The sequence below is a fragment of the Streptomyces sp. NPDC036984 genome (assembly GCF_055607665.1).
The window spans coordinates 1-57671 of record NZ_JBVJRL010000017.1 but is presented as its reverse complement, the minus strand read 5'-3'; the positions used below and the strand labels follow the sequence as shown (position 1 = coordinate 57671).

48 protein-coding genes and 2 tRNA genes (1 of these 50 running past the window's edge) are annotated in these 57671 nt (G+C 71.8%); 20 read left to right on the top strand and 30 right to left on the bottom strand.

Annotated features, from left to right (window positions below; genetic code table 11):
- Positions 1-108: the start of a GNAT family N-acetyltransferase gene (locus ACZ7DL_RS27570; RefSeq protein ID WP_470778043.1), read on the bottom strand. It extends 420 nt beyond the left edge of the window; the window shows 108 of its 528 coding nt (coding positions 1-108); it begins with the start codon at positions 106-108; the stop codon falls past the left edge of the window.
- Positions 109-659: 551 nt separating this feature from the next.
- Between ACZ7DL_RS27570 and ACZ7DL_RS27565 the strand changes: the two genes are divergently transcribed.
- The 3 genes from ACZ7DL_RS27565 to ACZ7DL_RS27555 all read left to right on the top strand — a co-directional run bounded on the left by ACZ7DL_RS27565 (position 660) and on the right by ACZ7DL_RS27555 (position 3411).
- Entirely contained in the window at positions 660-923 is a 264-nt protein-coding gene (locus ACZ7DL_RS27565; RefSeq protein WP_470778041.1) for a hypothetical protein, read from the top strand.
- A complete protein-coding gene (locus tag ACZ7DL_RS27560; RefSeq protein ID WP_470778040.1) occupies positions 920-2104 on the top strand; it encodes a GNAT family N-acetyltransferase in 1185 nt (394 codons plus the stop codon). Before ACZ7DL_RS27565 ends, ACZ7DL_RS27560 begins: the two co-directional genes overlap by 4 nt.
- Before the next feature lie 401 nt (positions 2105-2505).
- The gene (locus tag ACZ7DL_RS27555) at positions 2506-3411 is read left to right on the top strand and encodes a ParB/RepB/Spo0J family partition protein (RefSeq protein ID WP_470778038.1); all 906 of its coding nucleotides are present in this window, start codon (positions 2506-2508) and stop codon (positions 3409-3411) included.
- A 312-nt stretch (positions 3412-3723) separates the two neighbouring features.
- On the opposite strand, the gene ACZ7DL_RS27550 is transcribed toward ACZ7DL_RS27555, so the two are convergent.
- The 11 genes from ACZ7DL_RS27550 to bldG all read right to left on the bottom strand — a co-directional run bounded on the left by ACZ7DL_RS27550 (position 3724) and on the right by bldG (position 20223).
- Positions 3724-3797 (bottom strand) — tRNA-Thr (locus ACZ7DL_RS27550).
- 107 nt (positions 3798-3904) lie between these two features.
- Entirely contained in the window at positions 3905-5527 is a 1623-nt protein-coding gene (locus ACZ7DL_RS27545; protein WP_470778036.1) for an alpha/beta hydrolase, read from the bottom strand.
- An 84-nt stretch (positions 5528-5611) separates the two neighbouring features.
- A complete protein-coding gene (locus tag ACZ7DL_RS27540) occupies positions 5612-6817 on the bottom strand; it encodes a DNA polymerase III subunit delta' (RefSeq protein ID WP_470778035.1) in 1206 nt (401 codons plus the stop codon).
- 151 nt (positions 6818-6968) lie between these two features.
- A complete protein-coding gene (gene tmk, locus ACZ7DL_RS27535) occupies positions 6969-10379 on the bottom strand; it encodes a dTMP kinase (RefSeq protein WP_470778033.1) in 3411 nt (1136 codons plus the stop codon).
- Between the two features lie 172 nt (positions 10380-10551).
- Positions 10552-13386: a type I DNA topoisomerase gene (gene topA / locus ACZ7DL_RS27530; protein ID WP_470778032.1), complete on the bottom strand. Its 2835-nt coding sequence runs from the start codon at positions 13384-13386 to the stop codon at positions 10552-10554.
- Between the two features lie 257 nt (positions 13387-13643).
- On the bottom strand, positions 13644-13841 hold the full coding sequence (locus ACZ7DL_RS27525) for a hypothetical protein (protein ID WP_470778030.1): 198 nt from the start codon (positions 13839-13841) through the stop codon (positions 13644-13646).
- Between the two features lie 302 nt (positions 13842-14143).
- Complete coding sequence (locus tag ACZ7DL_RS27520; protein ID WP_470778029.1) at positions 14144-15664, bottom strand: DUF7059 domain-containing protein; 1521 nt, start codon at positions 15662-15664, stop codon at positions 14144-14146.
- Positions 15665-15725: 61 nt separating this feature from the next.
- Positions 15726-16334, bottom strand: coding sequence for a small secreted protein (locus tag ACZ7DL_RS27515; protein ID WP_470778027.1), 609 nt, complete (start codon positions 16332-16334; stop codon positions 15726-15728).
- Positions 16335-16588: 254 nt separating this feature from the next.
- Positions 16589-18994 (bottom strand): sodium-translocating pyrophosphatase, encoded by a 2406-nt coding sequence (locus ACZ7DL_RS27510; RefSeq protein WP_470778024.1) that lies wholly within the window; start codon positions 18992-18994, stop codon positions 16589-16591.
- A gap of 297 nt (positions 18995-19291) precedes the next feature.
- A complete protein-coding gene (locus tag ACZ7DL_RS27505) occupies positions 19292-19720 on the bottom strand; it encodes an ATP-binding protein (RefSeq protein ID WP_470778022.1) in 429 nt (142 codons plus the stop codon).
- A gap of 161 nt (positions 19721-19881) precedes the next feature.
- Positions 19882-20223 carry an anti-sigma factor antagonist BldG gene (bldG, locus tag ACZ7DL_RS27500; RefSeq protein WP_010986038.1) on the bottom strand — a complete coding sequence of 114 codons (342 nt, stop codon included), beginning with the start codon at positions 20221-20223 and terminating at the stop codon, positions 19882-19884.
- Positions 20224-20305: 82 nt separating this feature from the next.
- Here bldG and ACZ7DL_RS27495 point away from each other — a divergent pair, with 82 nt between their 5' ends.
- The gene (locus ACZ7DL_RS27495; protein WP_470778021.1) at positions 20306-22846 is read left to right on the top strand and encodes a DEAD/DEAH box helicase; all 2541 of its coding nucleotides are present in this window, start codon (positions 20306-20308) and stop codon (positions 22844-22846) included.
- A gap of 165 nt (positions 22847-23011) precedes the next feature.
- Here ACZ7DL_RS27495 and ACZ7DL_RS27490 read toward each other — a convergent pair whose 3' ends face one another.
- From ACZ7DL_RS27490 to ssd, 7 genes are all read right to left on the bottom strand, one after another.
- The gene (locus ACZ7DL_RS27490) at positions 23012-23374 is read right to left on the bottom strand and encodes an Rv3654c family TadE-like protein (RefSeq protein ID WP_470778230.1); all 363 of its coding nucleotides are present in this window, start codon (positions 23372-23374) and stop codon (positions 23012-23014) included.
- A 176-nt stretch (positions 23375-23550) separates the two neighbouring features.
- A complete protein-coding gene (locus ACZ7DL_RS27485; protein ID WP_470778019.1) occupies positions 23551-23925 on the bottom strand; it encodes a TadE family type IV pilus minor pilin in 375 nt (124 codons plus the stop codon).
- Entirely contained in the window at positions 23912-24112 is a 201-nt protein-coding gene (locus ACZ7DL_RS27480) for a DUF4244 domain-containing protein (protein WP_470778018.1), read from the bottom strand. The genes ACZ7DL_RS27485 and ACZ7DL_RS27480 overlap by 14 nt, the downstream gene beginning before the upstream one ends.
- Before the next feature lie 81 nt (positions 24113-24193).
- Positions 24194-24973, bottom strand: a complete 780-nt coding sequence (locus ACZ7DL_RS27475) for a type II secretion system F family protein (protein ID WP_470778016.1) — start codon at positions 24971-24973, stop codon at positions 24194-24196.
- Between the two features lie 241 nt (positions 24974-25214).
- Positions 25215-26060: a type II secretion system F family protein gene (locus ACZ7DL_RS27470; protein ID WP_470778228.1), complete on the bottom strand. Its 846-nt coding sequence runs from the start codon at positions 26058-26060 to the stop codon at positions 25215-25217.
- Positions 26061-26067: 7 nt separating this feature from the next.
- Complete coding sequence (locus ACZ7DL_RS27465) at positions 26068-27282, bottom strand: TadA family conjugal transfer-associated ATPase (RefSeq protein WP_470778014.1); 1215 nt, start codon at positions 27280-27282, stop codon at positions 26068-26070.
- A complete protein-coding gene (gene ssd / locus ACZ7DL_RS27460; RefSeq protein WP_470778013.1) occupies positions 27279-28385 on the bottom strand; it encodes a septum site-determining protein Ssd in 1107 nt (368 codons plus the stop codon). The genes ACZ7DL_RS27465 and ssd overlap by 4 nt, the downstream gene beginning before the upstream one ends.
- A gap of 592 nt (positions 28386-28977) precedes the next feature.
- On the opposite strand from ssd, the gene ACZ7DL_RS27455 reads away from it, so the two are divergent.
- Complete coding sequence (locus ACZ7DL_RS27455; protein ID WP_470778011.1) at positions 28978-29808, top strand: HAD family hydrolase; 831 nt, start codon at positions 28978-28980, stop codon at positions 29806-29808.
- Between the two features lie 336 nt (positions 29809-30144).
- On the opposite strand, the gene ACZ7DL_RS27450 is transcribed toward ACZ7DL_RS27455, so the two are convergent.
- Entirely contained in the window at positions 30145-30969 is an 825-nt protein-coding gene (locus tag ACZ7DL_RS27450) for a Fic family protein (protein WP_470778009.1), read from the bottom strand.
- 101 nt (positions 30970-31070) lie between these two features.
- Here ACZ7DL_RS27450 and ACZ7DL_RS27445 point away from each other — a divergent pair, with 101 nt between their 5' ends.
- A complete protein-coding gene (locus tag ACZ7DL_RS27445; protein WP_470778007.1) occupies positions 31071-32051 on the top strand; it encodes an ATP-binding protein in 981 nt (326 codons plus the stop codon).
- A gap of 3 nt (positions 32052-32054) precedes the next feature.
- Here ACZ7DL_RS27445 and ACZ7DL_RS27440 read toward each other — a convergent pair whose 3' ends face one another.
- Positions 32055-33320 carry a polysaccharide deacetylase family protein gene (locus ACZ7DL_RS27440; protein ID WP_470778006.1) on the bottom strand — a complete coding sequence of 422 codons (1266 nt, stop codon included), beginning with the start codon at positions 33318-33320 and terminating at the stop codon, positions 32055-32057.
- 336 nt (positions 33321-33656) lie between these two features.
- Here ACZ7DL_RS27440 and ACZ7DL_RS27435 point away from each other — a divergent pair, with 336 nt between their 5' ends.
- The 6 genes from ACZ7DL_RS27435 (at position 33657) to ACZ7DL_RS27410 (ending at position 41617) form a co-directional block, all read left to right on the top strand.
- On the top strand, positions 33657-36011 hold the full coding sequence (locus tag ACZ7DL_RS27435) for a bifunctional SulP family inorganic anion transporter/carbonic anhydrase (RefSeq protein WP_470778005.1): 2355 nt from the start codon (positions 33657-33659) through the stop codon (positions 36009-36011).
- 92 nt (positions 36012-36103) lie between these two features.
- Positions 36104-38059, top strand: coding sequence for an acetate--CoA ligase (acs, locus tag ACZ7DL_RS27430; RefSeq protein WP_470778002.1), 1956 nt, complete (start codon positions 36104-36106; stop codon positions 38057-38059).
- A gap of 205 nt (positions 38060-38264) precedes the next feature.
- Complete coding sequence (nhaA, locus tag ACZ7DL_RS27425) at positions 38265-39707, top strand: Na+/H+ antiporter NhaA (protein WP_470778001.1); 1443 nt, start codon at positions 38265-38267, stop codon at positions 39705-39707.
- A gap of 124 nt (positions 39708-39831) precedes the next feature.
- Entirely contained in the window at positions 39832-40320 is a 489-nt protein-coding gene (locus ACZ7DL_RS27420; protein ID WP_470778000.1) for a phage holin family protein, read from the top strand.
- Positions 40317-41252: an alpha/beta fold hydrolase gene (locus tag ACZ7DL_RS27415; RefSeq protein WP_470777998.1), complete on the top strand. Its 936-nt coding sequence runs from the start codon at positions 40317-40319 to the stop codon at positions 41250-41252. The genes ACZ7DL_RS27420 and ACZ7DL_RS27415 overlap by 4 nt, the downstream gene beginning before the upstream one ends.
- A 185-nt stretch (positions 41253-41437) precedes the next feature.
- The gene (locus ACZ7DL_RS27410) at positions 41438-41617 is read left to right on the top strand and encodes a hypothetical protein (protein ID WP_358645516.1); all 180 of its coding nucleotides are present in this window, start codon (positions 41438-41440) and stop codon (positions 41615-41617) included.
- Positions 41618-41633: 16 nt separating this feature from the next.
- On the opposite strand, the gene ACZ7DL_RS27405 is transcribed toward ACZ7DL_RS27410, so the two are convergent.
- Genes ACZ7DL_RS27405 through nth form a run of 3 tightly spaced genes read right to left on the bottom strand, consistent with a single transcriptional unit; the run spans position 41634 to position 44557 of the window.
- Entirely contained in the window at positions 41634-42833 is a 1200-nt protein-coding gene (locus ACZ7DL_RS27405) for a MarP family serine protease (RefSeq protein WP_470777996.1), read from the bottom strand.
- 13 nt (positions 42834-42846) lie between these two features.
- The gene (locus tag ACZ7DL_RS27400) at positions 42847-43542 is read right to left on the bottom strand and encodes an NUDIX hydrolase (RefSeq protein ID WP_470777994.1); all 696 of its coding nucleotides are present in this window, start codon (positions 43540-43542) and stop codon (positions 42847-42849) included.
- 55 nt (positions 43543-43597) lie between these two features.
- Positions 43598-44557, bottom strand: a complete 960-nt coding sequence (gene nth, locus ACZ7DL_RS27395; protein WP_470778226.1) for an endonuclease III — start codon at positions 44555-44557, stop codon at positions 43598-43600.
- A gap of 251 nt (positions 44558-44808) precedes the next feature.
- Here nth and ACZ7DL_RS27390 point away from each other — a divergent pair, with 251 nt between their 5' ends.
- Together ACZ7DL_RS27390 and ACZ7DL_RS27385 are read left to right on the top strand one after the other, a co-directional pair.
- Positions 44809-45483, top strand: coding sequence for a Crp/Fnr family transcriptional regulator (locus tag ACZ7DL_RS27390; protein ID WP_014674022.1), 675 nt, complete (start codon positions 44809-44811; stop codon positions 45481-45483).
- 117 nt (positions 45484-45600) lie between these two features.
- Positions 45601-46422 (top strand): nucleotidyltransferase, encoded by an 822-nt coding sequence (locus ACZ7DL_RS27385; protein ID WP_470777992.1) that lies wholly within the window; start codon positions 45601-45603, stop codon positions 46420-46422.
- Here ACZ7DL_RS27385 and ACZ7DL_RS27380 read toward each other — a convergent pair.
- The 4 genes from ACZ7DL_RS27380 to ACZ7DL_RS27365 form a co-directional block, all read right to left on the bottom strand.
- Positions 46419-47249, bottom strand: coding sequence for an MBL fold metallo-hydrolase (locus tag ACZ7DL_RS27380; RefSeq protein WP_470777990.1), 831 nt, complete (start codon positions 47247-47249; stop codon positions 46419-46421). The genes ACZ7DL_RS27385 and ACZ7DL_RS27380 overlap by 4 nt on opposite strands.
- Positions 47246-48139: an NUDIX hydrolase gene (locus ACZ7DL_RS27375; protein WP_470777988.1), complete on the bottom strand. Its 894-nt coding sequence runs from the start codon at positions 48137-48139 to the stop codon at positions 47246-47248. Before ACZ7DL_RS27375 ends, ACZ7DL_RS27380 begins: the two co-directional genes overlap by 4 nt.
- Before the next feature lie 67 nt (positions 48140-48206).
- The gene (locus ACZ7DL_RS27370) at positions 48207-48671 is read right to left on the bottom strand and encodes a RidA family protein (RefSeq protein ID WP_470777986.1); all 465 of its coding nucleotides are present in this window, start codon (positions 48669-48671) and stop codon (positions 48207-48209) included.
- Positions 48668-48838 (bottom strand): DUF4177 domain-containing protein, encoded by a 171-nt coding sequence (locus ACZ7DL_RS27365; RefSeq protein ID WP_470777985.1) that lies wholly within the window; start codon positions 48836-48838, stop codon positions 48668-48670. Before ACZ7DL_RS27365 ends, ACZ7DL_RS27370 begins: the two co-directional genes overlap by 4 nt.
- Positions 48839-48943: 105 nt before the next feature.
- On the opposite strand from ACZ7DL_RS27365, the gene bagA reads away from it, so the two are divergent.
- On the top strand, positions 48944-49921 hold the full coding sequence (gene bagA / locus ACZ7DL_RS27360; RefSeq protein ID WP_470777983.1) for an ATPase BagA: 978 nt from the start codon (positions 48944-48946) through the stop codon (positions 49919-49921).
- Positions 49918-51270, top strand: coding sequence for an ATPase BagB (bagB, locus tag ACZ7DL_RS27355; protein WP_470777982.1), 1353 nt, complete (start codon positions 49918-49920; stop codon positions 51268-51270). The genes bagA and bagB overlap by 4 nt, the downstream gene beginning before the upstream one ends.
- Positions 51271-51507: 237 nt before the next feature.
- Here the strand turns inward: bagB and wblA are convergent, their stop codons facing one another.
- Positions 51508-51846: a transcriptional regulator WblA gene (gene wblA, locus ACZ7DL_RS27350; RefSeq protein ID WP_018547931.1), complete on the bottom strand. Its 339-nt coding sequence runs from the start codon at positions 51844-51846 to the stop codon at positions 51508-51510.
- Positions 51847-52337: 491 nt separating this feature from the next.
- On the opposite strand from wblA, the gene ACZ7DL_RS27345 reads away from it, so the two are divergent.
- On the top strand, positions 52338-54677 hold the full coding sequence (locus tag ACZ7DL_RS27345) for a transglycosylase domain-containing protein (RefSeq protein ID WP_470777980.1): 2340 nt from the start codon (positions 52338-52340) through the stop codon (positions 54675-54677).
- 229 nt (positions 54678-54906) lie between these two features.
- On the opposite strand, the gene ACZ7DL_RS27340 is transcribed toward ACZ7DL_RS27345, so the two are convergent.
- Complete coding sequence (locus tag ACZ7DL_RS27340) at positions 54907-55374, bottom strand: GatB/YqeY domain-containing protein (protein ID WP_470777978.1); 468 nt, start codon at positions 55372-55374, stop codon at positions 54907-54909.
- Between the two features lie 94 nt (positions 55375-55468).
- Between ACZ7DL_RS27340 and ACZ7DL_RS27335 the strand changes: the two genes are divergently transcribed.
- From ACZ7DL_RS27335 to ACZ7DL_RS27325, 3 genes are all read left to right on the top strand, one after another.
- A complete protein-coding gene (locus ACZ7DL_RS27335) occupies positions 55469-56395 on the top strand; it encodes a metallophosphoesterase (RefSeq protein WP_470777976.1) in 927 nt (308 codons plus the stop codon).
- A 324-nt stretch (positions 56396-56719) separates the two neighbouring features.
- Positions 56720-57478, top strand: a complete 759-nt coding sequence (locus ACZ7DL_RS27330; protein WP_470777974.1) for a Pr6Pr family membrane protein — start codon at positions 56720-56722, stop codon at positions 57476-57478.
- A gap of 66 nt (positions 57479-57544) precedes the next feature.
- Positions 57545-57618, top strand: a tRNA-Pro gene (locus tag ACZ7DL_RS27325).
- Positions 57619-57671 lie beyond the last annotated feature (53 nt).

Sequence of the window (57671 nt, the reverse complement as noted above, 5' to 3'; positions counted from 1 at the left end):
GTATGTCTCTGCAACAAAGACGTCCGATGCACAGAGCAGTTCGTGTACTTCATCGGCCTCGGCGGCGATCGACCACCCATCGGACAACTCAGCGCCGTGCTTTGTCATGCGCCTCAATATGAGGCACGGCTCCGGGACTGTCCATGTTCGCCGACACCACGAACGCGGCCGGCGGTGTTCGACTGCGGATGGCTCACGGTCGAACCTTTCGGATCAGGCTGCGTTCCCCAACCGGCGCTTGGTCGCGGCCACTTGCGCGTGCGCATGGCAGTGCCCAGGGGTTCGGCGATCCCGGAGCTGGGCCCGGGGACGGCGAGCTCGTCTGTGGCCGACCGGGTGTCCCACCGGTGGGGGTGTTCGAGCCGTCCGGGCCCGGACGGGGACGAGGTACGCATGTACAGTTCCGGACCGGTTGCGTTCTCCTCTCGCCCCACCTGGTGATCACCGACATGGCCCGGGCCGGTGTGCCGCAGGGTGCCGGCCCCGGGTTCCACATCGAGGAGTTCCCCGACCATCTGGCGGATCCGCACGTTCTCTCCCCCCGGACAGCGCCGACCGCACCGCCGCACGCGCCCGCCAGGACCGGGAGCAGGCCGACGCGCTCCGCTCGCAGCCCTGCGCCGAGACAGCCGCGTCCCGACGGAAAGCGAGACACACGCATGACCAGAAGACGCCTGATGATGGTCGCCGGCACGGGACGGCTTTTCCGCGAGGTCCATCCGCCCCTGGAGCGGTTCGAGACCACGGTCCCGGAGGACCGCCGGATCCGGCAGATCAGGCAGATCAGGCAGGTCCGGCTGTCGCCGAGCGGCTTCAGTATCCGGGTCGGTCATGCGGTGATCACGGGCGCGGACCGGGCGAAGAGCCCGCCGCGATGCGCCGCGGCCGACAGGGCCGTCGCGGTCGAGGGGGAGGCGCCGTGACCGGTGGCATCGCCCCCGTACGCCATGTCCGCGGAGTGGACGACCTCCCGGCCTGGGACGCCCTCGCGACAGCCTCCCCCTTCTACCTCTCCTCCTCCTGGCTCCGCTTCGTCGACACCAGCCCCACCGGCGAACCGCACTACTTCGCGCTGCACGACGGAACCGAGTTGGTCGCGGGTCTGCCCGTGCACTGGAACCCACGGGATCCGCACTCCCGCTACCAGCCCGCGACCGTGCTGCGGGCGCAGGGCGCCGGACCCGCCCTGACGGTCGGGGGCCGGCGGGGCTACTGCTCCGCCGTACCGGTCCCGCCCGGCCAGGCGCCGACCGTGGCGGCGGAGCACACCGCGAAACTGCTGGCTCGCGCCGTGGACGACCTGCCACAGGCGGATGGCCGCTGGTGGTGGCCCTATCTCACCCCGGACTCGGTGGACACCGCCATCGCCGCCGCCCGCCTTCTGCAACCGCTCACCGCGGAGGAGGTCCATCTCGTGGGCGCGGACTGCGTCGTCGACCTTGTCGGCGAGAGCCCCGAGGACATGCGCCGCTCGCTGCCCACCAAGCAGCGCCGCACCAACTGGCAGCGGGAGGTGCGGCGTTTCGAGGAAAGCGGTCTGGAGATCCGCCGTACCCGGCTGTCCGAGGTGTGCGACGAGGGAGCCCCCCTCCTCGCCCAGGTGCAGTGGAAGTACGGCCACGACGAGACCGTCGACCAGCAGCGCTCCTCCCTGAGGCGCCAGGCCGAGCACCTCGACGACCTCTCCGTCGTCTTCGAGGCCAGGGACGCCCACGGGCACCTGGCCGGCTTCTCCCTCTGCTACGACTGGGGCACCGAACTGAGCCTGCGCCTGGTGGGTTTCGACTACGCCACAGTTCAGGACTCCGCGACGTATGCACAGGTCATGCTGCACGCCCCGCTCCACTACTGTTACGAGCGCGGCCTGCGCCGCCTGCACCTCGGCACGGAGTCGTACGAGGCGAAGTGCCGCAGAGGAGCTCGTGTCCGCCCGCTGTGGGCCGTCGCCCCGGGAGTACCGGTCCGCAAGAGCGTCGTACTGGACCAGGCGCATCGACTGGCCGCGGCCTTTCCCGCCGCAGAGGCAGCCCGGTTCGTCGAGGCGATACGGGCCCGACTCGACTCCCGAGGTGCGGACCTGCCGTCATCGGACGGACCGTCCTGAACGCCACCACCCAGGCAAAACCGACTTCGGACCATAGAGTGCGGTATGCGCGATAGGGCGAGAGGTGTCCAGTTCTTTACATTCTTTGCGGGATACCTTGCCACTGTTTACACATTTCGGAACCCGCCGAGTTGAATCTCGGCCAGTGCCGGGTAATTTGCGACCAAAATGCATTGCAAGCGGTTGCATGCCGTCAGCACCCATGATCTAATTTACCCATACACGTTCAGGAAGTCCGGCCGCCCGGAAGTCCGCGGCTGAGTAACTGAAACTATCCGCCGTGAGGATAGGGGCCACCTGTGACGCTTGACGAAGACGGTAAGCGACTGGCTGCATGTCTGGAGCGGCGTCCAGTCGTGCGACTCCCTATCAGTTCCCTACTGTCCGCGGATTCACCCCGCTTGGACGGCGAACGCGCCGACCACATCCAGCTGCTCATCGAATCCGACGCGCATTTCCCGCCCATTATCGTGCACCGGTCCACCATGCGCGTCATCGATGGAATGCACAGGCTGCGCGCCGCCGCACTAAGAGGTGACAAATCCATAGACGTCCGCTTCTTCGACGGCAGCGTGGAAGAAGCTTTTGTGGTCGCGGTGGAGATGAATGTGAGACATGGGTTACCCCTCTCACTTTCCGACCGGAAAGCGGCAGCAGGACGTATCGTTGCCGAGCATCCCGAGTTATCGGACCGGGCCATATCCGCCATCACCGGGCTGTCGGCGCGGTCGGTGAGAGCGGTGAGGGACCGTCTCACCGACAGGGATGAGCAGGAGTCCTCCAGAGTGGGGCGCGACGGACGGGTTCGTCCCTTGAACAGCGCCACCGGGCGAGAGCTTGCCGCGGCGTTGCTGCGCGAGAACCCTGATGCATCCCTGCGGGAGATAGCCAGAGCCGCGGGCTTGGCCCCGTCCACGGTGATGGACGTGCGCGACAGATTACGCTGCGGACAGGACCCGGTGCCGCCCAGCCAGCGCCGACCGAAGAAGGACACCGGAAGAGGCCAGAAAGCAGTCGTACCCAAATCGACCCGGGCAGCCATCACGACAGACCCCGTGGTGGGCTGGACTGCATTGCAAAGACTCCGCAAGGACCCGTCCCTGCGATTCAGCGAAACGGGGCGAATCCTCCTGAACTGGCTGAGCAACCAGCCGGAGCGGGAGCATTGGCAAGCGTTGCTCAGTAACATTCCGCCCCATTGCGTGGAGAGCGTTGTGCAGGTGGCACAGGCGAACGCGCGGGCATGGCAGGAGTTCGCCGAGAAGCTGAAGGGCGAGTTCAACGAGAGCCGTGCGGCGATCGGGTAGAACTCGACGATGTCCCGATACGTCAGCCCCTCGGATCCACACCCGTTTCGCCCCAGGTGGACTCGCACGACTGCCGAGGGTGACTGCTCGGCTACAAGGGGTGAAGACCGCCGACCGCGGACGCCCCCGGCACGCGCCCTGCGGCCAGGACCGCTGACGCGGGAGTAGCCGGGCTGGCGCCGGCATCGCGCGAAGCACGCCGGGCCCATCCGCTCACGCAAGTCGACCGGCGGCACCCCCGCCACGCGCCGCGACACCCCTACGAGCAACAAAAAGGCCAGGTCACGGACTACGTGACCTGGCCTTTCGCCGAGCCGCTTTCGGGATTCGAACCCGAGACCTACGCATTACGAGTGCGTTGCTCTGGCCATCTGAGCTAAAGCGGCGTGCTGCCCGCACCATGGTGCGATCGGCAACGACGGTAAGTCTACACAGTTCCCGGGGTGCTTCGTACCGGCCCCGGAGCGAGCGGCTCCGGGGCCGGTGGCACGGGCTATGAGCAGCGCTTTCCGGCAGTCGGCGGGGTGCCCCGCAGGAGGTAGGTGTCGATCGCCGTGTCGATGCAGGCGCTGCCCCTGCCGTACGCCGTGTGGCCGTCGCCGTCGTACGTCAGGAGGCGCGCCGAGGAGAGCTGGCGGGCCAGGGACTGCGCCCAGCGGTACGGCGTCGCCGGGTCGCGGACCGTACCGACCACCACGATCGGCGCCGCCCCCTTCGCCTTGATGCGGTGCGGCTCACCCGTCGCCCGCACCGGCCAGTACGCGCAGTTCAGCGAAGACCAGGCCAGGCCCGGCCCGAACACCGGGGACGCCTTCTCGAACGTGGGCAGCGCCTTCTCCACCCCCTCGGGGCCGGTGAAGGCCGGCGGGAGGTCCAGGCAGTTCACGGCGGCGTTGGCCATCATCAGGTTGCTGTAGTGGCCGCTCGCGTCCCGCTCGAAGTAGCTGTCGGACAGGGCCAGCAGGCCGTCGCCGTCGTCCTCCTTCATCGCCGAGGTCAGCGCATCGCGCAGCTCCGCCCAGGCCCCCTCGTCGTACATCGAGGCGATCACGCCGGTGGTGGCCAGCGACTCCCCCAGCTTCCGGCCGTCCCCGTCGCCCGTCGGGATGGGGTGGGCGTCCAGCTTCCGGAAGAACGTGTGCAGATGGTCGCCGGCCTGCGCGGGCGTCGTGCGCTCCCCGCCGAGCGGGCAGTCGGAGTGCCGTACGCAGTCCTTCGCGAACGCCTGGAACGCCGTCTCGAAGCCCGCCGTCTGGTCCAGGCTCAGCCTGCGGGCGTCCAGGGACGGGTCCATCGCACCGTCCAGGACCATGCGGCCGACCCGCTCGGGGAACAGTCCGGCGTACGTCGCCCCCAGGAACGTGCCGTACGACGCCCCGACATAGTTCAGCTTCCGGTCCCCGAGCACCGCCCGCAGGACGTCCATGTCCCGTGCCGCCTCGACGGTGGACACATGCCGCAGCAGCCGCGCCGAGTGGGCACCGCAGCTCTCCGCGAACTTCCGGTCCGACGCGACCAACGCGTTCCGCTCCCCCTGGTCGTCGGGGGTCAGGTCCGTCTGCGTGTACGCGTCCATCTGCCGTCCGTCGAGGCATTCGACGGGCTCGCTGCGGGCCACGCCCCGGGGGTCCACCGCCACCATGTCGTAGCGGGCGCGCACCTCCGCCGGGTAGCCGACGCCCGCGTACTGCTGGAGGTAGCCGACCGCCGAACCGCCCGGACCGCCCGGGTTGACCAGCAGCGAGCCGAGCGGCCTGGCCTTGCCGGTGGCCTTCTTGCGGGCGATCGCAAGCCGGACGGTTCCCGCCTCGGGCCTGTCGTAGTCCAGCGGGGCCTTCATCGTGGCGCACTGGAATCCGGGGACTCCGCAGTCGCGCCAGTGCAGCCGCTGGGCGTAGTACGGCGTCAGTGCCGACGGCGTCGAACGCGGCAGCGCGGCCAGCGCCGCCTGCACCGTGCCGCCCACCGAGCCGGACGAGGTCCCGGCGGAGCAGGCGGCGGCGAGCAGGGCGGCGGCCGTGACCAGGGCGGCCGTGAGGCGGGGCGTCGGCCGGGAGCGCATGCGGCGGAGGGGGCCGGTGCGACGGTTGCAGCGGGGGGATGGCCTGGTATCCATCAGGCCAGCCTAACGCTGTGCGATGAGTTGAGTACGCTGCGTGGATTTTGTGGCTCTTCGAGGGACAGGGGGCGGCGGTGTCTCTCACCCTGCCCGCAACGCCATCGTCATCGCCTCCACCGCCAGGAGAGGAGCCACATTGCGGTCCAGGGCCTCGCGGCACGCGGCGATCGCCTCGATGCGGCGGAGCGTGGACTCCGGGGTGCCGGCGCGGGCCAGCCGCTCCAGCGCGTCCTCGGCATCGGCGTTGGCGAGCGCCACGCGCGTGCCGAGCTGGAGGGCGAGGACGTCCCGGTAGAAGGCGGTCAGGTCGCCGAGGGCGACGTCCAGGCTGTCGCGCTGCGTGCGGGTTCTGCGGCGCTTCTGCATGTCCTCCAGGTCCTTCATCACCCCCGCCGTGCCGCGCGGCAGCCGGCCGCCCTGGACCGCGCCGAGCGCCGCCTTCAGCTCGTCGGTCTCCTTGCCGTCCATCTCCTCGGCGAGCTGCTTGGCGTCCTCGGCGGCCGCGTCCACCAGCTCCTGGGCGGCCCTCAGGCAGGCGCCGACCTCGTCCAGCCGCAGCGGCAGCTTCAGCACGGCGGCGCGGCGCTCACGGGCCGCCGGGTCGGTGGCCAGGCGGCGGGCCCGGTCGACATGGCCCTGAGTGGCACGGGCGACGGACGCGGCGACCTCGGGCTCGATGCCGTCGCGCCGCATGAGCATGTCGGCGACCGCCTCGACGGACGGCGTGCGCAGGTTCAGGTGGCGGCAGCGGGAGCGGATGGTCGGCAGGACGTCCTCGACCGAGGGGGCGCACAGCAGCCAGACCGTGCGCGGTGCGGGCTCCTCCACGGCCTTGAGGACGGCGTTGGCCGACTTCTCGTTCAGCCGCTCGGCGTCCTCGACCAGGATGATCTGCCAGCGGCCGTTCGCCGGCGAGGTGAACGACTTGCGGACCGTGTCCCGCATGTCCTTGACCAGGATCTCGGAGCCGACCGCGGCGACCGTGGTGACGTCCGCGTGGGTGCCGAGCAGCGCAGTGTGGCAGCCGTCGCAGAAGCCGCAGCCGGGGGTGCCGCCGAGGGCGCGGTCGGGGCTCACGCACTGGAGGGCCGCGGCGAAGGCCCGCGCCGCCTGGTTCCGGCCCGCGCCGGGCGGGCCAGTGAACAGCCAGGCGTGCGTCATCTTCGACGCCTCGGGCAGCGGCTCGTCCGCCGCGACGGCCGTGACGAGAGCGTCGGCGTCCCGCGCGGCGGCGTCGAGCACCGCGCTCACCTTCTCCTGCCCCACGAGGTCGTCCCACACCGTCATGGGTCACGCCGCCCTTCCGTCGCATTCCGCGTTGTGCAATCCATTGTGCGGGTGGGCACTGACAACGGGGGCGGACGGCGAAGGCGCCCGCGGGCACCGGCCCTCGCCGGTGCCCCGGACGCCTCCGTCCCAAGACCCGTACCGGTTCCGGTCAGCCGCGTCGGCCCCGGCCCCGGCCCTTGCGGCCCGGCTCGTCGCCGTTGCCCTGGTCGCCGCCGTGCTCCGCCTCGTCGTACGACCCCAGCAGCTCGTCCGCCAGCGTCGGCAGGTCGTCCAGCGGGGTCTCCTCGGCCCAGTCGGAGCGCGCCCGGCGACGGGGGGTGCCGTCCGCGTCGATCTGGGGCATCTCGCGCGTGCGGGGCTCGGATCCGTCGGGGCCCGCGGCGGGCCGCTCGTCCCGGAAGAAGCCGGGCGGGACCCGGCCCGCCGGGTCGTCACCCCGTACGGGCGGCAGCACGGCGGTCTCGTCGGCCGCACCCGGAGCCACCGCCGGCAGCTCGGCCGTCTCGTCGGCGGACACCGGCGGGAGTACGGCGGTCTCGTCCGCCGCGCCCGCAGGCACCTGCGGCAGCACCGCGGTCTCGTCCGCCGGCCCGGAGGACACCGGCGGCTGCGGCAGCTCGGCGGTCACCTCGGAGTCCGGATGCGCGCCCCGGGTGCCGGCGGTGGAGCCACCGCGGTCCTCGCGCACCGGCCGCAGCACGGTCGTATCGTCCATGCCGCGCGCGTCCGTGCCGCGCGTTTCCGTGGCACGGCCGCCCGGACCACGGTCATCCGTACGACGGCCATCCATGCGGCGCGCATCCGCGTCCGGTAGGACCGCTTCCGGCGACACCACCGGCGTCGGGACCGTCACCGCGTCGGCGGTCACGCCCGGTGCCGTCGGCAGGGACGTGCTGGGCTTGCGGGCCGCCGCGTCGGCCGCCGCCGCTGCCTCGGCGGCCTGCCGGCGGGCCTCCTCGGCCCGCAGCAGCGCCTCCTCGGCCTTGCGCTGCGCCTCCAGGCGCCGGGCCTCCTCCTCGGCGCGGAGCCGGGCCTGCCGGGCTTCCTCCTCGGCGCGTCGCAGGGCCTCTTCCTCGGCCTGCCTGCGGCGCCGCTCCTCCTCGGCCTTGCGGCGGGCCTCCTCCTCGGCGCGCGCCTTCTCCTCGGCGAGCAGCCGCTGCCGCTCCTCCTCCGCGCGCCGACGCGCTTCCTCGGCCCGCTGCCGGGCCTCCTCCGCCTGCCGTTCGGCCTCGCGCCGCTGCGCCTCCTCCAGCTCGCGGCGCTTGCGCTCCTCCTCCTCGGCGCGCAGGCGGGCGAGCTGCTCCTGGCGCTCACGCTCCAGGCGCTCCTCCTCGGCCTTGCGGGCGGCCTCTTCCTCGGCCTTGCGGCGGGCCTCCTCCTCGGCCTTCCGCCGGGCTTCCTCCTGGGCCTTGACCTCGGCCTCGGACAGCGGCAGCACGGTGTCGAGCCGGTGCCGGATCACGGTGGTGACGGCCTCGGGGCCCTGCCCGGCGTCCACGACGAGGTAACGGCCCGGGTCGGAGGCGGCCAGCGTGAGGAAACCGGCCCGCACGCGCGCGTGGAACTCCGCCGGCTCCGACTCCAGCCGGTCCGGCGCCTCGGTGAACCGCTCGCGGGCGGTCTCCGGGGAGACGTCGAGCAGGACGGTGAGGTGCGGGACGAGCCCGTTGGTGGCCCAGCGGTTGATGCGGGCGATCTCGGTCGGGGACAGGTCGCGGCCGGCGCCCTGGTAGGCGACGGAGGAGTCGATGTACCGGTCGCTGATCACGACCGCGCCGCGCTCCAGGGCGGGGCGTACGACGGTGTCGACGTGCTCGGCCCGGTCGGCGGCGTACAGCAGCGCCTCCGCGCGGTGCGACAGGCCCGCCGAGGACACGTCCAGCAGGATCGAGCGCAGCCGCTTGCCCACCGGGGTGGCGCCGGGCTCACGCGTGAGCACGACCTCGTGGCCCTTGGCCCGGATCCACTCGGCGAGAGCCTCGGCCTGGGTGGACTTGCCGGCGCCGTCGCCGCCCTCCAGGGCGATGAAGAAGCCGTTCCCGGCCGGTGCCTGCACCGGGTCGTCGCCGCCCAGCAGCGCGTCCTTGAGGTCCTGGCGCAGCGGCACGCCGGACCGGTCGTCGACCTTGGCGAGCACCAGTGCGGCCACCGGCAGCAGCAGCGCGCCGACCAGCATCAGCGTGAAGGCCGCGCCACCGTGCGCAAAGACGAACTTGCCGTTCTCCAGCCGGTGCGGGCCGATCAGCGCCGCGATGAGGGGCGCGATCAGGACGCCTAGCGCTATGAAGACGCGGACGACGGCGTGCAGGTGCTCGGTGGTGCGCGCCCGGCGGTAGTCCTCGGTCTCCTGGTCGAGCAGGGTGTGCCCGGTGTGGGCGGCCACGCCCGCGCCGGTACCGGCCAGCGTGACGATCAGCAGGACCGTGGTGACGTCCGGGACCAGCCCGGCGGCCAGCAGCGCGATGCCGGTGATGGCGATCGACAGCGCCAGGAGGCGGCGGCGCGAGAGCGAGGGCAGCAGCGTCGGGGCGGTGCGGATGCCGACGGCGACACCGCCGGTCAGGCCCAGCACCAGCAGGCCGTACAGCACCGGCCCGCCGCCCAGGTCCTTGGCGTGCAGCACGCACACCGCGACGGCCGCCGCGATCGCGCCGGCCACCCCGGCGCAGGCCGGGACGAGCAGCGGGATGGCGCCCGTACGCCCCTTGTCGACGCCGGTGCCGGTGCGCGGACGGCGCAGGCCCTCCAGCGGGGACCGCGCGCGCGGGGTGCGCGTGTCGGGCAGCTCCAGGAAGGTCAGCACGGACAGGGAGCCGGCGAACAGGCCCGCCGCCACATACGACCCGAGGGCCGCCTGGTGCTGGTCGAACCAGGCCACGCCGGTGCCCAGCAGGTTGTTCAGCAGGGCGGCGACGACCAGGGCGGCGGCCGCCAGCGGGACCGCCAGGAAGGTCGTACGCAGCGACAGGCGGCGCAGGGCGTCCAGGTGGTCCGGCAGCGGCCGTACGGTCGCGCCCTCCGGGGGCGGGGCCGGCAGCAGGGCGGGCGCGGCGCTCTCCCGGCACACGGTCCACAGCCGCTCGGCGACGCCGGTGACGAAGCCGGTGACCAGCAGGACCGCGAGCGCGTTGTCCGGGGTCCAGTCGATCCACAGCGGCGCGACGATCAGCAGCGCGGCGCGCACGCCGTCCGCGCCGACCATGGTCCAGCGACGGTCGAGCGGGCCCTCTTGAGCGGTGAGCGAGGTCAGCGGCCCGAGGAGGACCGCGCCGAAGAGCAGCGTGGCGAGGATGCGGGCCGCGAAGACCGTCGCCACTGCGAACGCCACGCCACGGTAGCCACCGCCGAAGGAGCCCGCGGCGATCGCCGCCTGGAGGACCAGGACGACCAGCACGAGGAGGGAGAGGGTGTCGCCGACACCGCTGACCAGCTGCGCGCTCCACAGGCGCCTCAGCTGCGGTCGGTGCAGCAGGGAGCGTACGGCGCGCTCGCGGGAGTCCGCGACCAGGGCGTCGTCCGGTGCTGTGGGGTGGGCCGTTGGCTGCTCGGCTCGCGTCATGCGTTCAGCCTATCCGCAGCGACTGACAGCACACCTCGCGTGTCCGGGTCGTACGCGCGCCCCGGCACCGAAGCGGTACCGGGGCGTTCGTTTCGCGAACCCGTGGAGGCGGTCGGCGACCTGGTGACCAGGTCGCCGGCCCGACGGGGGTCGGCCCTCCGGGGAGGCGGGGTCAGTCCTCCGTGCCGGAAGCCGTGGCCTTGGAAGCCGTCGCCTTCTTCGCGGTGGTCTTCTTGGCGGTCGTCTTCTTCGCGGCGGCCGTCGTCTTCTTCGCGGCCGTCTTCTTGGCGGCGGTCTTCTTCGCCGGGGCGGTCTTCTTGGCCGCCGCCTTCTTCGCCGTCTTCTTGGCGGGAGCCTTCGCGCGCTTCTCGGCGAGCAGCTCGAAACCACGCTCAGGAGTGATCGTTTCGACGCTGTCGCCGGAGCGGAGGGTGGCGTTCGTCTCTCCGTCGGTGACGTACGGGCCGAAGCGGCCGTCCTTGACCACGACCGGCTTGCCGGAGACCGGGTCGTCGCCCAGCTCCTTCAGCGGCGGCTTGGCCGCGGCACGCCCACGCTGCTTCGGCTGGGCGTAGATCGCCTGGGCCTCCTCCAGCGTGATCGTGAAGATCTGGTCCTCGGCCTGGAGCGAGCGCGAGTCCGTGCCCTTCTTCAGATACGGGCCGTACCGGCCGTTCTGCGCGGTGATCTCCACGCCGTCGGCGTCCGTGCCGACGATCCGGGGCAGCGACATCAGCTTGAGCGCGTCGTCCAGGGTCACCGTGTCCAGCGACATGGACTTGAAGAGGGAGGCCGTGCGCGGCTTGACCGCGTTCTTGCCGGTCTTCGGCGTGCCCTCGGGGAGGACCTCCGTGACGTACGGGCCGTAGCGGCCGTCCTTGGCGACGATCGTGTGGCCGGTGGCCGGGTCGGTGCCCAGCTCGAAGTCGCCGCTGGGCTTGGCCAGCAGTTCCTCCGCCAGCTCGACGCTCAGCTCGTCGGGCGCCAGGTCGTCCGGGATGTCGGCGCGCTGGTGCTGCTCGGTGTCCTTCTCGCCGCGCTCGATGTACGGGCCGTAGCGGCCGACGCGGAGCACGATGTCGTTGCCCACCGGGAAGGAGGACACCTCGCGCGCGTCGATCGCGCCCAGGTCGGTCACCAGCTCCTTGAGGCCACCCAGGTGGTCCCCGTCGCCGTTGCCGGCCTCGGCGGCGCTGCCGACGCCGTGGTGGCCCTCGCCGAAGTAGAACCGCTTCAGCCACGGCACGGCCTGCGCCTCGCCCCGCGCGATGCGGTCGAGGTCGTCCTCCATCTTGGCCGTGAAGTCGTAGTCGACGAGCCGCCCGAAGTGCTTCTCCAGGAGGTTGACGACGGCGAAGGACAGGAAGGACGGCACCAGGGCCGTGCCCTTCTTGAACACGTAGCCGCGGTCCAGGATCGTGCCGATGATCGACGCGTACGTCGACGGGCGGCCGATCTCGCGCTCTTCCAGCTCCTTGACCAGCGAGGCCTCGGTGTAACGGGCCGGGGGCTTGGTGGCGTGGCCGTCGACCGTGATCTGCTCGGCGGACAGCGCGTCGCCCTCGGCGACCTGCGGCAGCCGGCGCTCGCGGTCGTCCAGCTCGGCGTTCGGGTCGTCGGCACCCTCGACGTAGGCCTTCAGGAAGCCGTGGAAGGTGATCGTCTTGCCGGAGGCGCTGAACTCGACGTCCCGGCCGTCGGCGGCGGCACCGCCGATCTTCACCGTGACGCTGTTGCCGGTCGCGTCCTTCATCTGGGAGGCGACGGTCCGCTTCCAGATCAGCTCGTAGAGCTTGAACTGGTCGCCGGTCAGGCCGGTCTCCGCGGGCGTGCGGAAACGATCACCCGACGGACGGATCGCCTCGTGCGCCTCCTGCGCGTTCTTCACCTTGGCGGCGTAGGTGCGCGGCTGCGGCGGCAGGTAGTCGGCGCCGTACAGCTGCGTGACCTGGGCGCGGGCGGCGGCGATCGCCGTGTCGCTCAGCGTCGTGGAGTCCGTACGCATGTACGTGATGTAGCCGTTCTCGTACAGCTTCTGCGCGACCTGCATCGTCGCCTTCGCGCCGAAGCCGAGCTTGCGGCTGGCCTCCTGCTGGAGCGTCGTCGTACGGAACGGGGCGTACGGCGAGCGGCGGTACGGCTTGGACTCTACGGACCGCACGGAGAAGCGGGTGTTCTCCAGGGCGGCGGCGAGGGCGCGGGCGGTCGCCTCGTCGAGGTGGAGGGTGTTGCCGCTCTTGAGCTGTCCCAAGGAGTCGAAGTCACGGCCCTGCGCGACACGCCTGCCGTCGACGGTCTGGAGGCGGGCGACCAGCGACGACGGGTCCGACGCATCCCCCGCGCGGCCGGTCGCGAAGGTGCCCGTCAGGTCCCAGTACTCGGCGGAACGAAAAGCGATGCGCTCGCGTTCCCGCTCCACCACGAGTCGGGTGGCGACGGACTGCACGCGGCCGGCCGACAGCCGGGGCATGACCTTCTTCCACAGCACCGGGGAGACCTCGTAGCCGTACAGGCGGTCGAGGATGCGGCGGGTCTCCTGGGCGTCGACCAGCTTCTGGTTGAGCTGGCGCGGGTTGGCGACGGCCTCGCGGATCGCGTCCTTGGTGATCTCGTGGAACACCATTCGCTTGACCGGGATCTTCGGCTTCAGGACCTCCTGGAGGTGCCAGGCGATCGCCTCGCCCTCCCGGTCCTCATCGGTGGCGAGGAACAGCTCGTCGGAGTCCTTCAGGAGGTCCTTGAGCTTCTTGACCTGTGCCTTCTTATCGGCGTTGACCACATAGATCGGCTGGAAGTCATGGTCGACGTCCACACCGAGGCGACGGACCTCGCCGGTGTACTTCTCGGGTACCTCCGCGGCGCCGTTGGGAAGGTCGCGGATGTGCCCGACGCTCGCCTCGACGATGTAGCCGGGGCCGAGGTAGCCCTTGATCGTCTTCGCCTTGGCAGGCGACTCGACGATGACGAGTCGGCGGCCGCCCTGTGCGGTCTCGCTGGTCGGGGACAACTTCGCTCTTCTCTCCGGTCGACGCTGGGGCCTCCCCAGGGCCTTCGTCCCGGGGTCGCGGCGTACTGCTGGCTCGTGTGACGCTGCGGAGTGTGACGCTACATCCCGCCCCCGTGTCAAACGGGAAAAGCTCACAACGGCCACTCGAACGGTAACCCGACTACCGCCATTCCTGCCGCCCGGACTACCGGGTACCCCTTCCGTGCATGTCCGGAGCGTGACGCTCCCCTTACTCGCCGGACATGGCCGGGCCGGTGTCAGACCCGGGTCAGGCAGTAGGCGCCGAGGGCCAGCGCGGCCGTCCCGGCCACGCTCGCGACGGTGGCCGATGCGACCCGATTCACACCGTGGGCCACCGGTTCCCGACGCCGTACACGGGTGCCGGTCCAGGCCAGCAGACCCGCCCCGAACAGGGCGAACACCACTCCGGCGAAGATCGCCGGTCCGCTCTCCATCGTCCGCCCACCACTTCCCCGCCGTCCGGCTCTGCCCAGCGCCGGGAGGGTGCCACGCGCGGGAGGCCGGCGGGCGACATCGGGGTGAACGGAAGGTCGGCGGATTATCGAACATGCACTCGAACGGGGAGAGCTGAAACACGGCACCCATATTTTTCCGGCCGTTTTCCGCGCAGGGGCCCCAGCGGCGCCCGCAGGCGCCGCCCCGGCCCGCGCCCCCGGCAGCCGACGACGCTCACCGCCCCGGTTCAGCACACGACTCGGCTCCCGCTCGGCCCGCACTCCCGCCGGGGTGCCTCCGCTCAGCCCACCGGCTCCAGGAAGCCCTGCTCCACCAGCAGCCGGATCTGCGCGGGCGTCCGGTCGCGGAGCGCCACCGGGTCCTCGCCGACGAGCTGCGCGATGGCGTCCAGGATGCGGCCCGCGCTCAGCGTGCCGTCGCACACGCCCGCGAATCCGGCACCGACCGTGTCCACCTTCGTCGCCCGGCGCATCCCGCGGTGCTGGCGCAGCACCACATGCTCGGGGTCCTCGGCGCCGGGCAGCCCGACCTGCTCCTGGACCACCTCGGCGGCCAGCTTGAAGTGGCTGTTCAGCAGCGCCGCGTCGTCGTGCTCCCGGAGATAGTCGAGCCGGTCGAAGTGCGCCCGGATCGTGTCCCCGAGCGGCTGCTCGACCGGGTGCGGCCACTCCTCCACGGTGATCGCGGGCTCGGCGGACCCGGACTTGCGCAGGGTGATCCAGCCGAAGCCGACCGCCTTGACCTTGCGCGCCTCGAACTCGTCGAGCCAGGCGTCGTACCGCGCCTGGTACTCCACCGGGTCCCCGCGGTGGTCACCGGCGTCCCTCAGCCACAGCTCGGCGTACTGCGTGATGTCCTGCACCTCGCGCTGCACGATCCAGGCATCGCACCCGCGCGGCACCCATGACCTGAGCCTGTCCTGCCAGTCCTCCCCTGCCACGTGCTGCCAGTTGGCGAGGAACTGCGCGAACCCGCCCTCGTTCAGCCGTTCCCCCGACTGCTGAACGAGTGAACGGCACAGATCGTCCCCGCCCATGCCACCGTCCCGGTACGTCAGCCGGGCATCCGGGGAGATCACGAACGGCGGGTTGGACACGATCAGGTCGAACGTCTCGTCGTCCCGGACCGGCTCGAACAGCGAGCCCTCGCGCAGGTCGGCGGCGGGCGCGCCGGAGAGCGCCAGCGTGAGCGCCGTGATGTGCAGCGCGCGCGGGTTGAGGTCGGTCGCCGTCACGCGCGTGGCGTGCTGGGCGGCGTGCAGCGCCTGGATGCCGGAGCCGGTGCCGAGGTCCAGGGCGGAGGCGGCGGGGGTGCGGACGGTGATGCCGGCGAGGGTCGTGGACGCACCGCCGACGCCCAGGACGACAGCCTCGTCGCGCTGTCCGATACCCCCGGCGCCGCCCACCGCACAGCCGAGGTCGGAGACGATGAACCAGTCCTGGCCACCGGGACCGCCGTACGGCCGTACGTCCACGGTCGCGGCCACCTCGTCGCCGCCCACGCGCGTGAGCCAGCCGGCCTCCAGGGTCTCCTCGACCGGCAGAACGGCCGCCGCGCGCGCGTGGGGCACCGGTTGCTGGAGCAGGAACAGCCGTACGAGCGTCTCCAGCGGCGTGTCGCCGCGGGTCGCACGCAGAGCGGGCACGGTCTCGCTGCGGGCCAGCGCCGCGTACGCGGCGGCGCCGAGCAGGTCGAGCAGCCCGTCGGCGGTGAAGGAGGCGGCCAGCAGCGCGTCGCGCAGGCGCGCGGCGATGTCGGGCCGGTCGGAAGCGGGCAGGGGAGCGAGTCCGGAGTCAGTCACGCCCCCATTGTGGCCCGGGGCGGCTGCCCGGGCCCGACTCCGCGTGCGCCGTTCGCCGACGTCAGCCGGCGGCGGCCGGCGCCGTCGCGGAGGCGGACGCGGCGACCTTGCAGCTGGGCTGCTTGGCCATCGCCTTCTTGACGTCTTCCTGCTCCAGCCGCTTCAGCACCTTGGTGCCGCTGCTGCTCTGCTCGCCGATCTCCTTCGACTGGCCGGCGACCTCCTTGAGACCCCGGGCGAACTTGCCCTGGTTCTTGGTGTCGAGCCCCTCGACCTTCTTCTTCAGCTCGGTGTACGACGCGGCAAGACCGGCGAGGCTCTTGACGGCGTCCTGCTGCCGCTTGGTGCCGTCCTCGACCCCGGGGGGCGCTCCGGCCTCGCCGAGGGCGTCGGCGAGCGCCTTGTAGCCCTCGGCCATGTCCTGGAAGGCGTCCACGTAGGTCTTCTTGGCGTTCTTGGGCGGGAGGTTGCTGTTCGTGGCGATGGCCGCGATCGACGCGTTGGCCGACCTGATCTTCGCGTCCTGCGCGGGCACCGCGTCGCACACCGTCTTGGCCCAGGCCACCAGCTTGGGGTCGGGCTCCTTGTCGCCGCCGCTGCCGCTGCACCCGGACACCGCCACCACCAGTACCGCACCGCCGGACAGTGCGGCCGCGAGCTTCTTGTTCACCGGATCGGTCCCTTCCATGGCTCTCGGCCCCCGGAATCTACACGGCGGACGGACTTCCTCCCCTTCCCGGACGGCTCATTAGTCGGCTTTTGTGACCTTTCGCACCATGGGAGAGAAGGCTCACGAGGTGAGGCGGGCTCATCCACGACGCGCGGCGAGCGCACGACGTGGGCGAGCGCACAGAAGGAAGCGGGCGGGCGGCACGTCAGCACGCGCCGTCCGCCCGCCCGTTGACCAGGCCCTCTCGGCCGTTCCTACGAAACCACCGCCGCATCCGGCGAGTTGGCGACCCGCTCGGCGCTCTCCTCGTCACCGACGGCGATCCCGCGGCGCTTGGAGATGTACACGGCGACAACGATCACCAGCAGCGCGAGGATCGCGATCGCGATCCGCACACCGAGGTTCTTGTCCTGGCCGTACGAGAACTTGATCACCGCGGGTGCGATCAGCAGCGAGACCAGGTTCATGACCTTCAGCAGCGGGTTGATCGCGGGTCCGGCGGTGTCCTTGAAGGGGTCGCCGACCGTGTCGCCGATCACCGTGGCCGCGTGGGCCTCGCTGCCCTTTCCGCCGTGGTGGCCGTCCTCCACCAGCTTCTTGGCGTTGTCCCAGGCGCCACCGGAGTTGGCGAGGAACACGGCCATCAGCGTGCCCGCGCCGATCGCGCCGGCGAGGTAGGCGCCGAGCGAGCCGACGCCGAGCGTGAACCCGATGAAGATCGGCGCCATGACCGCGAGCAGACCGGGCGTGGCCAGCTCTCGCAGGGCGTCCTTGGTGCAGATGTCGACGACCCGCCCGTACTCGGGCTTCTCGGTGTAGTCCATGATCCCGGGGTGCTCGCGGAACTGCCGCCGCACCTCGAACACCACCGAACCCGCCGACCGCGACACCGCGTTGATGGCCAGTCCGGAGAAGAGGAAGACGACCGCGGCGCCCGCGATGAGGCCGACGAGGTTGTTGGGCTGCGAGATGTCCATCGACAGGCTGAGCGGCGAGCCCGGCCCGGAGAGCTTCGCTCCGACGTCGTGCACGTTGGTGGTGATCGCGTCGCGGTACGACCCGAACAGCGCCGACGCGGCGAGGACGGCGGTGGCGATGGCGATGCCCTTGGTGATGGCCTTGGTCGTGTTGCCGACCGCGTCCAGGTTGGTGAGCACCTGCGCGCCCGCCCCCTGCACGTCGCCGGACATCTCGGCGATGCCCTGCGCGTTGTCGGAGACCGGGCCGAAGGTGTCCATGGCGACGATCACGCCGACGGTGGTGAGCAGACCGGTGCCGGCCAGTGCGACCGCGAACAGCGCCAGCATGATCGACGTACCGCCGAGCAGGAACGCGCCGTACACCCCGAGCCCGATGAGCAGCGCGGTGTAGACCGCCGACTCCAGGCCGACGGAGATGCCGGAGAGGACGACGGTGGCGGGGCCGGTGAGGGAGGTCTTGCCGATGTCCCGCACCGGGCGGCGGTTGGTCTCGGTGAAGTAGCCGGTCAGCTGCTGGATGACGGCGGCGAGCACGATGCCGATGGCGACCGCGATCAGCGCGAGGATCCGCGGGTCGCCGTCCTTGCCTCTGATCGCCGCGTCGGTGACGCCGTCCAGGTCGGAGTACTTCGAGGGCAGGTAGACGAAGACCGCGATCGCAACCAGCGCCAGGGAGATCACCGCGGAGATGAAGAAGCCGCGGTTGATCGCCGTCATGCCGCTGCGGTCGGCGCGGCGCGGGGCGACGGCGAAGATGCCGATCATCGCGGTGATCACGCCGATCGCCGGTACCAGCAGCGGGAAGGCCAGCCCGGAGTCGCCGAAGGCGGCCTTGCCGAGGATCAGCGCGGCCACCAGGGTGACGGCGTACGACTCGAAGAGGTCGGCCGCCATGCCCGCGCAGTCGCCGACGTTGTCGCCCACGTTGTCGGCGATGGTCGCGGCATTGCGCGGATCGTCCTCCGGAATGCCCTGTTCGACCTTGCCGACCAGGTCGGCGCCGACGTCGGCGGCCTTGGTGAAGATGCCGCCGCCCACCCGCATGAACATCGCGATCAGGGCGGCGCCGAGGCCGAAGCCCTCCAGCACCTTCGGGGCGTCGGCCGCGTACACCAGCACCACACAGGAGGCGCCCAGCAGGCCGAGCCCCACCGTGAACATGCCGACGACGCCGCCCGTGCGAAATGCGATCTTCATCGCGGTGTGCGAGACGGTGGTGAGATCTTTTTGCGGTTCACCTGGTGCCGGGGTGGCTTCCCGGGCCGCCGCGGCGACCCGCACATTGCTGCGCACGGCGAGCCACATGCCGATATAGCCGGTGGCCGCCGAGAACGCCGCTCCGATCAGGAAGAACACCGAGCGACCGGCCCGCTGATTCCAGTCGTCCGCGGGCAGCAGCAGGAGCAGGAAGAAGACGACGACGGCGAATACGCCGAGCGTGCGCAACTGCCGGGCGAGATACGCCTTGGCACCTTCCTGGACCGCCTCGGCGATCCGTTTCATGCTGTCGGTGCCCTCGCCCGCTGCCAGCACCTGGCGCACCAGGATCCCCGCGACCACCAGCGCGGCCAGGGCGACCGCCGCGATGGCGGCCACGAGGATCCTGTTGTCGTCGGTCAGTACCGCGGCCGCGAGGGTTGTGGGGTGACCCAACTGATGAGGGGTAGAAAGCCCCGCCATTCGTCCTCCTTGACGCTTGGGCTGAGCTCAAGATGTGGACGGATTGTAGGTACCCCGGAGTGATCTCAACAGGGGACGGTAAACGGAATCAGCCTTCTCGTGCTCTTCAGCAAATGATCGAGGTGCGGCATGGAACCCGAAAGAGGTAATGCCTCAAAGGCATTGACGACCGCATTGACGCTTGATCGAATTATCGGGCTATTGATCGTGAATTCCTTCACGAATTCCGGGACGCGCCGGAAAACGCGACAAGGGCCCTGCTCAGAGCAGGGCCCTTGCGGAGAGTTCTGTGACGGCTCAGACGAGCGCCGTGGCCGGCGGCGTGGTCGGCCAGGTCATCCGGATCAGACCGCCGTCATGCCCGGTGGTGACCTCCACGTCGTCGACGAGGCCGCTGATGACCGCGAGGCCCATCTCGTCCTCCTCGACTTCCGCGTCGCCGGCCTGCGCGCCGGGCGTGTCGCCGGGCGTGGCGTGCGGAGCCTCGTCGCCGACCTCGATGGAGAACTGTTTCTCCTCCTCGATCAGCGCCACCTTCACCGGCGCCATGACGCCACTGCTCTGGTGCAGTCCGACGGCGCGCGAGCAGGCCTCACCCACGGCGAGGCGGACCTCGTCCAGGACGGCCTCGTCCACCCCGGCCCTGCGCGCCACCGCTGCCGCCACCAACCGGGCGGTGCGGACGTGCTCGGGCAGCGCGCTGAAGCGGAGTTCGACGGTGGCCATGCATCCCCCTCGCGACTACGGGCGGTCGGGGGCGGGGCCGCCGAGAGCCCGCACCCCCTGGTGTACTTCTGTGCCCCGGACCGCTTCGACCGCATCGGCCCGGGACGGGACCGGCCGGCGTCCCGGGCCCCGTCAGGAGCCCGGTGCCGGCGACCGGTCCGTCAGTCGGTGGCCGCCACCGCTTCCTCGACCGAGGTGTGGATCGGGAACACCTTGGTGAGGCCGGTGATGCGGAAGATCTTGAGAATGCGCTCCTGGTTGCAGACCAGGCGCAGCGAGCCCTCGTGGGCGCGAACCCGCTTCAGGCCGCCCACCAGCACGCCGAGCCCGGTGGAGTCGAGGAAGTCCACGCCCTCCATGTCGACGACGAGGTGGAAATTCCCGTCGTTCACCAGCTCGACCAGCTGCTCACGCAGCTTGGGCGCGGTATATACGTCGATTTCGCCACCGACCTCGACGACCGTACGATCGCCGACGGTACGGGTCGACAGGGACAGGTCCACGGATCCTCCAGCACCTTGCTATCGAGCGGTTCGCCCCTCGGGCACCTCGGCTTGCGGCCCCCGGGACGCTACGCCAGCCGCGATGGCATTCAATCACTTACCGGCAGGCGTGCACGACGCCTTGACTCCATTGTCCGTCACGCCAGTGACACACTCGGTGCCGATGGCCAAGAATCACCGATCCGATCGATCCCCGGCGGACCCGGCGTCCCGCCCGTCTCCGGGCATCATCCTGGACCGGCTCGCCTCGGGGCCGAGCCGGGCTGCGCGCATCACTCATACGGAGCACTTGCCCCCGCGCGCGGGCCGCCATGCCGTCTGGCCTGACCGTATTCGGTCGGAAGTGATCGCGGCCGTCCAGGCGTGCGGCATCGAGGATCCCTGGGCGCACCAGGCACAGGCCGCGGAGCACGCCCTGGACGGCGACTCGGTGGTGGTCGCCACCGGCACCGCCTCCGGCAAGTCCCTCGCCTACCTCGTGCCCGTGCTGTCCACCCTTGTGGACGGTGCCGAGGCCCCGAACGGCCGCGGCGCCACCGCCCTCTACCTGGCCCCGACGAAGGCGCTCGCGGCGGACCAGTGCCGAGCGGTGAAGGAACTTTCACAATCTCTCGGCACATCGGTGCGCCCAGCCGTGTACGACGGCGATACTCCGTTCGAGGAACGCGAGTGGATCCGCCAGTACGCCAACTACGTCCTCACCAACCCGGACATGCTGCACCGCGGGATACTCCCCTCCCACCCGCGCTGGTCCTCCTTCCTGAAGGCGCTCAAGTACGTCGTCATCGACGAGTGCCACACCTACCGGGGCGTCTTCGGCTCGCACGTCGCCCAGGTGCTGCGCCGGCTGCGTCGCCTGTGCACCCGCTACGGCTCCTCTCCCGTGTTCCTGCTGGCTTCGGCGACCGCCGCCGAACCCGCGGTCGCCGCCGGCCGGCTGACCGGCCTGCCGGTCGTGGAGGTCGCCGACGACGCCTCCCCGCGCGGAGAGCTGGTCTTCGCCCTCTGGGAACCCCCGCTCACCGAACTCACGGGCGAGAAGGGCGCACCCGTACGGCGTACCGCCACCGCCGAGACCGCCGATCTGCTGACCGACCTCACCGTGCAGGGCGTGCGCTCGGTCGCCTTCGTACGCTCCCGGCGCGGCGCCGAGCTGATCTCGGTGATCGCCCAGGAGCGGCTCGCCGAGGTGGACCGCTCCCTGGTCCGGCGTGTCGCGGCCTACCGCGGCGGCTACCTCCCCGAGGAGCGCCGTGCCCTGGAGCGTGCCCTGCACTCCGGCGAACTCCTCGGGCTGGCCGCCACGACGGCCCTGGAGCTCGGCGTGGACGTCTCCGGCCTGGACGCGGTGGTGATCGCCGGGTACCCGGGCACGCGGGCGTCCCTGTGGCAGCAGGCGGGCCGCGCGGGACGCTCCGGCCAGGGCGCGCTCGCGGTCCTCGTCGCCCGCGACGACCCGCTGGACACCTTCCTCGTCCACCACCCCGAGGCCCTGTTCGACCAGCCGGTGGAATCGACGGTCCTCGACCCCGACAATCCCTACGTCCTCGCCCCGCACCTGTGCGCCGCCGCGGCGGAGCTGCCGCTGACCGAGGAGGACCTGGACCTCTTCGGCCCGGCCTGCGCGGACGTGCTGCCGCAGCTGGAGGCCGCGAAGCTGCTGCGCCGCCGCACCCGGGCCTGGCACTGGACGCGCCGGGAACGGGCCGCCGACCTCACCGACATCCGCGGTGCCGGCGGCCGTCCGGTGCAGGTCGTCGAGACCGGCACGGGCCGCCTGCTCGGCACGGTCGACGCGGATGCCGCGCACTCCACGGTCCACGAGGGCGCCGTCCACCTGCACCAGGGCCGCACCTACCTGGTGCGCTCCCTGGACCTGGAGGACTCGGTCGCCCTGGTCGAGCAGGCGGACCCGCCGTACTCGACGGTCGCCCGTGACACCACGTCCATCTCCGTCCTGGAGACGGACACCGAGATCCCGTGGGGTGACGGCCGCCTGTGCTACGGCTCGGTGGTGGTCACCAACCAGGTGGTCTCCTACCTCCGCAGACGCCTGATCACGGGCGAAGTGCTCGGCGAGACGAAACTCGACCTCCCTCCTCGTACGCTGCGCACACGCGCGGTGTGGTGGACGGTCACCGAGGACCAGCTGGACGAGGCCCGGATCATCCCGGAGATCCTCGGCGGCTCCCTGCACGCCGCCGAGCACGCCTCGATCGGCATGCTGCCCCTCTTCGCGACGTGCGACCGCTGGGACATCGGCGGCGTCTCGGTCCCCCTGCACCCCGACACGCTCCTCCCGACGGTCTTCGTCTACGACGGCCACCCCGGCGGCGCGGGCTTCGCCGAACGCGCCTTCCACACCGCCCGCGCCTGGCTCGCCGCCACCCGCGAGGCCATCGCCTCCTGCGAGTGCGAGGCCGGCTGCCCGTCCTGCATCCAGTCCCCCAAGTGCGGCAACGGCAACGACCCACTGCACAAGAGGGGCGCGGTACGGCTTCTTACGGTGCTGTTGCGGGGGGCGCCGGGGGAGAAGGCGGTGGAGGGGAAGCCGAGGGAAGAGAAGCCGACGGAGGGGTGGCCGACGGAGGGCAGGCCGGCCGGGGAGCCGGAGGCCGGCTAGGGGCGGATCGTCGCCGGAGCCCGAGGGCATCCCCGAGGGCGTCCTGCCGGCCGCCGTGGACTCAAGCAGGGCCCGGGCCTGGAGCGGCCCTGGGCTCGTCCAGGGCCTCAAAAGCCGCGAGGGGCATCCGCCCGGCCCGCGCCGGAGCCCGGGGCCGCCCTGGGCTCATCCAGGGGCCTCAGGAGCCCCAGTGGCTCTTGACCGGGTACCGGGGCCGCCCGGTGCCGAAGGTCCGGGCGGCCCCGGGACGGCGGGTCGCACCGGACCCGGCGGGCCCGCTCTCGCCCTGACCTCCGCCGTGAACGGCCCCCGACCCGCGGCCGCCCTCACGTCCGAGGTCTCGCCGACGATCGCGCACCGCACCAGCCGAACCCCCTGGGCCGCCGCCACCCGCTCGGCCAGGGCGCAGGCCGTCTCGCCGCCCTCGGACCAGTGATCGGCCGCCGCCAGCGCCGCGAGGTCCGCACCGCCGGCCGCCCGGTGCCGGACGACGACGGCCTGCCCGAGCGCGAGCACGGCACCGAACACCACGCAGAGCACGGCGATCGCGCCCAGGCTCCACACGGTGGCGGACCCCCGGTCGGCCTCCTGCCGCCGGCCCGGGCGCCACCGCCCCCTGCGCCGCACCTCCCCCCGCTCCTCCCGGCCGCTCCGCCGCCCTCTCCCGGCACACCCCTGGCCGCCGTCCGGCCCACCCCCACGCCTCACGGCCCCGCCTCCTTCGCCCCCACCGTGTCCTCGGCGAGCGCCACGGCCTCCTCCCGCACCTCGAACGGCAATCCGCCCAGCACCGGCGGCTTGGCCACCACCGTCACCCGGACCCGGTCGCCCTCGCGCGCGACATGCACCCGCGCTCCCCGCGGCACCGCTTCCCGGGTCACCGTCACCACCGCGTCGGCCGGGTCCTGACGGGCGGCGGCCCGGGCGCCCGCACGGGCCGCGTCCACGCACTCGATCTGGGCCGCCACCACGAGCAGCCCCCAGACCAGCGCCATCGTGAACGCCACCAGTACAGACAGCACCACGGCCGCCTCCGCGGTCACGAACCCCCGGTCCCCGCCTCGCTCACATCCGCGCACTGAGGGCCCTCTTCACAATGGCCTGCAGCTCCGCCCGGACCTGGCCGCTGGTGACGACCTCATAGAGCAGCAACGCGAACCCGACGGCCGCGATGATCCCCATGGCGTACTCGGACGTCACCATTCCGGCGTCCTGACGGCACGCGCCACGCAACCGGACCGCTGCTTTCCTGATCTTTTCGAACATCTCAACCCCCGTAAGGTTTTGGCCTGTCGTCATTTCTCCGCGCTCACCCGACGTCTGCGTGCGCGTCCGCTCCCGTACGGCTCACCTCCCTCCCACCACCCCGCCCGCCAGCCCGATCACGACCGGCAGCACGCCGACCGCGATGAACGCGGGCAGAAAGCACAGGCCGACCGGCGCGGAGATCAGTACGGCCGCCCGGCGCGCCCGGGCCGTCGCCGCGCGGGCCCACTCCGCGCGCGCGTCGGAGGCGAGACGCGTGACCGGGCCGGCCGCGGGGAGCCCGGACTCGTCGGCCCGCTCCAGCAGCCGCGCCAGGGCACCGGCGCCGGGCAGCAGGGCCAAGGTCCGCCAGGCGTCCCCCGGTGCGCCGCCGAGCCGAACCTCCGCCGCACCCCGCGCCAGCGTCCGCCCGACGGGGCCGCCGAGGGCCTCCCCCACCGCCTGGGCAGCGGTCACCGGAGCGGCACCGGCCGCGATGCAGGCAGCCAGCAGGTCGGCCGCGAGCGGGAGTTGGCGTGCCGCCGCGGCGGTGTCGATCGCCTCTTCCCCGCCGACAGCGGTCTGCCGGTCCCGCCACCGCCACAGCACGACACCGGCACCCAGCCCCAGCACGGCCCCGGCGACCCCGCCGACCAGCGCCCACGCACCGCACGCCGCCCCGGTCGGCGGCAGCCACCGCCGCAGTCCGCCCGGGATCACGAACGGCGCTCTGGAAGCGGGCAGTTCGACCCCCAGCAGCTCGGCCACCCGGTGCCGCGCCCGTCTCCTCCGCCGCGCCAGCTCCAGCCGCCGAAGACCCCAGCCGAGGACCAGCACCACGGCCCCGGCCATCCCCAGCCTGTGGACGACCTCCCCGCTCATCCCGCCTGCCCTTCCCACAGTTCCGGGAGCCATTGGAGTTCCCGCGGCTCCTGGTGTCCCCGCCGTTCCCTCGGCTCCTGGACTCCCCGCAATGCCCCCGGCTCCCCGGGCGCCCCCCGTGCCCGGGCTTCCCGGCCTGCCCGAAACTCCCGGGCGCCCCGGACCGCCGGCCGCGTCCCACCGACCTCGCAGGCCACCTCGAGCGGCACCTCAAGCAACAACCCGACTACCCCCGCCCCTCTCACACCGCCTCCGCTCCCCGCACGATCCGCATCGCCCACCACATCCCGGCCGCTTCGAACACCGCCCCCGCGGTCAGGCAGGCGAGGCCCGCCCCGCTGTGCAGCAGTACGCGCAGCGGGTCCGCGCCCATGGCCGAGCCGAGCAGCAGGCCGAGGGCGGGCAGTGCGGCGAGCAGCACCGCGGTCGCCCGGGCACCTGCCAGTTGGGCGCGCAGGTCGGCCCGTTGATCCCGCTCGGCGCGCAGGGCCCCGTCCAGCCGGTCCAGGCCGGCGGCGAGTCCGGCGCCCTGGTCCACGGCCACCCGCCAGCACGCGGCGAGCCCGAGCAGGCCCTCGGCGCCCGGCTGCCGCGCCGCCGCGGCGAGCGCGCCGGCCACGTCCCCGCCGAACCGCGCCGCCGCCACCACGGCGGCCTGGGCGTCACCGAGTCCGCCGGAGTCCCGCGCGGCCCGCGGCAGCGCCTCCCCCGGCTGCCGTCCCGCCCGCACCTCCCCGGCGAGCACCCCGCACAGGGCGATCACCGCGTCCGCCCGCCGCTCCCGGGCACTTTGGGCCTGCCGGGCCAGCCGCACCCGGCGCAGTACCGGCACCCCGGCCGCCCCCGCGACGACCGGAATCACCGAGCCACCCAGCAGAGCGATCACCAGCCCGGCGCCGAGCGCCCACCACTCGGCCCCCAACCGACCGCGCAGCCGCAGCAGTTCCCCACGGGCCTGCTCCCAGCCGGGCGGACCGGTCGCCACCACCCCGCCGCCGGCCAGCAGCAGCCGGGCCCGCCGCAACCCGTAGTGCCGGCCGCCCAGCAGCCAGACCAGCGCACCGAGACAGACCAATGCCGCCCCCATGGACGTCTCACCGATCACTTCCGCCACCTCTCTCCTCACTCCCGAAGAACTCCGAGTCACCCAGGAGGTGCCGCAACCGCTCCCACCCCCGCTCCCGCGCGAACGCCCGCTCGCCCCAGCGCAGTGCCGGCACCGTCCGCACCAGCCCCGTGGCGTCCCGCTCCAGCACATGCACCTCGGCGATCCGGCGCCGCCCGGACCTGTCCCGTACGAGGTGCACCACCACCGAGAGGGCGGCCGCCAACTGGCTGTGCAGCGCGGCCCGGTCCAGGCCGGCGGCCGTGGCCAGCGCCTCAAGCCGGGCCGGCACATCCGCGGCGGCGTTGGCGTGGACCGTGCAACAGCCGCCCTCGTGGCCCGTGTTGAGGGCCGCCAGCAGATGCACGACCTCGGGGCCACGCACCTCGCCGACGACCAGCCGGTCCGGCCGCATCCGCAGGGCCTGCCGCACGAGGTCCTCCAGGGTGACCAGGCCGGCGCCCTCCTGGTTCGCGGGCCGGGTCTCCAGCCGGACGACGTGCGGATGGTCCGGTCTCAGCTCGGCCGAGTCCTCGGCGAGCACGATGCGCTCACCCGGTCCGACCAGGCCGAGCAGGGCGCTGAGCAGGGTCGTCTTGCCGCTTCCGGTTCCGCCGCTGACGAGGAAGGAGAGCCGGGCCCTGAGCAGTGCCCTGAGGATCCGGTCGCCGCCGGGCGGCACCGTGCCCGCCGCGACGAGTTCCTCCACGGTGAAGGCCCTGGGCCGTACCACCCGCAGGGCCAGGCAGGTGCAGCCGACGGCGACCGGGGGCAGCACCGCGTGCAGCCGGGTGCCGTCGGGCAGCCGGGCGTCCGCCCAGGGCCGGGCGTCGTCCAGCCGCCGTCCGGCCACGGCGGCCAGCCGCTGGGCGAGACGCCGTACGGCCGCCGCGTCCGGGAAGGTCACCGGCGTCAGCTCCAGACCTCCGCCGCGGTCCACCCACACCCGGTCCGGGGCCGAGACCAGGACGTCGGTGACGTCCGGGTCGGCGAGCAGCGGTTCCAGGGGGCCGGTGCCGACGAGTTCGGACCGCAGGTGTTCGGCCGCGCCGAGGACCTCGGCGTCGCCGAGCACCCGGCCCTGTTCGCGCAGCGCCTGGGCCACGCGCGCGGGAGTGGGTTCGGCGCCGCTCTCGGCGAGCCAGCGGCGGACGCCGTCGAGCAGGGCCGCTCCGTCGGCGCGGTCGAGGCCGGGCAGGGTCATCGGACGCCTCCCGACTCGACCAGCGCGCGCTCCCAGAAGTGCGCGCAGAAGCGGGCGAGCGGGCCCCGCCCCGTCGCGCCCGGGGGTTTGGGGCCGCCCCGCGGGCGCAGCAGCGCCGGTTCGACGGGCACCTCGCCGGCCAGCGGCAGATCGAGCAGCCGGGCCACCTCACGGTCGTCAAGGCCGGGTGCGTAGGGCCCGCGGACGGCCACCCGCAGGTCGCGGACGACCATGCCGACGGCGGACGCGACCCGGCCGGCGGCGGCGACGGCCCGCAGGTCGGCCGGGACGACGAGCAGGGCCAGGTCGAGCTGGGCGAGGGCTTCGGCGACGCCGTCGTCGAGGCGGCGGGGCAGGTCGACCACGACCGTGCCGCCGCGCCGCCGGGCGGCGGCCAGCACCGCGCGCACCGCGGGGGGCGGAACGGCGACGCAGTCACCGCGGTCCCAGCTGAGCACGCGGAGGGAGTGCAGTTCGGGCAGCGACTCCTCCAGGGCGCCGCCGCCGACCCGGCCGCGGGAGGCGGCGAAGGCGGGCCAGCGCAGTCCGTCGGTGCTCTCGCCGCCGAGGAGTACGTCGAGTCCGCCGCCGAGCGGATCGGCGTCCACCAGGAGTGTGCGCACTCCCTCGCGCGCGGAGGTGACGGCGAGGGCGCACGCGAGCGTGGACGCGCCGGCCCCGCCGCGGCCGCCGATCACCCCGACGGTGAGGGCCGGACGGCCGATGCCCTCGGCGACGTCGGCGATGCGGTCGACCAGCCACGCCTCGCCGTCGGGGAGCATCAGGACATGGTCGGCGCCGATCTGGACGGCTCGTTTCCACACTCCCGAGTCGTCCTGGTCCCGGCCGACGAGTACCACTCCGGGCCGGCGCGCGGCCCCGCTCACCCGGCGGGCGGCATCGTCGCCGACCAGGACGAGCGGGGCCGCCGCCCAGCCGTCGCCGGATTCCGGTACGCCGTGGTGGACCTCGGGTGTCGCGCCCGCCGCCGCGCACAGGCGCAGGAGATCGTCCAGCAGTGCGGCGTCCTCGGTGACGATGAGCGGCCGTCCCGGCCGCTCTCCGGGGCCGCCCGGCGGGTCGTGGGTGACGGTTCCGGTCACGGGTGCTCCCCCTTCGCTGCATGGGCCGCGCAGCCCCTGCGGCCCCGCGATTCCCAAAGGTGTGAAGAACCGGCAAGCGGCCTCCATATGAACGGCCGATAGGAACCGGCCATACACGCTCCGGCAATCGGAACCGGCCAGGAACTCGCCGCCGCCGGAGCGCGCTGGAATCACGGTGCAGCGATCCGCGAAATAAAGTGGATCTTGGTCGAAAACTGTGGACAACCCGGATCCTGTGAATATCTCCGTCACCCATACCGGTGACGCCCGTACTGATCCGTGTGCGACTTCCGCAGAGCAGCGCCACGATTACTGTGAGTAACCGATCGTCGGCATACGGAACGCGCGGACGCGGCGGCGCGGAGCCGCCCCCGCGACCGCGGGAGGAAGGGGAAGAACGGAGAAAACCGCTCCGGACATGCGACGACCCCCGCCGGGGGGGAGAGCGGGGGTCGTCCCCACGGCCGACTCGGGGGGGGAGGAGTCGGGCCGGGTTAGCACGGTCGCGAACGATCCGTGACTTCCATGGTGTACCCGAGAGCCCTCTCAGGCAAACCCACGCGCCCCACCTTACGCCGAATGGTGGGCGCCTATGCTCAGGGACGTGGAAAACCACTCCTTGCCCCGCGCAGCAGCCTTCTTTGATCTGGACAAGACGGTCATTGCGAAGTCGAGCACGCTCACCTTCAGCAAGTCCTTCTACCAAGGCGGGCTGATCAACCGCAGGGCCGCGCTGCGTACCGCATATGCCCAGTTCGTCTTCCTGGCCGGCGGCCTGGACCACGACCAGATGGAGCGCATGCGCGAGTATCTGTCCGCGCTGTGCCGCGGCTGGAACGTCCAGCAGGTGCGGGAGATCGTCGCCGAGACCCTGCACGAGCTGATCGACCCGATCATCTACGACGAGGCCGCCTCCCTCATCGAGGAGCACCACATGGCCGGCCGGGACGTGGTGATCGTGTCCACCTCGGGCGCCGAGGTGGTGGAGCCGATCGGCGAACTGCTGGGGGCGGACCGGGTGGTCGCCACCCGCATGGTCGTCGGCGAGGACGGCTGCTTCACCGGCGAGGTGGAGTACTACGCCTACGGCCCGACCAAGGCCGAGGCCATCAGGGAGCTGGCCGCGTCCGAGGGCTACGACCTCGACCGCTGCTACGCCTATAGCGACTCGGCGACCGACCTGCCGATGCTCCAGACGGTCGGGCACCCCCACGCCGTGAACCCGGACCGCGCGCTGCGCCGGGAGGCGGTCGCGCGCGGCTGGCCGGTTCTGGCGTTCCGCCGCCCGGTCCCGCTCAAGAAGCGGCTGCCCACACTCTCCGTTCCACCCCGCCCGGCACTGGTCGCCGCGGCGGCCATAGGAGCGGCGGCGGCGACCGCGGGCCTCGTCTGGTACGCCAACCGGCGCCGCAGCATGGCCTGACCGAGGTCCGTTTCACCCCGTTCGGACGTGAAAGTAAAGAAGTGCAGGCAGGGGTTCCGCTTCCTCCCGGCTCGCGGTACAAAGAACGTAGGCCCGCGAGACCAAAGGACATCCGAGAGGATCCCCTACCACTACGCACATGGCCCCACGGACCCCGCATGAACACCGCGCACCCACGCGACGTCGACCCGTCGATTACGGGCCAGCCGCACCAGGTGACGGGCAAAGCATCCCGACCTGATGGGCAACACATCGAGGACGCTTGGTAACCCGGTGAGCATGCCAGCGGCGGTACGAGGACTCGTACCGCCGCAACCCTTTCCGGGGAGTTTTTCCTCAGGCCGCGCCGCGCTGGAGCGCCTCGCACACCGCCGTCGACTCGCGCACGCCCAGCTCGACCGCCCGGCCGCAGTGGGCGATCCAGGCCGCCACGCCCTCGGGGGTGCCGGAGACGTACCCGTCCAGAGCGGCCAGGTAGGAGGCGCGGCCCAGTTCGGCGTGGCCGACCTCGGCCGGGCAGATCGCCTTCGGGTCCAGGCCGCTGCCGATCAGCACGATCCGCTCGGCCGTGCGCGCGACCAGGCCGTTGTGGGACACGAAGGGGCGCAGCGCCAGCAGCTCGCCGTGCACCACGGCGGCCGTCACCAGCGCCGGCGCGGAGGTGCCGGCGATGATCAGGTCCGCCAGCCCCTCCAGCCGGCCCGAGACCTCCCCGGCGTTCGGCAACGGCAGCTCGACCAGCGGCTCGTCCACCGGCTCGCCGGCCTGGCGGGGCCTGCCGACCTGGTCGTCCCCGGTCGCCGCGGCCACCAGGTGCAGCCGGGCCAGTACCCGCAGGGGCGACTGGCGCCAGATGGACAGCAGCTGGCCCGCCTCGGCGGTGAGCCGCAGCGCCGCGCCCATGACGCGGGACTCGTCGTCGGCGCTGAAGTCGGTGCGCCGGCGCACCTCCTCCAGGGCCCAGTCCGCGCCGGACAGCGCCGCCGAACCGCGGGCGCCGCGCAGCGCCGCCTCGGAGGTGATCGCGTTGCTGCGGCGCCGCATGATCCGGTGCCCGTAGACCCGGTCCACGGCCTTGCGCACGGACTCCACGGACTCGGCCACACCGGGAAGGGAACCCAGGGCCGCAAGCGGATCGGCGGTCGCGCCTGTCGTACTCATGAGTACGACACTACGCACCCCACCGGCCCACCCCACGAAGGAGTGGTCTTCTTCACTCCCGGTCACCACACACAGCCATCGCACCACTACGCTTGGTGAACATGAAAATTGCTTTCGTCGGGAAGGGCGGCAGCGGCAAGACGACGCTCTCCTCCCTGTTCATCCGCCATCTCGCCGCCGCCGGCGCCCCGGTGGTCGCCATCGACGCGGACATCAACCAGCACCTCGGTCCCGCGCTCGGCCTGGACGAGACGGAGGCGGCGGCGCTGCCCGCCATGGGCGAGCGGCTCCCGCTGATCAAGGACTACCTGCGCGGCACCAACCCGCGCATCGCCTCGGCCGCGACGATGATCAAGACGACCCCGCCGGGCGAGGGCTCGCGGCTGGTCCGGGTGCGGGAGCCCAACCCGGTCTACGACGCCTGCGCGCGCCCGGTGGAACTCGACGGCGGCGCCGTCCGTTTGATGGTCACGGGCCCCTTCACGGACGCCGACCTGGGGGTCGCCTGCTACCACTCCAAGACGGGCGCGGTGGAGCTGTTCCTGAACCACCTGGTCGACGGCCCCGACGAGTACGTGGTGGTCGACATGACGGCCGGTTCGGACTCCTTCGCCTCCGGCATGTTCACCCGCTTCGACATGACGTTCCTCGTCGCCGAGCCGACCCGGAAGGGGGTCTCCGTCTACCGCCAGTACAAGGAGTACGCCCGCGACTTCGGCGTCGCCCTGAAGGTCGTCGGCAACAAGATCCAGGAACAGGACGACATCGACTTCCTGCGCGGGGAGGTCGGGGACGACCTGCTCGTGACGGTCGGGCGCTCGGACTGGGTGCGCGCCATGGAGAAGGGCCGCCCGCCCCGGTTCGATCTCCTGGGGGAGGCCAACACCCGAGCCCTGGCCGCGCTTCGGGCCACCGCCGACGCCACCTACGAGCAGCGCGACTGGGAGCGCTACACCCGTCAGATGGTGCACTTCCACCTGAAGAACGCCGAGTCCTGGGGCAACGAGCGCACCGGGGCCGACCTGGCGGCGCAGGTCGACCCCCATTTCGTGCTCGGCGAGAGCGTGGCGACCCCCGTATGACGCCTACTGCTTGACCGCCGGCGCCCCGGGCACGCCCTTGGGCGCCGGAGCCGGGCGACCGGACAGGAAGGACGCCCAGCCCTGCCGGGGCGCCTCGCCCACCTCCAGGGTGCGCAGCCTGGCCAGCGTGTGCGGGTCCTGGGCGTCCAGCCAGTCGACCAGCTGGTGGAAGGAGACACAGCGCACCTCGGGCTTGGTGCACACCTCCTTCACCACCTCTTCGATGGCACGCATGTAGGTTCCGCCGTTCCAGGACTCGAAGTGGTTGCCGATGATCAGGGGCGCGCGGTTGCCGTCGTAGGCGCGGTAGAAGCCCTTGAGGAGGCCGTCGCGCATCTGGTCGCCCCAGTAGTCGAACATGTCGGGGTCGCCCTGGGTCTCGGTGCCGGACTGGTTGACCATGAAGTTGTAGTCCATGGTCAGCTGCTCATAGGTGTGGCCGGGGAAGGGCACCAGCTGCATCGACAGGTCCCACAAGCCCTCCCTCTTCTTGGGCCACACCTGGTCGTTGACCCCGCTGGAGTCGTAGCGGAAGCCAAGCCGGCGAGCGGCCTTCGTGAAGTTGTTCCGGCCTTCCAGGCAGGGAGTGCGGGCGCCGATCAGCTCCTTGTCGTAGTCGAAGGGCAGCGGGGTCGCCTGTTTCATGCCGGTGTTGGTCTTCCAGGACTTCACGAACTCCTTGGCCTGGGCGATCTCGCTCTTCCACTCGTCCACCGACCAGGTGCCGACCCCGCCGTCGGGCCCGCAGAAGTGGCCGTTGAAGTGGGTGCCGATCTCGTTGCCCTCCAGCCAGGCCAGCCGCACCTGCTTGAGGGTGTCGGCGATGCCCTGCTCGTCGTTGAAGCCGATGTCGGAGCGGCCCGGCGAGTGCTGTGGCGGCCTGTACAGGTCACGCTTCTCCTCGGGCAGCATGTACACGCCGCTGAGGAAGTACGTCATGGTGGCGTGGTTCTCCTTGGCGACCTTGCGGAAGTGCGAGAAGAGCCGCTGGCTGTCCTCGCCCGCGCCGTCCCAGGAGAAGACGACGAACTGCGGGGGCTTCTGACCGGGCTCCAGCCGTTCGGGGCTGGGCAGATGCGGCTGGCCGCCGGTGTACGCGGTGGAGCCGTCACCGATCAGCCGGACCACGCTGCCGGGTGCCGGCGCCCCCTGCTCCGGGCCGGACGCCCCTTCCTTCGTGCCGTCGGAGCCGGTCCCGCAACCGGCGAGCGACGCCGCACAGGCCGCGGCGGCCACGGCGCCGACGGCGATCCTCTGGGTGGCGGCCATCTTCCGCCCACCTTCTTCCTTCTCTCAGGCAAACCCTGACGAGGGCTGTTTCTGGCGATCTGCCGGGTTTGTGCCGACAGCGCCGCCAAGGTCGCACGGGACCGAGAAGGAATTAGTACGACAAGCCGATCAAATGATTACTTCACTCCTGCGGGCGACCCTCTACCCCATTTGCCCCGTAAAGTTATGCTCTGCCTTTACTTTGCATTACGGTTCTTTTACCGAGCGTTGATCCATCCCGCCATGCATGCCGTGACCCACGGCCGCGACCGAGTCCGCCCATCACAGCGGGCACCACCCAGTCCGCGACCGCGCCGCCCCGGAGGAGACGGGAACATGTCAGCCTGCGCACCCCCTCACACCCAGCACTCCCACCCACCCCACAGCCCCGCGCCAAGGCGCCGCCGCTTCCCCGTCGAGGGCGCCGACCTGTCCGCGGCCGTCGCGGTCTTCCTGATCGCCCTGCCGCTCTCCCTCGGCATCGCCCTCGCCACCGGTGCCCCGCTCCAGGCCGGCCTGGTCGCCGCCGCGGTCGGCGGCCTCGTCGCCGGCCGGCTCGGCGGCTGCCCCCTCCAGGTCAGCGGGCCCGCCGCCGGCCTGACCGTGGTCACCGCCGATCTGATCCACCGTTACGGCTGGCGGGCCACCTGCGGCATCACCGTCCTCGCCGGCCTCGCCCAGCTCGGCCTCGGCTGTCTGCGGGTGGCGCGCGGCGCGCTCGCGGTCAGCCCGGCCGTGGTGCACGGCATGCTCGCCGGCATCGGCATCACCATCGCCGTCGCCCAGCTGCACATCGTCCTCGGCGGCAGCCCGGACAGCTCCGTCCTCGCCAATCTGCGGGATCTGCCCGCCCAGTTGGCCGACCTGCATCCCGGCGCCGTGTCGATGAGCGCGCTGACCCTGGCCCTGCTGCTGGCCTGGCCGCGGCTGCCCGGCCGTGCGGGCCGGCTGCTGCGCACGGTGCCGGCCGCGCTCGTCGCCGTCACCACGGCCGCCGCGACCGCCGCCCTCGCCGGGCTGTCCCTGCCCCGGGTGGAGCTGCCGTCCTGGCACAGTCACGCCCTGGCCGGCCTCCCCGAGGGTCCGGCGCCCGGCGTCGCGGCCGCCGTGCTCACCACCACCCTGGTGTGCAGCGTGCAGTCGCTGCTCGGCGCGGTGGCCGTGGACAAGCTGGTCGCCGCCCGCCCCGGCCCCCCGGCCCGCGTCGGCCGTTCCGATCTGGACCGCGAGCTGCTGGGCCAGGGCGCCGCCAACATCGTCTCCGGGGCGCTCGGCGGGCTGCCGGTCGCCGGGGTGGCGGTGCGCAGTACCGCGAATGTGAATTCAGGTGCCGTGAGCCGGAACTCCACGATGCTGCACGGCGTTTTCGTAGTAGTCGCCGCGCTGCTGATGGTCCCGATCCTGGAGGAGATCCCGCTCGCCTCCCTCGCCGCCCTGGTGATGGCCGTCGGTATCCAGATGGTGTCCCTGCACCACATCCGCACGGTGACACGCCACCGCGAAGTGCTGGTCTACGCCGCGACCACACTCGGCGTGGTGCTCCTCGGCGTCCTCCAGGGCGTGCTCCTCGGAATCGCCATGGCGGTCGCCGTCGCCCTGCACCGCCTCGCCCGCACCCGCATCACCCGCGAAGAGAAGGAAGGAGTCCATCACGTACACGTCCGAGGCCAGCTGACCTTCCTCGCGGTGCCCCGGCTCAGCAGAGCCCTGCATCTCGTACCCCAAGGCGCCCACGTCGTCGTGGAGTTGGACAGTTCTTTCATGGACCACGCGGCGTACGAGTCGCTTCAGGACTGGCGCAGTGCCCACACCGCGCGAGGAGGCACGGCCGAGCTGGCGGGCCGGCGCGGCGGAATCCGGACCGCCGGGCAGGCCGCGGCCGCCGAGTGCCGGTGCCGGCCCTGGACGCCCTGGCGCAATCACCAGGCCTGCTTCGCCGGGGCACCCACCGCTCCGGCAGGGCGGGAGGCCGGGCATGAACTGGCGCGTGGCATCAGCTCGTTCCAGCGGAACACCGCGCCGCTGGTGCGGGAGGAGCTGGCGCGGCTCGCCCGGGAGGGCCAGCGACCGGCGCAGCTCTTCCTCACCTGCGCCGACTCCCGGCTCGTCACATCGATGATCACCGCCAGTGGTCCCGGGGATCTGTTCGTCGTCCGCAACGTCGGCAACCTGGTGCCGCCGCCGGGTGAGGAGCACGGCGACGACTCGGTGGCCGCCGCCATCGAGTACGCGGTGGAGGTGCTCGGCGTGCGCTCCGTCACGGTGTGCGGGCACTCCGGGTGCGGGGCGATGCAGGCGCTGCTGACCGCGGGAGCCGGCCATGGAAGGAGCGGGGACACCCCGCTGCGGCGGTGGCTGCGGCACGGGCTGCCGAGTCTGGCGCGGGTGGCCGGCGACCACCACGACGGGCCGCGGCTGGCCGGGCGGGCCCCCGCGGACGCGGTGGAGGAGCTGTGCCTGACCAACGTGGTCCAGCAGCTGGCGCACCTGCGGGCGCACGGTCCGGTCGCCCGGGCGCTGGCCAGGGGTGAATTGGAGTTGCACGGCATGTACTTCCACGTGGGCGAGGCGCAGGCCTACCTGCTCGCGGGAGCGGAAGGAGCAACGGTGTTCGAGGAGGTCACGGAAGGTGTCGGGGGAGGTGGACAGGCGCGCGGACGGGTGCGGGCACCGAGCTTCGGACAGGTCTAAACCAATTTTGCGGTCGACCCTTGTCATCGGCCCCCCGCGTCTGATGAGCTGTGGCCTGGGACACAACGGACACCCTTCGAAAGGGAGATGTCGTGAGCAACGAGAGCCTGGCCAACCTGCTCAGGGAAGAACGCAGGTTCGCGCCGCCCGCCGACCTGGCCGCACATGCCAACGTCACCGCGGAGGCGTATGAACAGGCCAAGGCTGACAGGCTCGGCTTCTGGGCCGAGCAGGCCCGCCGGCTGACCTGGGCCAAGGAACCGACCGAGACGCTGGACTGGTCGAACCCGCCGTTCGCGAAGTGGTTCGCGGACGGCGAGCTGAACGTCGCGTACAACTGCGTGGACCGGCATGTGGAGGCCGGGCACGGGGACCGCGTAGCCATCCACTTCGAGGGTGAGCCCGGTGACAGCCGCGCGATCACCTACGCGGAGCTGAAGGACGAGGTCTCCAAGGCCGCCAACGCCCTGCTGGAGCTGGGCGTGCGGAAGGGCGACCGGGTCGCCATCTACATGCCGATGATCCCGGAGACCGCGATCGCGATGCTGGCCTCGGCCCGGATCGGCGCGGCGCACTCGGTGGTCTTCGGCGGCTTCTCGGCGGACGCGCTCGCGACCCGGATCCAGGACGCGGACGCCAAGGTCGTCATCACCGCCGACGGCGGCTACCGGCGCGGCAAGCCGTCCGCGCTCAAGCCGGCCGTGGACGAGGCGATCGGCAAGGTGGACAACGTCGAGCACGTGCTCGTGGTGCGCCGTACCGGGCAGGAGGTGGTCTGGAACGGCGAGCGGGACGTGTGGTGGCACGAGCTGGTGGAGCGGCAGTCCGCCGCACACACCCCGGAGGCGTTCGAGGCGGAGCACCCGCTGTTCATCCTCTACACCTCCGGGACGACGGGGAAGCCGAAGGGCATCCTGCACACCTCCGGCGGCTACCTCACCCAGGCGGCCTACACCCACTGGGCGGTGTTCGACCTCAAGCCGGAGACGGACGTGTACTGGTGCACGGCCGACGTCGGCTGGGTCACCGGGCACTCGTACATCGTGTACGGCCCGCTGGCCAACGGCGCGACGCAGGTGATGTACGAGGGCACGCCGGACACCCCGCACCAGGGCCGGTTCTGGGAGATCGTGCAGAAGTACAAGGTCACGATCCTCTACACCGCGCCGACCGCGATCCGGACGTTCATGAAGTGGGGCGACGACATCCCCGCCAAGTTCGACCTGAGCAGCCTGCGTGTCCTGGGCTCGGTCGGCGAGCCGATCAACCCCGAGGCGTGGGTCTGGTACCGCAAGCACATCGGTGCCGACCGGACCCCGGTCGTGGACACCTGGTGGCAGACCGAGACCGGCGCCATGATGATCTCGCCGCTGCCCGGCGTCACCGAGGCCAAGCCCGGTTCGGCACAGCGTCCGCTGCCCGGCATCAGCGCGACCGTCGTCGACGACGAGGCGAGCGAGGTGCCGAACGGCGGCGGTGGCTACCTGGTGCTGACCGAGCCGTGGCCCTCGATGCTGCGCACCATCTGGGGCGACGACCAGCGGTTCATCGACACCTACTGGTCCCGTTTCGAGGGCAAGTACTTCGCCGGCGACGGGGCGAAAAAGGACGACGACGGGGACATCTGGCTGCTGGGCCGGGTGGACGACGTGATGCTCGTCTCGGGGCACAACATCTCCACCACCGAGGTGGAGTCGGCGCTCGTCTCCCACCCGTCGGTCGCCGAGGCCGCCGTCGTCGGCGCCGCGGACGAGACCACCGGCCAGGCCATCGTCGCGTTCGTCATCCTGCGCGGCACGGCGTCGGAGGACGAGGCGCTCATCGGCGAGCTGCGAGGCCACGTCGGCGCCACGCTTGGCCCGATCGCCAAGCCCAAGCGGATCCTGCCGGTCGCCGAGCTGCCCAAGACCCGCTCCGGCAAGATCATGCGCCGCCTGCTGCGGGACGTCGCCGAGAACCGCCAGCTCGGTGACGTCACGACGCTGACCGACTCCACGGTCATGGACCTGATCCAGGCCAAGCTGCCCACGACGGCCGGCGAGGACTGAGCGCACCCGGAGGACTGAGCCGCGCCGCGTGGGGCACCCGTCCGTCTGACGTGCCGGGTGCCCCACGGGCGTCTACGGTGAAGATCACCGGACCCGGCGCGCGCCAGTTTAGGTAAACTAAGCAAAGTGTCGTTGGACGCGACACCACAGGTGCGCCGGGAAGTCTGGTCGGCATGTGAGTTCCGCCTGCCTCCGGAGGTCTCCCGTGACCGCGCCCCGCGCCCGCACCACCCCGCGCAAGGTCTTCGACCGTCTGTCCCTGCCCGAGCGCACCTTCGTCGCGGACGCGCTGCGCACCGAGACCGTCGGCGGTGTACTGCTGCTCCTCGCCGCCGTCGCCGCGCTGGTCTGGGCGAACATCCCCGCCCTGCGACCCAGCTACGCGAGCGTCAGCACCTTCCACCTCGGCCCCGCCGACCTCGGTCTGCACCTCTCCGTGGCCCACTGGGCCGCCGACGGCCTGCTCGCCGTGTTCTTCTTCGTCGCGGGCATCGAGCTCAAGCGCGAGCTGGTCGCGGGCGACCTGCGCGACCCCAGGGCGGCCGTGCTGCCCGTGGTGGCCGCGTTGTGCGGGATGGCCGTACCGGCCCTCGTCTACACCCTCACCAACCTCGCCGGGGGCGGCTCCACACAGGGCTGGGCGGTGCCCACCGCCACCGACATCGCCTTCGCGCTCGCCGCCCTCGCGGTCATCGGCACCTCGTTGCCCAGCGCCCTGCGCGCCTTCCTGCTCACCCTGGCGGTCGTCGACGACCTCTTCGCGATCCTGATCATCGCGATCTTCTTCACCGACCGGCTGAACTTCGCCGCGCTCGGCGGGGCCGCCGCCGGTCTCGCGGTCTTCTGGCTGCTGCTGCGCCGGGGTGTGCGCGGCTGGTACGTGTACGTGCCGCTCGCCGTCGTCGTCTGGGCGCTGATGTACAACAGCGGCGTGCACGCCACGATCGCCGGCGTGGCGATGGGCCTGATGCTGCGCTGCACCACCCGGGAGGGTGAGCAGCGTTCGCCGGGCGAGCACCTGGAGCACCTGGTGCGGCCCCTGTCGGCCGGGCTCGCCGTACCGCTGTTCGCGCTGTTCAGCGCTGGTGTGTCGATATCCGGCGGGGCGCTCGGCGACGTGTTCACCAAGCCCGAGACGCTCGGGGTCGTGCTCGGCCTGGTCGTGGGCAAGACGGCCGGCATCTTCGGCGGCACCTGGCTGACCGCCCGTTTCACCCGCGCGCAGCTCAGCGAGGACCTGGAATGGGCCGACGTCTTCGCGGTGGCGTCGCTCGCCGGCATCGGCTTCACGGTCTCGCTGCTCATCGGCGAGCTGGCCTTCGAGGGCGACGCCGTGCTCACCGACGAGGTGAAGGCGGCCGTCCTGACCGGCTCGCTCATCGCGGCGGTGGGGGCGACGGTGCTGCTGAAGATACGCAACGCCCGCTACCGCAGGCTGTGCGAGGACGAGGAGCGCGACGAGGACCTCGACGGCATTCCGGACATCTACGAACAGGACGACCCGGCGTACCACCTCCGCATGGCCGAGATCCACGAGCGGAAGGCCGCCGAACACCGGCGCCTCGCCGCCGAGCGGGCGGCCGCGGCACGAAACCGGCTTGCGGAAGTGCCGGGCGGGGCAGGCGAGGAAGGCAACCGTCCGGCATGATCTGACGAGACGGTACAAAACTAGACGGCCGCACACGCACGACGGCTGCCCGGACGGCCGTACGAGCACACGGCCGTCCGGAGCAGCACACGTGCGGCACGAGAGACCTCTGAGGGAGAACGCGATGAGCGCACCCGACGGCAGCCCGGTCGGCGCCGAACGCAGCATCGGCCAGCTGGTCGCCTCGGCGACGACCGAATTGTCGGCGCTGGTGCATGACGAGATCGCGCTGGCCAAGGCCCAGCTGAAGCAGGACGTGAAGCGCGGCGCGATGAGCGGCGGCGCCTTCTCGATGGCAGGCGCGGTCCTGGTGTTCTCCCTGCCGATGCTCAACTTCGCCCTGGCGTACGGCATTCGCACCTGGAGCCACTGGAACCTGGCGATCTGCTTCGTGCTGTCCTTCGCGGCCAACGTGCTGGTCGCCGGCCTCCTCGCGCTCATCGGCGTGACGTTCGCGAAGAAGGCCAAGAAGGGGCAGGGCCCGCAGAAGGTGGCCGCCTCGATGAAGCAGACGGCGGGCGTCCTGCAGAACGCCAAGCCGCACCCGCGCCCGGAGCTGCCCGAGGACCGGGCTCCCGAGGCCATCGAGGCTGTGGCACGCTCGTCGTCATGACGGACCCCGCCGCCCTCTCCCCCGTGCGGATCGACCTCCCGGACGGGACGCGGATCACGCACCGGGATGTCGCCGCCAACGGCGCCCGCTTCCACATCGCCGAGCTGGGTGACGGCCCCCTGGTGCTGCTCCTGCACGGCTTCCCGCAGTTCTGGTGGACGTGGCGGCACCAGCTGGTCGCGCTCGCCGACGCGGGCTACCGGGCGGTGGCGATGGACCTGCGGGGCGTCGGCGGCAGCGACCGCACGCCCCGCGGGTACGACCCCGCCAACCTCGCCCTGGACGTCACCGGTGTGATCCGCTCGCTCGGCGAGCCGGACGCCGCGCTGGTCGGCCACGACCTCGGCGGCTATCTGGCGTGGACGGCGGCGGCCATGCGGCCCAAGCTCGTCCGGCGCCTCGCCGTGGTGTCCATGCCGCATCCGCGGCGCTGGCGCGCGGCGATGCTGCGGGACGCCCGGCAGACGGCCGCCAACTCCTACATCTGGGGCTTCCAGCGACCGTGGCTCCCGGAGCGTCAACTGACCGCCGACGGCGGCGCGCTGGTGGGCCGGCTGATCCGGGACTGGTCCGGGCCGCGGCTGCCGGAGGACGCGGACGTGGAGACGTACCAGCGGGCGATGTGCATCCCGTCCACGGCGCACTGCTCGATCGAGCCGTACCGCTGGCTGGTGCGCTCGCTGGCCCGCCCGGACGGCGTGCAGTTCTACCGCCGCATGAAGCGGCCGGTGCGGGTGCCGACCCTGCATCTGCACGGCTCGCTGGACCCGGCGACCCGTACGCGCAGCGCGGCCGGTTCCGGCGAGTACGTCGAAGCGCCGTACCGCTGGCGGCTGTTCGACGGCCTCGGCCACTTCCCACACGAGGAGGACCCGGCCGCCTTCTCCACCGAGCTGATCAACTGGCTGAAGGACCCCGAGCCCGACAGGTGACCGGACGCGGAGCGGTTCGGCCCGTCCGAGCAAGGCGAGCGGCCTGACCCGGCGCTGACGGACCGACGCCTGGAGCAGTCGGTTCCGGAACACCTGTCCCTCGAACGGCCACATGCCCGCCGCATAGGCCAATTGGGGGGCGCACGGGAGGTTATCGACCTTGGGGCGGGGGCAGACGTCGGGGTATGGGCTGGACGCACGACTACAGTGACGCACCCCGCAACCGCCGCTCGGCCACGGGCCTGAGCACGCCTCAGCGAGGCACCCCGCAACTCGCGGAAGCGGACCCGAGGGTGGGAATTCCGCGCATCCTGCGCCGCCGGGCCCGTTGGGTCTCGGTGCGCCTGCGTCACCCGCGGGGCTGACCGCCGCCGCGCCGTCTCAGAGGGCGCAGCTGTCCGTACCCACCTGCTCGTTCGCCGTACGCCCCCGCTCGATGTCGGCCTCGATCTCGTCCGCCGTCAGGGCGTAGCCGGTGTCCGCGTCGTCGAGGGACTTGGCGAACACCACGCCGTACACCTTGCCGTCCGGGGTGAGCAGCGGGCCGCCGGAGTTGCCCTGGCGGACGGTGGTGTACAGGGAGTAGACGTCGCGGCGAACCGTACCGCGGTGGTAGATGTCCGGGCCGTTGGCCGTGATGCGCCCGCGCACGCGCGCGGCCCGCACGTCGTACGCGCCGTTCTCCGGGAAGCCCGCGACGATGGCGCCGTCGCCGCCGGCCGCGTCGTCGGTGGTGAACCGGAGCGCGGTCGTCCGCAGGTCCGGTACGTCGAGTACCGCGATGTCGCGCTTCCAGTCGTACAGCACGACCTTCGCGTCGTACTTGCGGCCCTCTCCGCCTATCTGCACCCTCGGGGCGTCGACGCCGCCGACGACGTGCGCGTTGGTCATCACGCGGCGGTCGGCGAAGACGAAGCCGGTGCCCTCCAGGACCTTGCCGCAGCTCTGGGCGGTGCCGGTGACCTTGACGATGGAGCGCTGGGCGCGAGAGGCGACCGGGCCGCCCGCGAGGGCCGGGTCCGGCGGCTGCACGTCCTTGATCGGCTCGTCCGAGAACGGGCTGAAGACCTGCGGGAAGCCGTTCTGCGCGAGGACGGAGGAGAAGTCCGCGAACCAGGTGTCGGCCTGCGCGGGCAGCGCCCGGGACACCCCGAGGAGCACCTTGGAGCCGCGGACCTCCTTGCCGAGCGTCGGCAGCGTCGTACCGGCCAGGGCGGAGCCGATCAGCCAGGCGACCAGGAGCATCGCGACGACGTTGACCAGCGCCCCGCCGGTGGCGTCCAGGGCGCGGGCCGGGGACCAGGTGATGTACCGGCGCAGCTTGTTGCCGAGGTGGGTGGTCAGGGCCTGCCCCACGGACGCGCAGACGATGACGACGACCACGGCCACGACGGCGGCGGTGGTGCCGACCTCCGCCTTCTCGGTCGCGGCGTCCCAGATGACGGGCAGCGAATACACCGCGACGAGACCGCCGCCCAGGAACCCGATCACCGACAGGATTCCGACGACGAAGCCCTGGCGGTAGCCCACCACCGCGAACCACACAGCCGCGACCAGCAAGAGGATGTCCAGCACGTTCACGTACGACACCCTGTCATGCGTGCCAGTCGAGAGGGACCTGCTTCTGCCGGTCCCAGGGGCGCTCCCAGCCGGCGAAGTGCAGCAGGCGATCGATCACCCCGGCGGTGAAACCCCAGACCAGAGCTGATTCGACCAGAAACGCCGGACCGCGGTGACCGCTGGGGTGGACGGCCGTCGCGCGGTTGGCGGGATCCGTGAGATCCGCCACGGGGACGGTGAAGACCCGCGCGGTCTCGTTCGGGTCGACCACGCCGACCGGGCTGGGCTCGCGCCACCAGCCGAGCACGGGACTGACGACGAAGCGGCTGACCGGGATGTACAGCCGGGGCAGCACACCGAAGAGCTGTACGCCGGCCGGGTCGAGCCCGGTCTCCTCCTCGGCCTCGCGCAGCGCGGCGCGCAGGGGGCCCTCGCCCTGCGGATCGCCGTCCTCCGGGTCCAGCGCGCCACCCGGGAAGGACGGCTGGCCGGCGTGCGAGCGCAGCGAGCCCGCGCGCTCCATGAGCAGCAGCTCGGGGCCGCGCTCGCCCTCGCCGAACAGGATCAGCACGGCCGACTGCCGCCCCGAGCCGTTCTCCGGCGGCAGGAAGCGGCTCAGCTGGAGCGGCTCGACCGTCTCGGCGACCCGCGCGACGGGGTCCAGCCAGTCCGGCAGCCCTTCCTTGCTGAGCGTCACCGGACCGCCCTGTGTCTCGCTTGCCCTCGTCATCGCCACCCCCGTCGCTCTGCCCTCTCCAACGCCCGAGGGCCCCGAGATCGTTCCGTCACGCGGCCCCCAGCGGCGGCGCCGGCCGGCCGCCCGCGTCGAGGTAGGACTGCGGGGGCTTCAGGCGCTGTCCCGGGAGGCCGCCCTTCTCGTACTTCAGGAGCTTCTTCGCCTTCTCCGGGTCGGTCTCGCCCTCGCCGTAGGCCGGGCAGAGCGGGGCGATGGGGCAGGCGCCGCAGGCGGGCTTGCGGGCGTGGCAGATACGGCGGCCGTGCCAGATCACGTGGTGGGACAGGTCGGTCCAGTCGCTCTTCGGGAAGAGCGCGCCGACGGCGGCCTCGATCTTGTCGGGGTCGGTCTCCTCGGTCCACCGCCAGCGCCGCACCAGCCGCTGGAAGTGGGTGTCCACGGTGATCCCGGGCCGGCCGAAGGCGTTGCCGAGGACGACGAAGGCGGTCTTGCGGCCGACGCCGGGCAGCTTGACCAGGTCCTCCAGTTTCCCGGGCACCTCGCCGCCGAACTCCTCGGCGAGGGCCTTGGACAGCCCTATGACCGACTTGGTCTTGGCCCGGAAGAAGCCGCAGGGGCGCAGGATCTCCTCCACCTCCTCCGGGTTGGCGGCCGCGAGGTCCTCGGGGGTGGGGTACTTGGCGAAGAGCGCCGGGGTGGTCTGGTTGACGCGCAGGTCGGTGGTCTGGGCCGACAGCACGGTGGCGACCAGCAGCTGGAAGGGGTTCTCGAAGTCCAGCTCGGGGTGCGCGTACGGATACACCTCGGCCAGCTCGCGGTTGATGCGGCGGGCGCGGCGGACCAGGGCGGTGCGGGACTCGCCGGCCGGCGGCTTGACGGCGATCTTCTTGACCGGTGCGGCCTTCTTGGCCGGCGTGCCCTTCTCGACGGGCGTGACCTTCTCCGCGGCCTGCTTCACGACCGCTGGAGTCGTTTTAGCCGATTTGCGCGTTTTACTACTTCCTTCGGGAGCGTGTTCGCCCACAGCGGAATCGCGACGTACAACCACCCGCCCAGCCCCCTTGGCCTGTGCTCTCACCGGCGATTTGGACACCCGGCCAGCCTAAAGCCCGGCACCGACATCTGCCCCGGACCCGGAAGATCAGCCCCCGATTGGCCCCCTGCCGCTCACCTCCGGACACCTGTGCGGCATCCTTGTGACAGATCACACTGTTTGGACCGTCCGGCAAAATGGGGAACACGGTCCCCTGGCACACGGGGGAGCAAGATCCCCTGAGCAGGTCGACAAGGAGAGAACTCGTGGACGACGTTCTGCGGCGCAACCCGCTCTTCGCGGCTCTCGACGACGAGCAGGCCGCGGAGCTTCGCGCCTCCATGAGTGAGGTGACCCTCGCACGCGGCGACTCCCTGTTCCATGAGGGAGACCCCGGGGACCGGCTGTACGTCGTCACCGAGGGCAAGGTCAAGCTGCACCGCACCTCCCCCGACGGGCGCGAGAACATGCTCGCCGTCGTCGGCCCCGGCGAGCTGATCGGTGAGCTGTCGCTGTTCGACCCGGGCCCCCGTACGGCCACCGCGACCGCGCTGACCGAGGTCAAGCTGCTCGGTCTCGGCCACGGCGACCTCCAGCCCTGGCTGAACGCCCGCCCCGAGGTGGCCGGCGCCCTGCTGCGCGCCGTCGCCCGCCGGCTGCGCAAGACCAACGACGCGATGTCCGACCTGGTCTTCTCCGACGTGCCCGGCCGTGTCGCGCGCGCCCTGCTGGACCTCTCCCGCCGCTTCGGCGTGCAGTCCGAGGAGGGCATCCACGTCGTCCACGACCTCACCCAGGAGGAGCTCGCCCAGCTGGTCGGCGCCTCCCGCGAGACCGTGAACAAGGCGCTGGCGGACTTCGCCCAGCGCGGCTGGCTGCGTCTGGAGGCGCGGGCCGTGATCCTGCTGGACGTCGAGAGGCTCGCCAAGCGGTCCCGGTGACCGTCTTCGGGGGCTGCCGTCCGTGGACCCGGCCGGGAGCCCCCCACCACGGCTGTCGTCGGTGACCCGCGCGAAAAATGCGCCGCACGGCCGTCTCCGGCACGGCACAGTGAACGCATGCCCGAACCCCCCGTCCCGCACGGCCTCGACGCCCAGGGCCACTTCGAGCGCGAAGGCTCCCTCGCGCGCGTGCCGCACGTCTTCAAACCGGTCGTGGCCGCCGCACGCGACCGGCTGACGGACGCCTTCGGGGCCCGGCTGCACAGCGCCTACCTCTGCGGCTCGATCCCGCGCGGCACCGCGCGCGTGGGCCGCAGCGACCTGGACCTGCTGGTCGCCCTGCGGGAGGAGCCGGCCGACACCGACCGGGAGGCGGTACGCGCACTCGGCGAGGCCGTCGACAAGGAGTTCGCGCAGATCGACGGCGTCGGCACGCTGCTCTACGGCCGCCAGCGGCTGCTGAGCGAGCAGGAGCGGTACGACATGGGCTGGTTCGTGGCCTGCCTGTGCACCCCGCTGCTCGGCGACGACCTCGCCGAGTACCTGCCCCGCTACCGCCCCGACTCCCTGCTGGCCCGCGAGACCAACGGCGACCTCGCCCGGCTGCTGCCGCGCTGGCGGGAGCGGATCGCGGGCGCGGACGACACCGAGGAGGCCCGGCGGCCGCTCGTCCGCTTCATGTCCCGCCATCTCGTGCGCACCGGCTTCACCCTCGTCATGCCCCGCTGGAACGGCTGGACGAGCGACCTGCGGGAGATGGCCGAGGTGTTCGCCGCGTACTACCCCGAGCGGGCCGCACAGCTGCGCACGGCGGCGGAGTACGGCTACGAACCCGTCGGCGACCCGGGCGTCCTGCGGTCGTACGCGGACGACCTCGGGCCCTGGCTCGCCGACGAGTACGCGCGCGTGCACGGCATCAAGGCGCCGCGCCCGGACTAGATCAGCCCGTGCTCGCTGAGGTAGTCCATCTGGGCCCGCACCGACAGTTCCGCCGCCGGCCACAGCGAGCGGTCCACGTCGGCGTACACGTGGGCGACGACCTCGGCCGGGGTGCGGTAGCCGTCCTCGACCGCGGTCTCCACCTGGGCGAGCCGGTGGGCCCGGTGGGCGAGGTAGAACTCGACGGCGCCCTGGGCGTCCTCCAGGACCGGCCCGTGCCCCGGCAGCACCGTGTGCACGCCGTCGTCCACCGTCAGGGAGCGCAGCCGGCGCAGGGAGTCCAGGTAGTCCCCGAGACGGCCGTCGGGATGCGCCACGACCGTCGTACCGCGCCCGAGGATGGTGTCGCCGGTCAGCACGGCTTGGTCGGCCGGGAGATGGAAGCTCAGCGAGTCCGCCGTGTGCCCGGGGGTCGGTACGACCCTCAGCTCCAGGCCGCCCACGGTGATCACGTCACCGGCGGCCAGGCCCTCGTCGCCGAGCCGGAGCGCCGGGTCGAGGGCACGCACGCGCGTGCCGGTCAGCTCGGCGAAACGGCCGGCGCCCTCGGCGTGGTCGGGATGACCGTGGGTGAGCAGGGTCAGGGCGATGCGCTTGCCGGCCCGCTCGGCCGTGTCCACGACGTTGCGCAGGTGGCCGTCGTCCAGCGGACCCGGGTCGATCACCACGGCCAGGTCGGAGCCGGGCTCGGCGACGATCCAGGTGTTGGTGCCGTCCAGGGTCATCGCGGAGGCGTTGGGCGCGAGGACGTTGACCGCCCGCTCGGTGGCCCGGCCCGAGAAGACTCCGCCCCGGGGCTGGCCCGGCAGGAGGCTTGCGTCGGTCATGCGGGGCCTCCACCGGTCGTCTCGGCGGTCGCGGGAGCGGTCGGCACGTGCTTGGTGAACTCGTCGTGCCCGGGCCAGGACAGGACGATCTCGCCGTCCAGGAGGCGGGCCCGGGCGAGCACCGGTGTCATGTCGCGCGCCGGCGCGGCGGCCAGCGCCTCGGCGGCGGTGCCGTAGGGCACCAGCTGGCGCAGGGTGGCGATGGTGGGCGGCATCATCAGCAGCTCGCCCTTGTCGTACCCGGCGGCGGCCTCCGCGGGGCGGATCCACACCGTGCGGTCGGCCTCCGTGGAGGCGTTCCGGGTGCGCTGGCCCTGCGGGAGGGCGGCCACGAAGAACCAGGTGTCGTAGCGGCGGGCCTCGAACTCCGGGGTGATCCAGCGGGTCCAGGCGCCCAGCAGGTCCGCGCGGAGCACCAGGCCCCGTCGGTCGAGGAACTCGGCGAACGACAGCTCGCGCGCGACCAGGGCGGCGCGGTCGGCCTCCCAGTCCGCGCCGGTGGTGTCGCCGACGACCGAGTCCGGGTCCGGCCCGGCGAGCAGGACACCGGCCTCCTCGTAGGTCTCCCGCACGGCCGCGCAGACGATCGCCTGGGCGCCCGCCTCGTCGACACCCAGCCTCTTCGCCCACCACGCGCGCGTGGGGCCCGCCCAGCGGATCTGGCGGTCGTCGTCACGCGGGTCGACACCGCCCCCGGGATACGCGTACGCGCCTCCGGCGAAGGCCATGGAGGCGCGTCTGCGCAGCATGTGGACGACCGGGCCGTCCGGGGTGTCCTTCAGGAGCAGCACGGTGGCCGCGCGCCTGGGGGTCACAGGGGTGAGGGTGCCGTCCGCGAGCGCGCGGATCCGGTCCGGCCACTCGGGGGGATACCACTGACCGTTCGCCATGGCCGGAGGCTATCCCGTATAGGGCGAATGTTCGAGAGGTGCCCGAGGTCAGCGGGACGGCAGCGGACTACTGGGCGAGCTCCACCTGGATCTCGACCTCGACCGGCGCGTCCAGCGGCAGCACCGCGACACCGACCGCGCTGCGGGCGTGCACGCCCTTGTCGCCGAGGACCTCGCCGAGCAGTTCGCTCGCGCCGTTGATGACACCGGGCTGCCCGGTGAAGTCGGCCGCCGAGGCGACGAAGCCGACGACCTTCACCACGCGCGCGACGCGGTCCAGGTCACCGACGACGGACTTCACGGCGGCGAGCGCGTTCAGCGCGCAGGTGCGGGCCAGGTCCTTGGCCTCCTCCGGCGTGACCTCGGCGCCCACCTTGCCGGTGACCGGCAGCTTGCCCTCGACCATCGGCAGCTGGCCGGCGGTGTAGACGTACACCCCGGACCGGACGGCCGGCTGGTACGCGGCCAGCGGCGGCACGACCTCCGGCAGGGTCAGACCCAATTCGGCCAGCTTCGCCTCGACCGTGCTCACGACTCCGTCTCCCGCTTCTCCCGCTTCAGGTAGGCCACGAGGGACTCCGGGTTCGGCCCGGGCACGACCTGCACGAGCTCGTAGCCCTGGTCGCCCCAGCTGTCCAGGATCTGCTTCGTGGCATGGATGAGCAGCGGCACGGTCTGGTATTCCCACTTCTTGGTCATGGGGCCGACTGTAGCCGCTGTGACCGCAGGCTCCGGCGGCCCACCACGGCCCGTTATCCACAGCCTCCCGCGTGGCCGTCGGCCGGACTGGTTAGTCTCGAAGGCGTGAGCAGGCTCCAGGTCGTCAGCGGCAAGGGCGGGACCGGAAAGACGACGGTCGCCGCCGCACTCGCGCTGGCCCTCGCGACCGAGGGGAAGCGGACGCTTCTCGTAGAGGTCGAGGGCCGGCAGGGCATCGCACAGCTCTTCGAAACCGAGGCGCTGCCCTACGAAGAGCGGAAGATCGCGGTCGCTCCGGGCGGCGGGGAGGTGTACGCACTCGCCATCGATCCCGAACTGGCTCTTCTGGACTATCTCCAGATGTTCTACAAGCTGGGCGGCGCGGGCCGGGCCCTGAAGAAGCTCGGCGCGATCGACTTCGCCACCACCATCGCGCCCGGCCTCAGAGACGTCCTGCTGACCGGCAAGGCGTGCGAGGCGGTGCGCCGCAAGGACCGCTCCGGGCGGTTCGCGTACGACTACGTCGTCATGGACGCCCCGCCGACCGGCCGCATCACCCGCTTCCTGAACGTCAACGACGAGGTGGCGGGCCTCGCCAGGATCGGCCCGATACACAATCAGGCGCAGGCCGTCATGCGGGTGCTGAAGTCACCGGAGACCGCGGTGCACCTGGTGACGCTGCTGGAGGAGATGCCGGTCCAGGAGACCGCCGACGGCATCGCCGAACTCCGCGCGGCCCGGCTGCCGGTGGGCCGGGTCATCGTGAACATGGTCCGGCCGGAGGTGTTGGACGCGGCCGACCTGGAACTCGTACGGACCGTGGAGCGTTCATCGGTCGCACAGGCGCTCTCGGCGGCCGGCCTGGGCGGGGCCCGGCGCGGCGGGAACGCCGAGAAGCTGGTGGACCCGCTGCTGCGGCAGGCCGCGGAGTACGCCGAGCGGTACACGCTGGAGCAGGAGCAGCGCGCGGTCCTCGGCGAGCTGGGCCTGCCGCTGCACGAACTACCGCTGCTCGCCGAGGGCATGGACCTCGCGGGCCTGTACGAACTCGCCACCGAGCTGCGGAAGCAGGGGTTGTCATGAGCGCGGACCGGGCAGAGGCGCGGGAGGCCCCCGAGGGGCGGGCGACGGCCGAGGCGCAGGAGACGACCCGTCGCCTCTCCCCCGCGCGCGTGCTCGACATCGATCCGCTGCTGGACGACCCGAAGACGCGGATCGTGGTGTGCTGCGGCTCGGGCGGGGTCGGCAAGACGACGACCGCGGCGGCCCTCGGACTCCGGGCGGCCGAGCGGGGCCGCAAGGTGGTCGTCCTCACCATCGACCCGGCCAAACGGCTGGCCCAGTCGATGGGCATCGACTCCCTCGACAACGTCCCGCGCAAGGTGAAGGGCACCGAGGGCGACGGCGAACTGCACGCCATGATGCTCGACATGAAGCGCACCTTCGACGAGGTCGTGGAGGCGCACGCGGACCCGGAGCGGGCCGCCGTCATCCTGGCGAACCCCTTCTACCAGTCGCTCTCGGCGGGCTTCGCGGGCACGCAGGAGTACATGGCGATGGAGAAGCTGGGCCAGCTGCGGGCGAAGGACGAGTGGGACCTGATCGTGGTCGACACCCCGCCGTCCCGCTCGGCGCTGGACTTCCTGGACGCCCCCAAGCGGCTCGGCTCCTTCCTCGACGGCCGGCTCATCCGCCTGCTGACCGCTCCGGCGAAGCTCGGCGGCCGCGCGGGAATGGCCTTCCTGAACGTCGGCATGTCGATGATGACCGGCACGCTGGGCAAACTGCTGGGCGGTCAGCTGCTGAAGGACGTACAGACCTTCGTCGCCGCGATGGACACCACCTTCGGCGGTTTCCGCACGCGCGCGGACGCCACGTACAAGCTGCTCCAGGCGCCCGGCACGGCCTTCCTGGTGGTCGCGGCCCCCGAGCGGGACGCGCTGCGCGAGGCCGCGTACTTCGTGGAGCGGCTGGCCGCGGAGAAGATGCCACTGGTGGGACTGGTGCTCAACCGGGTCCACGGCAGCGGCGCCGGCCGGCTGTCGGCTGAGCGGGCGCTCGCCGCCGCGGAAAATCTTGAGGACCCCCGCATTGTGGATCAGGGGGACGGGAAAGCTGGACTTCGTAACTCTCCCGACACGTACGGCAGTTCACAAACTCCCGCATCCGAGGCCGCAGCCGCTGCTCCCGAGGAAGGCTCCCCCGCCGACACGGAGCGCTCCGTCGACCGGCTCGCCTCGGGCCTGCTGAGGCTGCACGCCGACCGCATGCAGCTGCTCTCGCGCGAGCAGCGCACGCGTGACCGCTTCACCGCCCGCCACCCCGAGGTGGCGGTGGTCGAAGTACCGGCCCTGCCCGGCGACGTCCACGACCTGGCGGGCCTGCGCGACATCGGAGACCGGCTGGCGGCCGGGCGGCCGGAGCACGCGTAGACACGCACACGGCGCCGCGCGGCGGCCGCGGCTCTGCGCGACTGCGTGGCGGCACGCACGCAGTGGCCGTAAGCGCTGCTGGGCGGAACAAGCAGGCGCGCCGGCGAGAGTCGTAGGCGCCGTACGCGGTGCACCTGTGCACGCGCACGGTGGACGTCCGTACCTACGCGCGGGCGAGCGCCCTGAGGGGTCTTGCCGGGGTGATGTGCCCCCGGGGTGCGCCGGAGGGGGGTGCCCTCAGCTCACCGCCGCGTAGTTCTCGTACACCTCGTCGTTGTCGAGCGGTACGATTCCGGCGCCTCGCTCGTACTCCGAGCGGGCGGTTTCCAGCAGCCTCCGCCACGAGGTCACGGTGGGCCGCCGGCGCAGCAGTGCGCGGCGCTCCCGCTCCGTCATGCCTCCCCACACGCCGAACTCGACGCGGTTGTCCAGCGCGTCCGCCAGGCACTCGGTGCGTACCGGGCATCCGGTGCACACCGCCTTGGCCCTGTTCTGCGCTGCTCCCTGAACGAACAGTTCATCCGGATCGGTAGTGCGGCAGGCAGCCTGCGCACTCCAGTCGGTTACCCAGCCCATACCGGCGCCGTCCTCTCCCGAATCGAGGCTCCCCCACGGCGGCAGCGGCATATTCACCGCCGCCAGTTGAGGACGTTACGGAAGGTGGGGACAGCGCAACACCCCCTTCGGGCCCAATCTTGAATGGCCCGAACGGACTATGGGTAAGCGGCAGATCACCCGCGGGAGTGAGCGTGCGACATGCCCGACCATCCCGGCAAACCGGGGCAGTCGCGGTACGTCACATCGGGCGCCAAGTGACACACCAGGCGGATTCAGGCACGTCCCCCTCAGGAAACGAGCCCGCTCCCTGACGATTTCGGGCTACGCCCGGAACGATTCGGGGTCGCCGGCCGTATAGATACGTGCTCGCACTGCTGTGACAGTTGAGAGCAGCTTAGGCCAAGGCCTGCGCGCGTGTCCGGCGAATGGGAACGGAGACCCCCCGCTTTGCCGTGCCGTGACGCGGTCGCTCCTTAGGAACGCTCAACAGTACGGATTAGGCTGCCCCCATGCCAAAGAAGCGCTCGGGCGGTGGTCTCTCGCCCATGCAGCAGGCCGCCAAGTTCCTCGGTGTCAGTGTGCTCGCCGGGGCCGTCATGGCGGGCATCGCGCTGCCCGCCGCCGGCGCGCTGGGTCTCGCGGCCAAGGGTTCGGTCAAAGGGTTCGACGAGATCCCGGCCAATCTCAAGAGTCCGCAGCTCAGCCAGCGCACGACCATCCTGGACAACCAGGGCAACCAGATCGCGACCGTCTACTCCCGCGACCGTACGGTGGTCGACCTCAAGGACATCTCGCCGTACATGCAGAAGGCGATCGTCGCGATCGAGGACTCGCGCTTCTACAAGCACGGCGCGATCGACCTCAAGGGCGTGCTGCGCGCCGTGAACAAGAACGCGCAGAGCGGCGGGGTCGCGCAGGGCGCCTCCACGCTCACCCAGCAGCTGGTGAAGAACTACTTCGTCGAGGAGGCCGGCGACGACCCGACGAAGGTCGCCGAGGCCACCCAGCAGACCCTCGGCCGCAAGATCCGCGAGCTGAAGTACGCGATCCAGATCGAGGAGAAGCTCGGCAAGAAGAAGATCCTCGAGAACTACCTGAACATCACCTTCTTCGGCGAGCAGGCCTACGGCGTCGAGGCCGCCTCCCAGCGCTACTTCTCCAAGCACGCCAAGGACCTGAACGTCCAGGAAGCGGCGCTGCTCGCCGGCATCGTGCAGTCCCCGAGCCGCTACGACCCGGTCAACGACGAGGCGGAGGCCACCAAGCGGCGCAACACCGTCCTCCAGCGCATGGCCGAGGTCGGCGACATCTCCCAGCGGGAGGCCGACGAGGCCAAGGACAAGCCGCTCGGCCTGCACACCAGCCGCCCCAAGAACGGCTGCATCACCGCCGTGAAGAGCGCCGGCTTCTTCTGTGACTACGTCCGCCAGATCCTCCTCACCGACCCCGCCTTCGGCAAGACCAAGGAAGAACGGGCGAAGCTCTGGAATCAGGGCGGCCTGACGATCCGTACGACGCTGGACCCGCAGGCACAGCGGTCCGCGCAGGCGTCCATCAAGGACCACGTCTACAAGAGCGACGCGGTGGCGACCGCCGCGACCATCGTCGAGCCCGGCACCGGCAAGATCCTCGCCATGGGCCAGTCCCGCCCGTACGGCGTCAACGTCAAGAACGACGAGACGACGATCAATCTGTCCGTGAACCAGGACATGGGCGGAGGCGCAGGCTACCAGCCCGGTTCCACGTTCAAGCCGATCGTCGCCGCGGCAGCCGTCGAGGGCGGCAAGCCCCCGACGCAGGAGTACTCGTCGCCGTACGAGATGGCGTACCCGAGCCCGATCGCCGCCTGCGACGGCAAGGTGTGGCGCAACGACCCGAACCGGCCGGCCAAGCTGAAGAACGAGAACGAGTCGGAGCGCGGCCCGTACGGCATGTCGGAGGCGACCGCCAAGTCGGTCAACACCTACTACGTGCAGATGATCAGCGACATCGGCATCTGCCCGGTCATCGACATGGCCAAGAAGATGGGCGTGGCACGCGCGGACGGCCGCAAGATCGACCAGGCGCCCTCGATCGCCCTCGGCACCCAGGAGATGTCCCCGCTGACGATGGCGAACGCGTACGCCACCTTCGCCGCGCGCGGGATGTACTGCACTCCGGTCGCCATCGAGTCGATCAGCCAGAAGGTCGGCAGCGAGCAGAAGTCCCTGGAGGTGCCGAAGTCGACCTGCTCGCGGGCGATGTCGGAGAACACCGCCGACACGATCAGCACGCTGCTGAAGGGCGTGGTCGAGGACGGCACGGGCCAGGAGGCCGGTCTCGGCAGCCGCGCGAGCGCGGGCAAGACGGGTACGACGGACGAGCGCTTCGCGGCCTGGTTCGTCGGCTACACCCCGAACATGGCGGGCGCGGTCTGGGTCGGCGACCCGCAGCACAAGCGGAAGATGATCAACATCACCATCGGCGGCGTCCCGCACGCCAAGGTCTACGGCGGCGAGGTCCCCGGCCCGATCTGGCGCGACATGATGAACGGCGCGCTGGAGGGCAAACCGGCTCCCGACTTCCATCTGATCGACATCCCCGACGACACCCACGAAGGGGATGATCAGGGAAAAGGCCACGGGGGGAGGGACGACGGCAGGAACGGGGACACGACGGGACAGGTGATCGGCGGACTGATCGGCGGTCTGACGGACGGGGGAACGACGGACGGCACCACGGGTGACCCGACCACCGGCGGAATCGGCGGCGCGTTCCCGACCCCGACGTTCTCCGTCCCCGAGAACCTCATCCAGGGCCCGGGGAACGGCGGGAACAACGGGAACGGCATCGGGGGCGGCCGGGGCTAGCGCCACCGGGGACGGCATCGAGCACGGCCGAGGCCAGCGCCACCGGGGACGGCGACGCTCGCTCGGCTGCCCGCTCGACTGCTCGCCACGACGGCGGGGCGGCACCGGAGTCTTCGGATACGAGGGCGGGGCCGCACCCCGAAGTATGGACGGCGGGGCCGCACCCGGAGTTCTTCCGGGTGCGGCCCCGCCGTCGTACGAACGAAAGTCCCCAGGGCGGGGTGGCTGCTCAGCCCTGGAGCAGCTTCTTCACCGCGGCGGCGACCCGGCCGCCCTCGGCCTGGCCGGCCACCTTCGGGTTCACGATCTTCATGACGGCACCCATGGCCCGCGGCCCCTCGGCACCGGCCGCCCGGGCCTCCTCGACGGCCTGGGCGACGATCGCGTCCAGCTCCTCGTCGGACAGCTGCTTGGGCAGGTAGTCGGCGAGCACCTCGCCCTCCGCCTTCTCCCGCTCGGCCTGCTCGGCACGACCACCCTGCGCGAAGGCATCGGCCGCCTCACGGCGCTTCTTCGCCTCACGGGTGATCACCTTGAGGACCTCGTCGTCGGAGAGCTCCCGCTTCACCTTGCCCGCGACCTCCTCCTTGGTGATCGCGGCGAGCGTCAGCCGGAGCGTCGAGGAGCGCAGCTCGTCGCGCTCCTTGATCGCGGCGTTGAGGTCGTCCTGAAGCTTCGACTTGAGCGTGGTGGTCATGCGCTCGATTGTCGCAGGTGTGCGGCCCGGTACGCCCGCTCATTTATCCGACGGCCGATCTCACCACGGTCAACCGGTCTGACACGATGGGCACATGCGCGCGCGATACGGAATTCCCCTGGGAGTCGTGGCGGCCGGTGCCGCCGGCCTGGTGTATGCGGCGGGTTTCGAGGCCCGCTCCTTCCGCCTCCGACGGGTCACCGTCCCCGTCCTGCCCCCGGGCATGCGCCCGCTGCGCGTGCTGCAGGTCTCCGACATCCACATGGTCGGCGGCCAGCGCAAGAAGCAGCGCTGGCTCCAGTCGCTGGCCGGCCTGCGCCCCGACTTCGTGATCAACACGGGCGACAACCTGTCGGACCCCGAGGGCGTCCCCGAGGTCCTGGACGCCCTGGGCCCGCTGATGGAGTTCCCGGGCGCGTACGTCTTCGGCTCCAACGACTACTACGGCCCCAAGCTCCGCAACCCGGCCCGCTACCTGATGGAGAAGGCGAGCGGACGCCACGGCCTGAACGGCAACCCGCCGGCGGTGGGCGTGATCCACAACCCGTGGGAGGACCTGCGGGACGGCTTCGACTCGGCGGGCTGGCTGAACCTGACGAACACGCGGGGGGTCCTCAAGGTCGAGGGCGTCTCCATCGAGCTGACCGGCCTGGACGACCCGCACATCAAGCGGGACCGCTACGCCCGGGTGGCCGGGGGCCCGTCGGGGACGTACGACTTCTCCATGGGCGTGGTCCACGCCCCCTACCTGCGCGTCCTCGACTCCTTCACGGCGGACGACTACCCGCTGATCCTGGCCGGCCACACCCACGGCGGCCAGCTGTGCATCCCCTTCTACGGCGCCCTGGTCACCAACTGCGACCTGGACGCGGACCGCGTGAAGGGCCTCTCCACGCACACGGCCGAGGGCCGCACGTCCTACCTCCACGTCTCGGCGGGCTGCGGCACCAACCGCTACACCCCGATCCGCTTCGCGTGCCCCCCGGAGGCGACCCTGTTGACCTTGGTGGGGAGGGAGTAGGCAGTAAGGGGCCGGCCGAGAAGCGGTGGGCGAGGCCGCTGGGGGATGGTGACCGGGCTCGACGGACGACGACCGGGTGACACCGGCGGAACAGGCCGGTTGAGCGACACCGGCTGACCCGCCTCGACTGACCGACGCCGACCGACCGGCCCCGGCTGAACGACACCGACCGACCCGCCCCGGCTGAACGACGTCGACCGACCGGCCCCGGCTGACCGACACCGACCGACCCGCCCCGACGACGCCGACCGACCGGCCTCGGGCGTAACCCACTCGGCCCAGCTCACCTCGCCGCGCCCCTCCCCCGCTCGTAGCGTGAGGGGCATGACCGCCCCGATACCCAGGGAGATCCGGAACCTGCCCGCGGTCCCGGGCCCGCCCCTGCTGCTGCCCGCCCCGGTCCCGGCCACCGCGGTGGTGGCCCCGGTCCGCCGCCCCCTGGCCGCGGTGTTCCGCCTGCTGATCGCCGTGGCGGCGGCCGGCGGTGTCGCGCTGGAGCTGCTGCTGAGCACCCCGGCCCACGCGCTGAGCTACTTCAGCGTCCAGACGAACGTCCTCCTGGCCGTGGTCATGTCCCTGTCGGCAGCCCGGGCCTGGCGGGCCCGCCGCCCGCTCCCGTCGGCGGTGACAGGCGCCACACTCCTGTACGTCCTGACCTCGGCACTGGCCTACCACCTGCTCCTGGCCCACACGACGCCGCCGTTCTCCATGACCGGCGCGACGACGCCCCCGGAACGCTGGCACGCCCAGTGGGCGGCCCTCCAGATCCTCCACACGCTGATCCCGGCGGCGGCCCTGCTGGACTGGCTCCTCCTCACCCCCGCGACCCGCCTCCACCTCCGCCAGACCGCGGCCTGGCTCCTCTACCCCTTGGCCTACCTGGCCTTCTCCTTCACGCGAGCCGCCGCCCTCCCACCCGCCCACCACTCCCGCTACCTCTACCCCTTCCTGGACGCAACGGCCCACGGCTACCGCAGCACCCTGGCCAACGGCCTCCTCCTGGGTCTGGGGATCTACGCCCTGGCGGTGCTCCTGGTAGCCCTGGACCACACCCGCCCGACCCCGAACCGCCACCCCGCCTAAACCGGATTTCGTCTGGAGCCACCGGTGGGCTAAAGTAAACGTCGTCGCCGCGAGAAGCAGCGACATCGGGGTGTAGCGCAGCTTGGCAGCGCGCTTCGTTCGGGACGAAGAGGTCGTGGGTTCAAATCCCGCCACCCCGACAGCCAAGTAGCAGGTCAGAGGGCCCTTACCGATTCGGTGAGGGCCCTCTGGC

Excerpts from the sequence above, each read along its gene's own strand:
- ACZ7DL_RS27565 (WP_470778041.1), top strand. The coding sequence starts at position 660 with ATGACCAGAAGACGCCTGATGATGGTCGCCGGCACGGGACGGCTTTTC.
- ACZ7DL_RS27545 (WP_470778036.1), bottom strand. The coding sequence starts at position 5,527 with ATGGATACCAGGCCATCCCCCCGCTGCAACCGTCGCACCGGCCCCCTC.
- ACZ7DL_RS27540 (WP_470778035.1), bottom strand. The coding sequence starts at position 6,817 with ATGACGGTGTGGGACGACCTCGTGGGGCAGGAGAAGGTGAGCGCGGTG.
- tmk (WP_470778033.1), bottom strand. The coding sequence starts at position 10,379 with ATGACGCGAGCCGAGCAGCCAACGGCCCACCCCACAGCACCGGACGAC.
- ACZ7DL_RS27525 (WP_470778030.1), bottom strand. The coding sequence starts at position 13,841 with ATGGAGAGCGGACCGGCGATCTTCGCCGGAGTGGTGTTCGCCCTGTTC.
- ACZ7DL_RS27510 (WP_470778024.1), bottom strand. The coding sequence starts at position 18,994 with ATGGCGGGGCTTTCTACCCCTCATCAGTTGGGTCACCCCACAACCCTC.
- ACZ7DL_RS27505 (WP_470778022.1), bottom strand. The coding sequence starts at position 19,720 with ATGGCCACCGTCGAACTCCGCTTCAGCGCGCTGCCCGAGCACGTCCGC.
- ACZ7DL_RS27495 (WP_470778021.1), top strand. The coding sequence starts at position 20,306 with ATGGCATTCAATCACTTACCGGCAGGCGTGCACGACGCCTTGACTCCA.
- ACZ7DL_RS27480 (WP_470778018.1), bottom strand. The coding sequence starts at position 24,112 with ATGTTCGAAAAGATCAGGAAAGCAGCGGTCCGGTTGCGTGGCGCGTGC.
- ACZ7DL_RS27475 (WP_470778016.1), bottom strand. The coding sequence starts at position 24,973 with ATGAGCGGGGAGGTCGTCCACAGGCTGGGGATGGCCGGGGCCGTGGTG.
- ACZ7DL_RS27470 (WP_470778228.1), bottom strand. The coding sequence starts at position 26,060 with ATGGGGGCGGCATTGGTCTGTCTCGGTGCGCTGGTCTGGCTGCTGGGC.
- ACZ7DL_RS27465 (WP_470778014.1), bottom strand. The coding sequence starts at position 27,282 with ATGACCCTGCCCGGCCTCGACCGCGCCGACGGAGCGGCCCTGCTCGAC.
- ACZ7DL_RS27455 (WP_470778011.1), top strand. The coding sequence starts at position 28,978 with ATGCTCAGGGACGTGGAAAACCACTCCTTGCCCCGCGCAGCAGCCTTC.
- ACZ7DL_RS27450 (WP_470778009.1), bottom strand. The coding sequence starts at position 30,969 with ATGAGTACGACAGGCGCGACCGCCGATCCGCTTGCGGCCCTGGGTTCC.
- ACZ7DL_RS27445 (WP_470778007.1), top strand. The coding sequence starts at position 31,071 with ATGAAAATTGCTTTCGTCGGGAAGGGCGGCAGCGGCAAGACGACGCTC.
- ACZ7DL_RS27440 (WP_470778006.1), bottom strand. The coding sequence starts at position 33,320 with ATGGCCGCCACCCAGAGGATCGCCGTCGGCGCCGTGGCCGCCGCGGCC.
- ACZ7DL_RS27435 (WP_470778005.1), top strand. The coding sequence starts at position 33,657 with ATGTCAGCCTGCGCACCCCCTCACACCCAGCACTCCCACCCACCCCAC.
- ACZ7DL_RS27420 (WP_470778000.1), top strand. The coding sequence starts at position 39,832 with ATGAGCGCACCCGACGGCAGCCCGGTCGGCGCCGAACGCAGCATCGGC.
- ACZ7DL_RS27415 (WP_470777998.1), top strand. The coding sequence starts at position 40,317 with ATGACGGACCCCGCCGCCCTCTCCCCCGTGCGGATCGACCTCCCGGAC.
- ACZ7DL_RS27410 (WP_358645516.1), top strand. The coding sequence starts at position 41,438 with ATGGGCTGGACGCACGACTACAGTGACGCACCCCGCAACCGCCGCTCG.
- ACZ7DL_RS27400 (WP_470777994.1), bottom strand. The coding sequence starts at position 43,542 with ATGACGAGGGCAAGCGAGACACAGGGCGGTCCGGTGACGCTCAGCAAG.
- ACZ7DL_RS27385 (WP_470777992.1), top strand. The coding sequence starts at position 45,601 with ATGCCCGAACCCCCCGTCCCGCACGGCCTCGACGCCCAGGGCCACTTC.
- ACZ7DL_RS27380 (WP_470777990.1), bottom strand. The coding sequence starts at position 47,249 with ATGACCGACGCAAGCCTCCTGCCGGGCCAGCCCCGGGGCGGAGTCTTC.
- ACZ7DL_RS27375 (WP_470777988.1), bottom strand. The coding sequence starts at position 48,139 with ATGGCGAACGGTCAGTGGTATCCCCCCGAGTGGCCGGACCGGATCCGC.
- ACZ7DL_RS27365 (WP_470777985.1), bottom strand. The coding sequence starts at position 48,838 with ATGACCAAGAAGTGGGAATACCAGACCGTGCCGCTGCTCATCCATGCC.
- bagB (WP_470777982.1), top strand. The coding sequence starts at position 49,918 with ATGAGCGCGGACCGGGCAGAGGCGCGGGAGGCCCCCGAGGGGCGGGCG.
- wblA (WP_018547931.1), bottom strand. The coding sequence starts at position 51,846 with ATGGGCTGGGTAACCGACTGGAGTGCGCAGGCTGCCTGCCGCACTACC.
- ACZ7DL_RS27345 (WP_470777980.1), top strand. The coding sequence starts at position 52,338 with ATGCCAAAGAAGCGCTCGGGCGGTGGTCTCTCGCCCATGCAGCAGGCC.
- ACZ7DL_RS27340 (WP_470777978.1), bottom strand. The coding sequence starts at position 55,374 with ATGACCACCACGCTCAAGTCGAAGCTTCAGGACGACCTCAACGCCGCG.
- ACZ7DL_RS27335 (WP_470777976.1), top strand. The coding sequence starts at position 55,469 with ATGCGCGCGCGATACGGAATTCCCCTGGGAGTCGTGGCGGCCGGTGCC.
- ACZ7DL_RS27330 (WP_470777974.1), top strand. The coding sequence starts at position 56,720 with ATGACCGCCCCGATACCCAGGGAGATCCGGAACCTGCCCGCGGTCCCG.